The 55,703-nt window shown below is 62.3% G+C and carries 52 protein-coding genes, 1 tRNA gene and 6 pseudogenes (2 of these 59 only partly in view); 32 read left to right on the forward strand and 27 right to left on the reverse strand.

Annotated elements, in window-relative coordinates:
* Positions 1–84, forward strand: the end of a protein-coding gene (gene dksA / locus CO664_RS07335) for an RNA polymerase-binding protein DksA (protein ID WP_012708186.1). 336 nt of this gene lie to the left of the window's left edge; 84 of the gene's 420 nt are visible here — the last part of the coding sequence; its start codon lies off the left edge, out of view; the stop codon is at positions 82–84.
* A 91-nt stretch (positions 85–175) separates the two neighbouring features.
* Here dksA and CO664_RS07340 read toward each other — a convergent pair whose 3' ends face one another.
* Positions 176–1,204, reverse strand: a complete 1,029-nt coding sequence (locus CO664_RS07340) for a flagellar biosynthetic protein FliO (protein ID WP_097538282.1) — start codon at positions 1,202–1,204, stop codon at positions 176–178.
* 362 nt (positions 1,205–1,566) lie between these two features.
* Here CO664_RS07340 and CO664_RS07345 point away from each other — a divergent pair, with 362 nt between their 5' ends.
* A complete protein-coding gene (locus CO664_RS07345; RefSeq protein ID WP_097538283.1) occupies positions 1,567–4,179 on the forward strand; it encodes a PAS domain-containing sensor histidine kinase in 2,613 nt (870 codons plus the stop codon).
* A gap of 47 nt (positions 4,180–4,226) precedes the next feature.
* On the opposite strand, the gene CO664_RS07350 is transcribed toward CO664_RS07345, so the two are convergent.
* Together CO664_RS07350 and CO664_RS07355 are read right to left on the reverse strand one after the other, a co-directional pair.
* The gene (locus CO664_RS07350; RefSeq protein ID WP_097538284.1) at positions 4,227–5,165 is read right to left on the reverse strand and encodes a pseudouridine-5'-phosphate glycosidase; all 939 of its coding nucleotides are present in this window, start codon (positions 5,163–5,165) and stop codon (positions 4,227–4,229) included.
* 86 nt (positions 5,166–5,251) lie between these two features.
* Positions 5,252–6,199 (reverse strand): carbohydrate kinase family protein, encoded by a 948-nt coding sequence (locus tag CO664_RS07355; protein ID WP_097538285.1) that lies wholly within the window; start codon positions 6,197–6,199, stop codon positions 5,252–5,254.
* 231 nt (positions 6,200–6,430) lie between these two features.
* Between CO664_RS07355 and recA the strand changes: the two genes are divergently transcribed.
* The gene (recA, locus tag CO664_RS07360) at positions 6,431–7,516 is read left to right on the forward strand and encodes a recombinase RecA (protein WP_037424417.1); all 1,086 of its coding nucleotides are present in this window, start codon (positions 6,431–6,433) and stop codon (positions 7,514–7,516) included.
* 225 nt (positions 7,517–7,741) lie between these two features.
* Positions 7,742–10,405 carry an alanine--tRNA ligase gene (gene alaS / locus CO664_RS07365; RefSeq protein WP_097538610.1) on the forward strand — a complete coding sequence of 888 codons (2,664 nt, stop codon included), beginning with the start codon at positions 7,742–7,744 and terminating at the stop codon, positions 10,403–10,405.
* Between the two features lie 48 nt (positions 10,406–10,453).
* Here the strand turns inward: alaS and CO664_RS07370 are convergent, their stop codons facing one another.
* Positions 10,454–12,112: a SulP family inorganic anion transporter gene (locus tag CO664_RS07370; RefSeq protein WP_097538286.1), complete on the reverse strand. Its 1,659-nt coding sequence runs from the start codon at positions 12,110–12,112 to the stop codon at positions 10,454–10,456.
* 170 nt (positions 12,113–12,282) lie between these two features.
* On the opposite strand from CO664_RS07370, the pseudogene CO664_RS07375 reads away from it, so the two are divergent.
* Positions 12,283–13,130 (forward strand): annotated as a pseudogene (locus CO664_RS07375) (AraC family transcriptional regulator).
* Positions 13,131–13,214: 84 nt separating this feature from the next.
* Here CO664_RS07375 and CO664_RS07380 read toward each other — a convergent pair.
* A complete protein-coding gene (locus tag CO664_RS07380; protein WP_037424426.1) occupies positions 13,215–14,429 on the reverse strand; it encodes an NADP-dependent isocitrate dehydrogenase in 1,215 nt (404 codons plus the stop codon).
* A 205-nt stretch (positions 14,430–14,634) separates the two neighbouring features.
* Here CO664_RS07380 and CO664_RS07385 point away from each other — a divergent pair, with 205 nt between their 5' ends.
* From CO664_RS07385 to CO664_RS07415, 7 genes are all read left to right on the forward strand, one after another.
* Positions 14,635–15,462: an RNA methyltransferase gene (locus tag CO664_RS07385; RefSeq protein WP_037424428.1), complete on the forward strand. Its 828-nt coding sequence runs from the start codon at positions 14,635–14,637 to the stop codon at positions 15,460–15,462.
* Positions 15,449–16,252, forward strand: a complete 804-nt coding sequence (gene murI, locus CO664_RS07390; RefSeq protein WP_097538287.1) for a glutamate racemase — start codon at positions 15,449–15,451, stop codon at positions 16,250–16,252. The genes CO664_RS07385 and murI overlap by 14 nt, the downstream gene beginning before the upstream one ends.
* A gap of 416 nt (positions 16,253–16,668) precedes the next feature.
* Entirely contained in the window at positions 16,669–18,183 is a 1,515-nt protein-coding gene (locus CO664_RS07395; protein WP_097538288.1) for an ATP-binding protein, read from the forward strand.
* A 255-nt stretch (positions 18,184–18,438) separates the two neighbouring features.
* Entirely contained in the window at positions 18,439–19,056 is a 618-nt protein-coding gene (gene rpsD, locus CO664_RS07400; RefSeq protein ID WP_018239866.1) for a 30S ribosomal protein S4, read from the forward strand.
* 94 nt (positions 19,057–19,150) lie between these two features.
* The gene (locus tag CO664_RS07405) at positions 19,151–20,098 is read left to right on the forward strand and encodes a glutaminase (RefSeq protein WP_097538289.1); all 948 of its coding nucleotides are present in this window, start codon (positions 19,151–19,153) and stop codon (positions 20,096–20,098) included.
* A 245-nt stretch (positions 20,099–20,343) separates the two neighbouring features.
* Positions 20,344–21,204, forward strand: a complete 861-nt coding sequence (gene ttcA, locus CO664_RS07410; protein WP_234820162.1) for a tRNA 2-thiocytidine(32) synthetase TtcA — start codon at positions 20,344–20,346, stop codon at positions 21,202–21,204.
* Complete coding sequence (locus CO664_RS07415) at positions 21,201–22,025, forward strand: inositol monophosphatase (protein WP_097538291.1); 825 nt, start codon at positions 21,201–21,203, stop codon at positions 22,023–22,025. The genes ttcA and CO664_RS07415 overlap by 4 nt, the downstream gene beginning before the upstream one ends.
* A gap of 63 nt (positions 22,026–22,088) precedes the next feature.
* Here the strand turns inward: CO664_RS07415 and CO664_RS07420 are convergent, their stop codons facing one another.
* From CO664_RS07420 to CO664_RS07455, 8 genes are all read right to left on the reverse strand, one after another.
* On the reverse strand, positions 22,089–23,402 hold the full coding sequence (locus CO664_RS07420; RefSeq protein WP_097538292.1) for a multidrug effflux MFS transporter: 1,314 nt from the start codon (positions 23,400–23,402) through the stop codon (positions 22,089–22,091).
* 64 nt (positions 23,403–23,466) lie between these two features.
* Positions 23,467–24,705, reverse strand: a complete 1,239-nt coding sequence (locus CO664_RS07425) for a multidrug effflux MFS transporter (RefSeq protein WP_097538611.1) — start codon at positions 24,703–24,705, stop codon at positions 23,467–23,469.
* Positions 24,706–25,074: 369 nt separating this feature from the next.
* A complete protein-coding gene (grxD, locus tag CO664_RS07430) occupies positions 25,075–25,410 on the reverse strand; it encodes a Grx4 family monothiol glutaredoxin (protein WP_037385944.1) in 336 nt (111 codons plus the stop codon).
* Between the two features lie 133 nt (positions 25,411–25,543).
* Entirely contained in the window at positions 25,544–25,789 is a 246-nt protein-coding gene (locus CO664_RS07435) for a hypothetical protein (RefSeq protein WP_097538293.1), read from the reverse strand.
* Positions 25,790–25,795: 6 nt separating this feature from the next.
* Positions 25,796–26,029, reverse strand: coding sequence for a BolA family transcriptional regulator (locus tag CO664_RS07440; protein WP_014328481.1), 234 nt, complete (start codon positions 26,027–26,029; stop codon positions 25,796–25,798).
* 128 nt (positions 26,030–26,157) lie between these two features.
* Positions 26,158–28,386, reverse strand: coding sequence for a phosphoribosylformylglycinamidine synthase subunit PurL (gene purL / locus CO664_RS07445; protein WP_037424447.1), 2,229 nt, complete (start codon positions 28,384–28,386; stop codon positions 26,158–26,160).
* Positions 28,387–28,577: 191 nt separating this feature from the next.
* A complete protein-coding gene (locus CO664_RS07450) occupies positions 28,578–29,129 on the reverse strand; it encodes an acyloxyacyl hydrolase (RefSeq protein WP_104839278.1) in 552 nt (183 codons plus the stop codon).
* Positions 29,130–29,252: 123 nt separating this feature from the next.
* On the reverse strand, positions 29,253–30,671 hold the full coding sequence (locus CO664_RS07455; protein ID WP_097524848.1) for a PLP-dependent aminotransferase family protein: 1,419 nt from the start codon (positions 30,669–30,671) through the stop codon (positions 29,253–29,255).
* A gap of 82 nt (positions 30,672–30,753) precedes the next feature.
* Here CO664_RS07455 and CO664_RS07460 point away from each other — a divergent pair, with 82 nt between their 5' ends.
* Positions 30,754–30,987, forward strand: coding sequence for a DUF1127 domain-containing protein (locus CO664_RS07460; RefSeq protein ID WP_083854262.1), 234 nt, complete (start codon positions 30,754–30,756; stop codon positions 30,985–30,987).
* Between the two features lie 135 nt (positions 30,988–31,122).
* Here the strand turns inward: CO664_RS07460 and CO664_RS07465 are convergent, their stop codons facing one another.
* The 4 genes from CO664_RS07465 to purC form a co-directional block, all read right to left on the reverse strand.
* A complete protein-coding gene (locus CO664_RS07465; protein WP_037424451.1) occupies positions 31,123–31,530 on the reverse strand; it encodes a hypothetical protein in 408 nt (135 codons plus the stop codon).
* A 51-nt stretch (positions 31,531–31,581) separates the two neighbouring features.
* Positions 31,582–32,253, reverse strand: coding sequence for a phosphoribosylformylglycinamidine synthase subunit PurQ (gene purQ / locus CO664_RS07470; RefSeq protein WP_037424453.1), 672 nt, complete (start codon positions 32,251–32,253; stop codon positions 31,582–31,584).
* A 130-nt stretch (positions 32,254–32,383) separates the two neighbouring features.
* On the reverse strand, positions 32,384–32,626 hold the full coding sequence (gene purS, locus CO664_RS07475) for a phosphoribosylformylglycinamidine synthase subunit PurS (RefSeq protein WP_012708154.1): 243 nt from the start codon (positions 32,624–32,626) through the stop codon (positions 32,384–32,386).
* A 34-nt stretch (positions 32,627–32,660) separates the two neighbouring features.
* The gene (purC, locus tag CO664_RS07480; protein WP_018239850.1) at positions 32,661–33,425 is read right to left on the reverse strand and encodes a phosphoribosylaminoimidazolesuccinocarboxamide synthase; all 765 of its coding nucleotides are present in this window, start codon (positions 33,423–33,425) and stop codon (positions 32,661–32,663) included.
* A gap of 224 nt (positions 33,426–33,649) precedes the next feature.
* On the opposite strand from purC, the gene CO664_RS07485 reads away from it, so the two are divergent.
* Complete coding sequence (locus tag CO664_RS07485) at positions 33,650–33,964, forward strand: DUF1476 domain-containing protein (protein ID WP_037424455.1); 315 nt, start codon at positions 33,650–33,652, stop codon at positions 33,962–33,964.
* A gap of 116 nt (positions 33,965–34,080) precedes the next feature.
* Here the strand turns inward: CO664_RS07485 and CO664_RS07490 are convergent.
* A pseudogene (locus CO664_RS07490) lies at positions 34,081–34,749 on the reverse strand (DUF3604 domain-containing protein); the annotation flags it as partial.
* Between CO664_RS07490 and CO664_RS07495 the strand changes: the two are divergent.
* Positions 34,739–34,954 (forward strand): annotated as a pseudogene (locus tag CO664_RS07495) (hypothetical protein); the annotation flags it as partial. The pseudogenes CO664_RS07490 and CO664_RS07495 overlap by 11 nt on opposite strands.
* Positions 34,955–35,135: 181 nt before the next feature.
* On the opposite strand, the gene CO664_RS07500 reads toward CO664_RS07495, so the two are convergent.
* Together CO664_RS07500 and CO664_RS07505 are read right to left on the reverse strand one after the other, a co-directional pair.
* Positions 35,136–35,693, reverse strand: coding sequence for a DUF1003 domain-containing protein (locus CO664_RS07500; protein ID WP_050988348.1), 558 nt, complete (start codon positions 35,691–35,693; stop codon positions 35,136–35,138).
* 164 nt (positions 35,694–35,857) lie between these two features.
* Positions 35,858–35,947: transfer RNA gene (locus CO664_RS07505), tRNA-Ser, on the reverse strand.
* A gap of 299 nt (positions 35,948–36,246) precedes the next feature.
* Here CO664_RS07505 and CO664_RS07510 point away from each other — a divergent pair.
* The 4 genes from CO664_RS07510 (at position 36,247) to CO664_RS07525 (ending at position 40,289) form a co-directional block, all read left to right on the forward strand.
* Entirely contained in the window at positions 36,247–37,281 is a 1,035-nt protein-coding gene (locus CO664_RS07510; RefSeq protein WP_097538294.1) for a septal ring lytic transglycosylase RlpA family protein, read from the forward strand.
* Between the two features lie 67 nt (positions 37,282–37,348).
* Complete coding sequence (locus CO664_RS07515) at positions 37,349–38,503, forward strand: D-alanyl-D-alanine carboxypeptidase family protein (protein ID WP_037424459.1); 1,155 nt, start codon at positions 37,349–37,351, stop codon at positions 38,501–38,503.
* Positions 38,504–38,559: 56 nt separating this feature from the next.
* Positions 38,560–39,261: a dTMP kinase gene (gene tmk, locus CO664_RS07520; protein ID WP_097538612.1), complete on the forward strand. Its 702-nt coding sequence runs from the start codon at positions 38,560–38,562 to the stop codon at positions 39,259–39,261.
* Entirely contained in the window at positions 39,258–40,289 is a 1,032-nt protein-coding gene (locus tag CO664_RS07525; RefSeq protein WP_097538295.1) for a DNA polymerase III subunit delta', read from the forward strand. The genes tmk and CO664_RS07525 overlap by 4 nt, the downstream gene beginning before the upstream one ends.
* A 108-nt stretch (positions 40,290–40,397) precedes the next feature.
* Here the strand turns inward: CO664_RS07525 and CO664_RS07530 are convergent, their stop codons facing one another.
* On the reverse strand, positions 40,398–40,691 hold the full coding sequence (locus tag CO664_RS07530) for a pyrophosphatase (RefSeq protein WP_097538296.1): 294 nt from the start codon (positions 40,689–40,691) through the stop codon (positions 40,398–40,400).
* A gap of 174 nt (positions 40,692–40,865) precedes the next feature.
* Here CO664_RS07530 and metG point away from each other — a divergent pair, with 174 nt between their 5' ends.
* The 4 genes and pseudogenes from metG to CO664_RS07550 form a co-directional block, all read left to right on the forward strand.
* The gene (metG, locus tag CO664_RS07535) at positions 40,866–42,416 is read left to right on the forward strand and encodes a methionine--tRNA ligase (protein ID WP_097538297.1); all 1,551 of its coding nucleotides are present in this window, start codon (positions 40,866–40,868) and stop codon (positions 42,414–42,416) included.
* A gap of 14 nt (positions 42,417–42,430) precedes the next feature.
* Positions 42,431–43,210 (forward strand): TatD family hydrolase, encoded by a 780-nt coding sequence (locus tag CO664_RS07540; RefSeq protein ID WP_037424465.1) that lies wholly within the window; start codon positions 42,431–42,433, stop codon positions 43,208–43,210.
* Positions 43,211–43,212: 2 nt separating this feature from the next.
* A complete protein-coding gene (locus CO664_RS07545; protein WP_097538298.1) occupies positions 43,213–44,049 on the forward strand; it encodes an MBL fold metallo-hydrolase in 837 nt (278 codons plus the stop codon).
* 177 nt (positions 44,050–44,226) lie between these two features.
* Positions 44,227–44,659, forward strand: a pseudogene (locus CO664_RS07550) (helix-turn-helix domain-containing protein); the annotation flags it as partial.
* Positions 44,660–44,742: 83 nt separating this feature from the next.
* Here the strand turns inward: CO664_RS07550 and CO664_RS07555 are convergent.
* Positions 44,743–45,390, reverse strand: a complete 648-nt coding sequence (locus tag CO664_RS07555; RefSeq protein WP_097538299.1) for a TetR/AcrR family transcriptional regulator — start codon at positions 45,388–45,390, stop codon at positions 44,743–44,745.
* A 215-nt stretch (positions 45,391–45,605) separates the two neighbouring features.
* Between CO664_RS07555 and CO664_RS07560 the strand changes: the two genes are divergently transcribed.
* Both CO664_RS07560 and CO664_RS07565 read left to right on the forward strand, forming a co-directional pair.
* Positions 45,606–46,499 (forward strand): NAD(P)/FAD-dependent oxidoreductase, encoded by an 894-nt coding sequence (locus CO664_RS07560; RefSeq protein WP_097538300.1) that lies wholly within the window; start codon positions 45,606–45,608, stop codon positions 46,497–46,499.
* Between the two features lie 21 nt (positions 46,500–46,520).
* Entirely contained in the window at positions 46,521–46,994 is a 474-nt protein-coding gene (locus CO664_RS07565; protein ID WP_037425193.1) for an isoprenylcysteine carboxylmethyltransferase family protein, read from the forward strand.
* Here CO664_RS07565 and CO664_RS31660 read toward each other — a convergent pair.
* The 3 genes and pseudogenes from CO664_RS31660 to CO664_RS07580 form a co-directional block, all read right to left on the reverse strand.
* Positions 46,995–47,342 (reverse strand): annotated as a pseudogene (locus CO664_RS31660) (hypothetical protein); the annotation flags it as partial.
* 291 nt (positions 47,343–47,633) lie between these two features.
* Complete coding sequence (locus CO664_RS07575; RefSeq protein ID WP_037425191.1) at positions 47,634–47,825, reverse strand: DUF6494 family protein; 192 nt, start codon at positions 47,823–47,825, stop codon at positions 47,634–47,636.
* Between the two features lie 81 nt (positions 47,826–47,906).
* Positions 47,907–48,662, reverse strand: coding sequence for an SDR family NAD(P)-dependent oxidoreductase (locus CO664_RS07580; RefSeq protein ID WP_097538301.1), 756 nt, complete (start codon positions 48,660–48,662; stop codon positions 47,907–47,909).
* A gap of 349 nt (positions 48,663–49,011) precedes the next feature.
* On the opposite strand from CO664_RS07580, the gene CO664_RS07585 reads away from it, so the two are divergent.
* The 7 genes and pseudogenes from CO664_RS07585 to CO664_RS07615 all read left to right on the forward strand — a co-directional run bounded on the left by CO664_RS07585 (position 49,012) and on the right by CO664_RS07615 (position 53,636).
* Positions 49,012–49,596, forward strand: a complete 585-nt coding sequence (locus CO664_RS07585) for a L,D-transpeptidase (RefSeq protein ID WP_097524838.1) — start codon at positions 49,012–49,014, stop codon at positions 49,594–49,596.
* A gap of 190 nt (positions 49,597–49,786) precedes the next feature.
* Positions 49,787–49,930, forward strand: a complete 144-nt coding sequence (locus CO664_RS07590) for a hypothetical protein (protein ID WP_037383394.1) — start codon at positions 49,787–49,789, stop codon at positions 49,928–49,930.
* A gap of 155 nt (positions 49,931–50,085) precedes the next feature.
* Positions 50,086–50,673, forward strand: coding sequence for a hypothetical protein (locus CO664_RS07595; RefSeq protein ID WP_097538302.1), 588 nt, complete (start codon positions 50,086–50,088; stop codon positions 50,671–50,673).
* Positions 50,674–50,749: 76 nt separating this feature from the next.
* A complete protein-coding gene (locus CO664_RS07600; RefSeq protein WP_097538303.1) occupies positions 50,750–51,337 on the forward strand; it encodes a protein-S-isoprenylcysteine O-methyltransferase in 588 nt (195 codons plus the stop codon).
* A gap of 10 nt (positions 51,338–51,347) precedes the next feature.
* A complete protein-coding gene (locus tag CO664_RS07605; RefSeq protein WP_037425178.1) occupies positions 51,348–52,130 on the forward strand; it encodes a 2-oxo acid dehydrogenase subunit E2 in 783 nt (260 codons plus the stop codon).
* Positions 52,127–52,972 (forward strand): annotated as a pseudogene (locus tag CO664_RS07610) (SDR family NAD(P)-dependent oxidoreductase); the annotation flags it as partial. The gene CO664_RS07605 and the pseudogene CO664_RS07610, both read left to right, overlap by 4 nt.
* Before the next feature lie 247 nt (positions 52,973–53,219).
* Positions 53,220–53,636: a DUF4864 domain-containing protein gene (locus CO664_RS07615; RefSeq protein WP_176536511.1), complete on the forward strand. Its 417-nt coding sequence runs from the start codon at positions 53,220–53,222 to the stop codon at positions 53,634–53,636.
* A gap of 18 nt (positions 53,637–53,654) precedes the next feature.
* Here CO664_RS07615 and tgt read toward each other — a convergent pair whose 3' ends face one another.
* A complete protein-coding gene (gene tgt / locus CO664_RS07620) occupies positions 53,655–54,785 on the reverse strand; it encodes a tRNA guanosine(34) transglycosylase Tgt (protein ID WP_097538305.1) in 1,131 nt (376 codons plus the stop codon).
* A protein-coding gene (queA, locus tag CO664_RS07625) for a tRNA preQ1(34) S-adenosylmethionine ribosyltransferase-isomerase QueA (protein ID WP_097538306.1) crosses the window boundary here: on the reverse strand, positions 54,782–55,703 show its 3' portion. The gene runs 158 nt beyond the window's last position; the window shows 922 of its 1,080 coding nt (coding positions 159–1,080); the start codon falls outside the window, past its right edge — the gene reads right to left on this strand; its stop codon occupies positions 54,782–54,784. The genes tgt and queA overlap by 4 nt, the downstream gene beginning before the upstream one ends.

Raw genomic sequence — 55,703 nt, forward strand, 5'->3', positions numbered from 1 at the left:
CTGGATGCCAGGCCGATTGCGACGCTTTCGATCGAAGCGCAGGAGCGTCACGAACGTCGCGAGAAGGTCTACCGGGACGAGTAAGCCCGAGCTTGGAGACTTACAAAAAAAACGGCGCGACATGGTCGCGCCGTTTTTTTGTCCGATGGGAAAACAGGTATGTCTGCGCCGCAGTTCAGGGTTTGCGGCCAGCAGAGATATCAGCCAGCATGCGGCTCATCTCCTCCTCGATCGACTCTTCCTTGCGGCCTTCTTCCAGTGGCGGGCCGAGGATCGGTTCCTGGCGGGCGGCGGCCATTGGGCGGGCCTCCGGCTTGGGCGCCACCGTGGATGAGAGCCGCTGGAGATCACCGCTAATCTCCGCGTCGAGGAACCGTTCGAAGTCCGCCGCCTTGTCGACGGCGGCCGGCCTCTCCACCGCCGTCGGACTTTCGACCGCAACGGGTTCGGCCAGCCGGGGAATGGGCGGGATCTGGACGGGCCGCGGAGGCTCCCGCGTCGCCGCTATCGGCTGCGGAAATCGCTCTTCGCGCGAGGGTTGGGCCATAGGAACGATCCGCTCGCGCGCCGCGCTCAGCATGTCTTGGGGCGTTTGCGGGGCGGATACCGGGAGGATGGCAGGGGCGGGCGGCGAGGTCCTGACGACGGGTTCCGGCCGAGGCGGCGGTTCGACTGGCAGGGGACGTTGCTGCACGGTTTCCGAGGGCTTTGGCGCGGGCTCCGGCTCCCGCACGGGCACGGCCCGCGGCGGCTCATCCGACCCCGCCGGCCGCACCGGCTCTTGCTTTGCGGCTTCCGCAGGTGTCGACGCCGAAACGGGTTGAGGGGCTGGCGCCGCCTGCTGGGGCGCGACCGGGGACTTGGGGGCCGGCTGTTCCACCGTCGCCGCGACGGGAGCAGCTGCGGCCGCCCCGTCATCGGCCACGATGCGGCTCTCGATGACGATATCAGTTGGTCCGCCGATCATGATCAGATGCTCGACGTCGTCGCGGCGGACGAGCACGAGCCGGCGGCGCGTGTCGACGGCGGCGGCATCGAGCACGGCGAGCCGCGGCTGGCGGTTCTTGCCGCCCCGCACGAAGGGGGACGAGGGCCTGTTTCGCATGATCCAGAGCACCGCCACGAGGCACAGAAGGCCGACGGCGACGGCTCCGGCGGCGATGACGAATCGGCTACCGTTGTCCCCGACCAATGTTTCCATCATGGGCTGAACTCCTTTTCCGGTCGAATTGCAACATTTGACGGCTTTTTTCAGGCCGGGACAAGGTTGCGCCCGACATTCCCTGTGAATTGACCGCCGCGCTTCCGCCGAGACGCTTTCTGCTGTTATCTCTGATTGTTAAAGATGATTCCAGTTCGACGAAGCGGCTGCGGCACCCGGAGGTCGCGAGGCCTCGGCGAACGCCGGCGACTGCATAGGACCTTAAACCGGGCCGGTTTTGGGGATAAATTATGCGGCAATTCAAAGGATTACGGTAGCCCTTGAGCGTCCGCCGGATGCGCGGCACGTCAAGTCAGCGGGATACCGGTGTAGCGGCGGACGCTCCGCCAGCAGGTGAGGACCCGATGACGAAATTGCGGCAGTCAGGTGATTACCAGATGCCGGTCGTTGACCGGGGCGTCCGGCCGGGTACCGTGTTCAGGATCATCGTGCTGGCGATCGTGCTGACCGCGTCCGCTGCCGCCTTCGTCGTCTTCAAGAACCAGCTCGAGAACGAAATCGTCCTCGGCATACTCGGCGTGCTGGCGATGGTCGGGATATTCTTCCTAGTTTCGTCGGTGATCGGCTTCATCGAGGTCATGCCTCAGTCGCGGCCGGATGAGCTGGCACGCGCCTTTCTCGATGCGCATGAGGACGGCACGGTGGTCACCGACCGCAAGGGACGCATCGTCTACGCGAACGCCGCTTACGGCGCCTTGACCGGTGCCAAAGGTGCTGCCGGCATCCAATCGCTGGAAACCATCCTGTCGCGCAACAGGGAGGCGACGGAGGCGGTCTATCGGCTGACCAACGGCCTGCGCGAAGGCAAGCAGGGGCACGAGGAATTCCGCCTCCTCAAACCTCTGGCGAATGGCGCAATGACCGGCTCAGGAGCGCATTGGTTTCGCCTGAAGGCGCGCGTGCTGCCGTTGGAGGATGCCAACAGCAACCCGCTCTATCTGTGGCAGATAGCCGACATCACGGCCGAGCGCGACGACCAGGAGCGCTTTTTCAAGGAATTGCAGAACGCCATCGACTATCTCGATCACGCTCCGGCCGGCTTTTTCTCGGCCGGGCGAAAGGGCGAAATCTTCTATATCAACGCCACGCTTGCCGATTGGCTCGGGATCGATCTCACCAAGTTCCAGCCGGGGGCGATCAGCATCGCCGATCTTGTCGCGGGCGAGGGACTTACGCTCATCCAGTCGGTACAGGCCGAGCCCGGTCTCAAGAAGACCAAGGTCCTGGATCTCGACCTGCGCAAGGGGAATGGCCAAAGCCTGCCGGTAAGGCTGATCCACCGTGTTTCCTCGACGCGCGACGGTGCGCCAGGCGAGAGCCGGACGATCGTCATGTCCCGCGAGGGCGACGACAGCGATCAATCGGCATCGAACGCGGCGATGCGGTTCACGCGCTTCTTCAACAACACGCCGATGGCTATCGCTTCGGTGGACGGCGCCGGGCGAATCCTCAGAACCAACGCACCGTTCCTGAAGCTCTTCGCCGGCCTTGTCTCGCAGGACGACGTCGAGCGCGGCATAACGATCGACGTCGTCCTGAACGAAACCGAGCGAGGCCAACTCGAAGAAGCGCTCGCCGCGGCAAAGGACCGCCAGGGCGACATCGCGCCGATCGATTCGCTCCATCCGGCTGATGAAGGACGCCACTTCCGCTTCTACGTGAATGCCGTCATCGACCAGAGCGACCAGGCGCCCGAGGAGGCGGCGATCGTCTATGCGCTGGAGATCACCGAACAGAAGGCGCTCGAGAACCAGATGGCACAGACGCAGAAGATGAATGCGGTCGGAACGCTCGCCGGCGGCATCGCGCATGATTTCAACAACGTGCTGACGGCCATATTGCTTTCTGCCGACCACCTGCTGCTCTCGGCGCGGCCGGCCGACGCGACTTTCGCCGACCTGATGGAAATCAAGCGGAACGCCAACCGCGCCGCCGTCCTGGTGCGGCAATTGCTCGCCTTCTCGCGCAAGCAGACGATGCGGCCGACCGTCCTCAACCTCACCGACGTCATCGGCGACCTGCGCATGCTGGTCGACCGCATGACGGGCACGAATGTCAAGGTCGAGGTCGATTATGGCCGCGATCTTTGGCCGGTGAGGACCGATCTCGGCCAGTTCGAGCAGGTGCTGTTGAACCTCGCCGTCAATGCGCGCGACGCCATGCCTGAAGGCGGGACCATCACATTGCGGACTCGAAACCTGCCGGCGAGCGAAGTCGCCGCACTCGGACGCCGCGAACTGCCGGAAGATGATTTCGTCACGGTGGAAGTCTCCGACCAGGGCACCGGGATTCCGGCGGAGATCATGGACAAGATCTTCGAGCCCTTCTTCACGACGAAGGAAGTCGGCAAGGGCACGGGCCTTGGTCTGTCGATGGTCTATGGGATCGTCAAGCAGTCGGGCGGCTACATCTATCCCGAGTCGGAAGTCGGCAAGGGCACGACATTCCGCATCCTGTTGCCGCGCCATGTGGAAATCGCCGAGGCGCGCGAGGAAGCCGCTCCGGGTGAGGCGAGTGCCGCCGGCCCATCGGCAAGGGAGGCAGCCACGGCGCCGGCTGCACAAGCGGAGCCTACCGACCTCACCGGCGATTCTGCCGTCGTGCTCCTCGTCGAGGACGAGGAGGCGGTCCGTCGCGGCGGCAAGCGGATGCTCGAAACCCGCGGCTATACGGTTCATGAGGCGGGATCGGGCGTCGAGGCGCTGGAGATCATGGACGAACTCGACGGCGCCGTCGATATCGTCGTTTCGGATGTGGTAATGCCCGAGATGGACGGCCCGACGCTGTTGCGCGAGTTGCGAAAAAAATACCCGAACCTCAAGTTCATTTTCGTCTCGGGCTATGCGGAAGATGCCTTTGCCCGCAACTTGCCGGCCGATGCCAAGTTCGGCTTCCTGCCGAAGCCGTTCTCGCTGAAGCAACTGGCAGTGGCGGTCCGGGAAATGCTGGATTCCTGAGAGGATGGCCGACGCCTATGGGCGGCGGGCGCAAAGTCCTTCTACTTCTACTTCGCCCCGCCTGCCGCCAACGCGACGGCGATCTCGGCGGCGAGGCGCGCGTTGTTCTCGACGAGCGCAATATTGGTCTCGAGGCTCCGGCCCTCGGTCATATGAAAGAGATTGTCGAGCAGATAGGGTGTCACCGCCTTGCCGGTAATCTCGTCGCTCGCCGCATTGTCCAGAGCACGCGCGATGTAGATTTCCATCTCCTGCCGCGGAATCTGGCTTTCCTCCGGGACAGGATTGGCGACCAGCATGCCGCCATCGACGCCGAGCAGTTCGCGCATCCGCTGGAAATTCGCGATAGCCGCTGGGCTGTTCAGCATCAGCGGGCTCCGGATGCCGGAATCGCGCGACCAGAAGGCGGGGAAGGTTTCGCTGTCATAGGTGACGACCGGGACGCCCCTGGTTTCCAGCACTTCCAGCGTCTTCGGAATGTCGAGGATGGCCTTCGCGCCGGCGCAAACGACGATGACGCCGGTTCGGGCGAGTTCGTCCAGATCGGCGGAAATGTCGAAACTCTGTTCCGCGCCGCGATGGACGCCGCCGATGCCGCCGGTCGCAAAGACGCTGATGCCGGCCCGCGCCGCCGCGATCATCGTTGCGGCGACTGTCGTGGCGCCGGTACGGCGCTCGGCGAGGGCGAAGGCGAGGTCGGCGCGCGACAGCTTCATTGCGCCCTCGGTTTTCGCAAGAGCCTCAAGCTTCGCGTCATCGAGGCCGATATGAAGGACGCCGTGGATCACCGCGATCGTGGCAGGGATGGCTCCTTGGTCGCGGATGATCGCTTCGACGCTGCGCGCCATTTCGAGATTGCCCGGATAGGGCATGCCATGCGTGATGATCGTCGATTCCAGCGCCACGATGGGCGCGCCGCGCGCCTTGGCGGCGGCGACTTCATCGGAATACTCGATGGGCAGGAAAGGCGAGGAGGATTTTGTCATGGTCTTTCGCTTCTGATGAGGGGAGCGTCAGGCGGGCGGGAGTCGTCATGCATTTCCGCCTTCCGCCCGGAATTCGGCTGCGGACTTCATGACAGCATTTGGGGTTCCGGCACAAGGGCCAGCACCCGCGCGAGATTGTCCGCCGACATCTCCTCGGCGGCGGCTAGCGGCGAGTGGAGCGTCAGGACGGCGGCGGCGATGCCGCGCCGGAGGCAGCCGGCGAGATCGAAGCCGGCGAGCCGGGCAGCGAGAAAGCCCGATGCCAGCGCGTCGCCGGCGCCTGTCACGTCTGCAAGTGCGGGCAGGGCAGGCGGGATGGCCAGGCAGGCGCCTTCCCGGTCGAAGGCAACCGCTGCTTTGCCGCCGCGGGTGACGACGCCGCCGGCAAGGCCTGCAGACCGCAGCAGTGACGGCCATTCCTCTACGTCGGCGGCCGCGGCGCCGGTCAGCGCCCGCGCCTCCGCCTCGTTCATGAAGAGGAAGTCCAGGCCGGTCAGGCTTTGGCGGTACCGGACCACCTTGGCCGGGGAAACGGCGATGCCGGCAAGAATGCGGTGCGGTCCCGCCGTCGCATCGACCAGCGCCGTCAGCGTCTCTTGAGGCAGGTTGGCGTCCATGAGCACGAGATCGCTCGACGCGAGGATTTCGCGCGTCGCACGCTGCTGCAGCCGGCGTGGCGAGAACGAGCCGTAGAGATCCATGTCGGCAAGGGCGATCACCAGATTGCCGTCCTTTTCGAGGATTGCCGTATAGCTCGGCGTCTTGCGATCAAGAAAGATGAATGGGCAATCGATGACGCCGGCAGCGGCGGCCGCGGCGGCCACCAGATCACCGGCCGGATCGCCCCCGCGCGGGCTGATCATCCGCACCCGGTGGCCGAGACGCGCGAGATTCCTGGCGGCGTTGAAGCCGCCGCCTCCCGCCTCCTCGAACCAGGTTCCGGGATTACTCGCTCCAGGCACCGTCGTGCCGCTGATACGGCCGCGCCGGTCGACATGGGCGCCGCCCAGAACGGTGATTTCCCGCTTCGTCATTCGAACACCTCTATCGGCGAATCGGCGCTATGGCGAGAAGCCCGTGAGAACTGGCGCGCAGCCTGTGGAAATGCGCTACAATAGCCCGTGAACAGGAATCGAACACTCACAAGATACCTATTTTGATTCAGGGACTTGAAGTGCCATTGCCAAAATAGAACAAAGCATGTACAAAATCTCCTGCGGCGGCTTCATTGCCTCGATAGCTCCAATAACCTAAAGGTGGACCCAATGGCACAAAACTCTTTGCGGCTCGTAGAGGACAAATCGGTGGACAAAAGCAAGGCACTTGAAGCGGCTCTTTCCCAGATCGAACGTTCGTTCGGCAAGGGATCGATCATGAAGCTCGGATCGAAGGACAGCGTCGTCGAGATCGAAACCGTCTCGACCGGGTCGCTCGGCCTCGATATCGCGCTCGGCATCGGCGGCCTGCCGAAAGGCCGCATCATCGAGATTTACGGACCGGAAAGCTCGGGCAAGACGACCTTGGCGCTGCAGACCGTTGCCGAGGCACAGAAGAAGGGCGGCATCTGCGCCTTCGTCGACGCCGAACACGCGCTCGATCCGGTCTATGCGCGCAAGCTCGGCGTCGACCTCGAGAACCTCTTGATCTCGCAGCCCGACACGGGGGAGCAGGCGCTCGAAATCACCGACACGCTGGTTCGCTCCGGCGCGATCGACGTGCTTGTGGTCGACTCGGTGGCCGCGCTTGTGCCGCGTGCCGAAATCGAAGGCGAGATGGGCGACAGTCTGCCGGGCATGCAGGCCCGCCTGATGAGCCAGGCGCTGCGCAAGCTGACCGCGTCGATCTCCAAGTCCAACTGCATGGTGATCTTCATCAACCAGATCCGCATGAAGATCGGCGTGATGTTCGGCTCGCCGGAAACGACGACGGGCGGCAACGCACTGAAGTTCTACGCGTCGGTCCGCCTCGACATCCGCCGCATCGGCTCGGTCAAGGAGCGCGAGGAAGTCGTCGGCAACCAGACCCGCGTCAAGGTCGTCAAGAACAAGATGGCGCCGCCCTTCAAGCAGGTGGAGTTCGACATCATGTATGGCGAAGGCGTTTCCAAGACCGGCGAACTGATCGACCTCGGCGTCAAGGCCGGCATTGTCGAGAAGTCCGGCGCCTGGTTCTCCTACAACAGCCAGCGCCTGGGGCAGGGGCGTGAAAATGCCAAGCTGTTCCTGCGCGACAATCCCGATCTCGCTCGAGAAATCGAGATGGCCTTGCGGCAGAACGCCGGGCTGATTGCCGACCGGTTCCTGGAAAATGGCGGGCCGGAGAGCGAAGGCGACGAAGCGGCCGACATGTAAGAGCCAAACTTCAGTTTGCATGCCATCAACCGGCCGTCGATCAGATCGGCCGGTTTTTGCTGCCGTCTGGACAGCATGATATGCGGAAGATAAAAGCCTGTGGTTCCGGTGACGGCGTCATCGGCGAGGCGGCTATGCGTGGTAGACGCGGGGTTGAAGGAAAACGGCGCAATGCGCGGAAAACGCGCTGGGTTGCAGCCGGCATGTGCACAGATAGGACGCAAGATGAGCGGCGTGAATGAAATCCGGTCGATGTTTCTCGACTATTTCCGCAAGAACGGTCACGAAATCGTGCCGTCGAGCCCTCTGGTGCCGCGCAACGACCCGACCCTGATGTTCACCAATGCCGGCATGGTGCAGTTCAAGAACGTCTTCACCGGTCTCGAGCAGCGGCCCTATTCGACCGCGGCGACGGCGCAGAAATGCGTGCGCGCCGGCGGCAAGCACAACGACCTCGACAATGTCGGCTACACGGCCCGGCACCACACTTTCTTCGAGATGCTCGGCAACTTCTCCTTCGGCGATTATTTCAAGGAACGGGCGATCGAGCTCGCCTGGAGCCTGATCACCAAGGAATACGGGCTCGACGCCAAGCGCCTGCTCGTCACTGTCTACCATACCGACGACGAGGCATTTGACCTCTGGAAGAAGATCGCCGGCCTCAGCGACGAGCGCATCATTCGCATTCCGACCAGCGACAACTTCTGGGCGATGGGCGATACCGGCCCCTGCGGTCCCTGCTCGGAAATCTTCTACGACCACGGCGAGCAGATCTGGGGCGGCCCGCCCGGCTCGGCCGAGGAAGACGGCGACCGCTTCATCGAGATCTGGAACCTCGTCTTCATGCAATACGAGCAGGTCACCAAGGAAGAGCGGGTCAACCTGCCGCGGCCGTCGATCGACACCGGGATGGGTCTCGAGCGCGTCGCCGCCGTGCTGCAGGGCCAGCACGACAATTACGACATCGATCTGTTCCGCGCCCTGATCGCAGCCTCCGAGGAGGCGACCGGCGTCAAGGCGGAGGGCGATCGCCGCGCGAGCCACCGGGTCATCGCCGACCACCTGCGTTCCTCCGCTTTCCTGATCGCCGACGGCGTGCTGCCTTCCAACGAAGGCCGTGGCTATGTGCTACGCCGCATCATGCGCCGCGCCATGCGCCATGCGCAGCTGCTTGGCGCGCAGGAGCCGCTGATGTGGAAGCTGCTGCCGGCGCTTGTCGGCCAGATGGGCCGCGCCTATCCGGAACTGGTCCGGGCCGAGGCGCTGATTTCCGAAACGCTGAAGCTCGAAGAGACGCGCTTCCGCAAGACGCTCGAGCGAGGCCTGAACCTTTTGGCGGATGCTTCGGCGGGCCTTTCGGAAGGCGACCGGTTCGACGGCGAAACGGCCTTCAAGCTCTACGACACCTACGGCTTCCCGCTCGACCTGACCCAGGACGCGCTGCGGGCCAAGGGCATCACCGTCGACACGGATGCGTTTTCCACCGCCATGCAGCGGCAGAAGGCCGAAGCCCGCGCCAACTGGGCCGGTTCCGGCGAAGCGGCCACCGAGACGATCTGGTTCGAGCTCAAGGAAAAGCACGGCGCCACCGACTTCCTCGGCTACGACACGGAATCGGCTGAGGGTGTGATCCAGGCGATCGTCCGCGACGGTGCGGTCGTCGAGTCCGCCACCAAGGGCGAGACCGTCCAGCTGATCCTGAACCAGACGCCCTTCTACGGGGAATCCGGCGGCCAGATGGGTGACACGGGCGTCATTGCCACCGAAACGGGCAAGCTTGCGGTTACCGACACGCAGAAGCGCGGCGAAGGGCTATTCGTCCATTACGGAACCGTCTCGGAAGGCATCATCAAAAGGGGCGAGGCGGCCGCGCTTACCGTCGACCATGCCCGCCGTTCGCGCCTGCGCGCCAACCATTCGGCAACCCACCTGCTGCATGAGGCGCTGCGCGAGGTGCTTGGCACGCACGTGGCGCAAAAGGGCTCGCTCGTCGCCCCCGAGCGGCTGCGCTTCGACGTTTCGCATCCGAAACCGATGTCGGCCGAGGAGCTGAAGGTCGTCGAGGAAATGGCCAACGAGATCATCGTTCAGAACACGCCGGTGACCACGAGGCTAATGAGCGTCGACGATGCCATCGCCGAGGGTGCCATGGCGCTCTTCGGCGAAAAATACGGGGACGAGGTCCGAGTCGTGTCGATGGGCCAGGGCATTCGCGGCTCGAAGGCCGGAAAACCCTATTCGGTCGAGCTCTGCGGCGGCACGCACGTCTCCGCAACCGGCGACATCGGCCTTGTGCGCGTTGTCTCGGAAAGTGCCGTCGGCGCCGGCGTGCGGCGTATCGAGGCGCTGACCGGCGAAGCCGCGCGAGCCTACCTCAACGAACAGGATGAGCGCGTCAAGACGCTGGCATCGGCCCTGAAGGTCCAGCCCGCGGACGTCCTCGGGCGGGTCGAGGCGCTGCTCGACGAGCGGCGCAAGCTTGAACGCGAACTCACCGAGGCGAAGAAGAAGCTCGCCCTCGTCGGTGACGGCCAGAACGGCTCGGGCGACGCGGCCCGCGAGATCGGCGGCGTCCGCTTCCTCGGCAAGGTCATTTCCGGCGTCGAGCCGAAGGATCTGAAAAGCCTTGCCGACGATGGCAAGAAGTCGCTCGGTTCCGGCGTCGTCGCCTTCGTCGGCGTCTCGGGTGACGGCAAGGCGAGTGCGGTCGTGGCCGTCACCGACGACCTGACGTCCAAAGTTAGCGCCATCGATCTGGTGCGCGTCGCCTCGGCTGCGCTCGGCGGCAAGGGTGGCGGTGGGCGGCCGGACATGGCCCAGGCGGGCGGCCCGGACGGCGGACGCGCCGCCGAGGCGATCGAGGCGGTCGCCGTCGCGCTCGCCGGTTGAACGGCGCTGGTGCGGAAAGACGGAGAAAAGGGCGCTGCACGCCCTTTTTCATGCGCTCTTTTCGCCGCGGATGGTCTCGAGCGCCGCCGGGATCGAGCCGCGCATCAAGACACGCGGTGGACGCACGTGGTGTTGATAGAGGACGCGGCGAACCTGCGTATTGGCGCCAACGATGATGAAGCGCACGCCGAGCCTCTCCGCCTTGCGCAACGTCCCTTCGATGATGTTGGCGGCGGTCGAATCCATGAAGGGGACTTCGGAGCAGTCGAGAATGAAGTTTCGGCGCTGATCGGCGATCCGATCGAGCACCGCTGCAACGGTGGCTGCCGAGCCGAAGAAGAAGATGCCTGCAATCCGATAGATCACCGTTTCCGGATCATCGCCAATGACCGGGTGCTCTTCGTCGCGATTTCCCGATTGCAGCAGCTCAAGCGGCTTCATTTCACCGACTGAGATGCCTTTCGCCATTCGATTGATGAACAGGAGGGCGCCGAGCGCCACACCGATCACTATCCCCTCTGTCAGTTCGCGAAAGACAACGATGAAAAAGGTGGCCAGCAGCACGACAGCATCACCGTAGGACGACCGCAAGAGCGCCATGAAGGCCGGCTTTTCGATCATGTTCCAGGCGACGACGGCAAGCACGCCAGCGAGGGAAGCGAGCGGGATATAGCTTGCTAGCGGTGCGGCAAGCAGCATGAAGAGAAGGAGAAAGACTGAATGCAGCATGCCGGAAACGGGGCTAGTGCCTCCGGCGCGAACATTGGTTGCGGTGCGGGCAATGGTGCCGGTGACGCAGATGCCGCCGAAGAGCGCCGAACACAGATTGGCTATCCCCTGGGCAATCAACTCCATGCTGGATCGATGTCTGCGTCCCGTCATGCCATCAGCGACAACGGCCGAAAGCAGTGACTCGATCGCGCCGAGAAGAGCCAACGAGACCGCATCCGGGAACACCGCAACGGCTTTCTCAAGGGAGAAAGGCGGCAAGGTCGGAAGCGGCAGTCCGCGCGGAATACCGCCGAAGCGAGTGCCGATCGTGTCCGTCGGCAGGTGCAGGACGGCGACGAGGACCGATGCGGCGCCGACGGCGATGAGCATTCCGGGCCAATGCGGCCGCAACCGGCGCAGCGCGAGAATGATGCCGACGGTCAGGGTGGCGGTCAGCACCGCGGCCCGATTGACCGTATCGGCGGACCGGCCGAGTGCCGCGATCTTTTCAACAATCGGCCCCGGTTCGCTGCCTGGTAACGTCAGCCCGAAAAGGTCGCGCAACTGGCTGGCAAAGATGATCACAGCAATCCCGGCCGTGAAGCCGACCGTGACGGGGTAGGGGATGAACTTGATGTACTGTCCGAGGCGCAAGTAGCCGGCCGCAACGAGCATGAGGCCGGCCATCGCAGTCGCAAGCAACAGGCCGTCGATACCATGCCGGGCGCCGGTCGCAGCGACGAGAACGATGAAGGCACCGGCCGGACCGCCAATCTGGACCCGGCTGCCGCCGAGGAGCGAAACGAGAAATCCGCCGACGATTGCGGTATAGAGCCCGCGATCGGGTGTTACGCCGGAGGCGATCGCAATGGCCATTGAAAGCGGTAGGGCGACGATGGCGACGGTCAGGCCGGCCAAAGCGTCCGCTTTCAGCCTGGCGCGGCCGTATCCCTCGGCGATCACGCTGACAGTTTTTGGGATAAGAGAATCGGGCATCGGCGAAACTTTCGAGATCCGCCACGTTTGCTGGATGGTACGTGCCGGGCATTCTCAGCCTATCTGAGTCGCCATGCCGCACAAGCTGAGCGGGCAGCATTCAGGTCAGCAGGATTCGTCAATTCGATCTGTGGTTTGAACGTGGTCGAGCGAAGCGCGAAAGGTTCGATATGGCGGGCGGTGCATGGGCGACATATGAGAGGCGGCTTCACCACGTCTCGGCCTATTTCTACGGGCATCTCGATGAAGAGCTGAATCTCGACGGCTGTCGGAGATCGCCTGTCTTTCGCCGCACCATTGGCACCGCATCTACAGGGCGGTGCATGGCGAAACCTTGGCGGCGACCGTCAAGCGATTGCGGCTGCAACGGGCAGCGGCAGAACTTGTCCAGACCGGTCTTTCAGTCGAAGCGATCGCGCGACGCTCTGGCTACCCGAATGTTCAATCCTTCAACCGCACCTTCAGGGCCGTCTATGGTCTTCCGCCGGCGCGCTACAGGAAGGAGGGGAGCCACAAGGCCTTTGAAACCGCTTCCATGGAAGGAAATGCTGTCATGTACGATGTTGACTTGAGGACCATAGAGCCTCTGACCCTGGCGGGTGTTGCCCATTCTGGTTCCCATATGGGCATCGGAGAAGCGTTCGAAACGCTTTACGCCACCCTCTTCGCGCGGAACCTGTTTCGGCCGGACATGGAGATGATCGGAATCTACCTGGATGACCCGGAACTGGTGGAGACGGACAAGCTCCGATCGTTCGCCTGCGTGACGGCCAACGGCGAGCAGGCGGCCGAGGCGCCGCTTACGCTGCAAGGGATTGACGGCGGGCACTATGCCGTGCTGCGGCACAAGGGCCCCTATGCCGACATGCCAAAGGCCTATCAATGGCTCTATGGGACTTGGCTGCCGAATTCCGGCCGCGAGATCCGCGACAGCGTCATGTTCGAGAAGTATCTGAACAACCCGCGCGAAGTGGCCCCGACCGAGCTGCTTACGGAAATCTATCTGCCGCTCAAGTGACTTGGCCCCGTTTCACTTCGACGCTTCAAACAAGAAACCCGGCACAAGGCCGGGTTTCGTAGTTGTGGCTGTCGGGCTGGCCGCCTAGGCGGCCATTGCTTTCTTGAGGTTCTCGTCGATCTTGTCGAGGAAGCCGGTGGTCGAGAGCCACGGCTGGTCGGGACCGATCAGCAGCGCCAGGTCCTTGGTCATGAAGCCGGCCTCGACCGTCTCGACGCAGACGCGCTCCAGCGTCTCGGAGAACTTCGCCAGTTCGGCATTGCCGTCGAGCTTGGCGCGGTGCGCCAGACCGCGGGTCCAGGCGAAGATCGAGGCGATCGAGTTGGTCGAGGTTTCCTCGCCCTTCTGGTGCTGGCGGTAGTGGCGGGTCACCGTGCCGTGCGCGGCTTCCGCTTCGACCGTCTTGCCGTCCGGGGTCATCAGCACCGAGGTCATCAGGCCGAGCGAGCCGAAGCCCTGGGCGACGATGTCCGACTGCACGTCGCCGTCATAGTTCTTGCAGGCCCAGACGTAGCCGCCGGACCACTTGAGCGCCGAGGCGACCATGTCGTCGATCAGGCGGTGTTCGTACCAGAGCTTGGCGGCCTTGAACTCTTCGGCGAATTCCTCGTCGAACACCTTCTGGAAGATGTCCTTGAAGCGGCCGTCATAGGCTTTCAGGATAGTGTTCTTGGTCGAGAGATAGACCGGCACCTTGCGCTGCAGGCCGTAGTTGAACGAGGCGCGGGCGAATTCGGTGATCGATTCGTCGAGGTTGTACATCGCCATCGCAACGCCGGCGCCGGGGGCCTCATAGACGTCGTGTTCGATCGTCTGGCCGTCGTCGCCGACGAACTTGATCGACAGCTTGCCCTTGCCCGGGAACTTGAAGTCGGTGGCGCGATACTGGTCGCCGAAGGCGTGGCGGCCGACGATGATCGGTTTGGTCCAGCCGGGGACGAGGCGCGGGACGTTCTTGCAGATGATCGGTTCGCGGAAGATGACGCCGCCGAGGATATTGCGGATCGTGCCGTTCGGCGACTTCCACATTTTCTTCAGGTTGAATTCCTCGACGCGTGCTTCATCCGGCGTGATCGTTGCGCACTTGACGCCGACGCCGTGCTTCTTGATGGCGTTCGCGGCATCGATCGTCACCTGGTCTTCGGTCGCATCGCGGTTTTCGACGCTGAGGTCGTAATATTCCAGATCGAGGTCGAGATAGGGATGGATCAGCTTGTCCTTGATGAACTGCCAGATGATGCGGGTCATCTCATCGCCGTCGAGCTCGACGACCGGATTGGCGACCTTGATCTTTGCCATGAATATGCCTCGTGCTTTCTGAGACGCCGTGGCCGACGCCCCTCCGGTGGAAAAATCCACAGCCCTATAGCACTGTGGACCGGCAAGGCAAAGCATAGTTGGCCGAAACTTTGGGTCAGCAAAGGCCTCGCCGACTTTGGTGTCCCGGCTTTAATTTCCAAGGTTTTTGTGCGAGGGAAGCGGCGAATAGAGGCAAGGTATCATAATGGCAGGCACGAACAGCGAGCGCGAACTCTTGACGGAGGGGCCGGCGATCATTCTCGCTTACCCTCAGCTGGGCGAGAACATCGGCATGGTTGCTCGCGCCATGGCGAATTTCGGGCTTTCGGAACTGCGTCTCGTCAATCCGCGCGACGGTTGGCCGAGTGAGAAGGCGCGCTCGGCGGCGAGCCGAGCCGATCATGTGATCGACGGGGCCAAACTCTATAACACGCTAGAGGAGGCAATCGCCGACCTCAACTTCGTCTACGCCACCACAGCCCGCGATCGGGATGGCTACAAGCCGGTGCGTTCGCCGATCGTTGCCGCCCGCTCGCTCCGCCAGCGCTTCAAGGTCGGGGAGGCGGTCGGCATCATCTTCGGCCGCGAGCGTACCGGACTGACCAATGAGGAGGTGGCGCTCGCAGACGAGATTGTAACCTTCCCCGTCAATCCCGCCTTCGCCTCGCTCAATCTTGCCCAGGCCGTGCTGCTGATGTCCTATGAGTGGATGAAGACCGGCATGGAGTCCGAGGAGGAGACCTCGTTCCAGGCGATCGAGCAGCGGCCGGCCACGAAGGAACATCTTCAGGGGCTGTTCGAACATCTCGAGGGGGCGCTCGAGGCGCGCAATTACTTTCGCTCCGCCGATAAAAAACCGAAATTGGTGGAAAATCTCCGCGCTGTTCTGACGAGGCCTTCCTTCAGCGAATCCGAAATCCAGGTGCTGCGCGGCGTCATCTCATCGCTCGACCGCTTCACGCGCGAAAACCCGCGCGGCTCGGGCGCACCGGCCGGAGGCAGGAAGGGGCAAGGCGGCGGTGACGACGACTGAGCTCAAACCCATTCTCATCTTCGACAGCGGCATCGGCGGTCTGACGGTGCTGCGCGAGGCGCGCGTGCTGATGCCGGAGCGGCACTTCATCTATGTCGCCGACGATGCCGGCTTTCCCTATGGCGGATGGGAGGAGGGGGCGCTAAAGGTGCGGGTGATCGCGCTCTTTGGCGACTTGCTCAGAGAGCACGATCCGGAAATCTGCGTCATCGCCTGCAATACCGCCTTCACACTGGTCGGAGCGGATTTGCGCGCCGCCTATCCGCAAATGACCTTCGTCGGCACGGTGCCGGCGATCAAGCCGGCGGCCGAGCGGACGCGTTCGGGACTGGTCTCGGTTCTGGCAACGCCCGGAACGGTGAAGCGCGCCTATACGCGCGATCTCATCCAATCCTTCGCCTCGCAGTGCCATGTGCGCTTGGTCGGTTCGGAGAACCTGGCACGCATGTCGGAAGCCTATATCCGCGGCGACAAGCTGGAGGACGAGGCGGTGCTGGCGGAGATCGCCCCCTGCTTTGTCGAAATGGACGATCGGAAGACCGACATCGTCGTGCTCGCCTGCACGCATTATCCGTTCATGGCGAATGTCTTCCGGCGGCTGGCGCCCTGGCCGGTCGACTGGCTGGATCCGGCCGAGGCAATCGCGCGGCGGGCGCGTTCGCTCGTGCCGTTGCCGAACGGTTTCGAACCGTTGAACGGCGAGGATCCGGCGATCTTCACCTCCGGCAGGCCCGATTTCGCCACGCGGCGGCTGATGCAGGGCTTTGGGCTCACCGTGCGTTCCGCATGAGCGTCAGAACGCCGTCGGCAGGATGAAGGCGGCGGCCGCCAGCACGATCGCAATCGCAAGGGCAAGGCTGATTCACGAGCGCCGCGCTTCCGCCGGCGAAATGACGCGATAGGGGGTCTTGCCCGCCTCGCGCAATTGCTTGTCGAACTGAAAGTGGTTCTCGGTGTCGTATTGAGACATCAGCTTCCTTGCATCCTGTCTGGGACTATCATCAGGCGACTCCAGTGAATAGGAGGGGATCTGCCCGCTTTCAACTTTTGCGATCTTTTTCCAGGGAACCAATTTTTGCTGGGTCGCACGCGTATTCCTGTGAGTTGTCTGAATAGCGGCCCTGACCGGAGCCAAAACCGTGCTAGGTGTCGCTGGTTTTGGCGCTCCCGGCGGATCGCGAATCAATTCGTGACGAAGAGGTGGGAATGAAAGTCGGCATCGACATGGGAACGACGTCCGAAGGGACTTCGGCCTCGCTCGATATCGAAGAGCTTCTCGCGACGCGACTCCTGGTGCAGGGCAATTCAGGCTCGGGCAAGTCGCATCTGTTGCGCCGGCTGCTTGAGCAGTCCGCCCCTTGGGTGCAGCAGTGCATCATCGACCCAGAAGGCGATTTCGTGACCCTTGCCGACAAGTTCGGTCATGTGGTGATCGAGGGCGAGCGGACGGATGCGGAATTGATCGGCATCGCCACGCGCATCCGCCAGCACCGCGTCTCGTGCGTCCTTTCGCTCGAGGGACTCGACATTGAGCAGCAGATGCGCAGCGCCGGCGTGTTCCTGAACGCGATGTTCGATGCGGATCGCGACTATTGGTATCCCGTCCTGGTCGTCGTCGACGAGGCGCAGATGTTCGCGCCCTCGGTCGGTGGCGATGTTTCGGAAGAGGCGCGCAAGGTGTCGCTCGGGGCGATGACCAACCTGATGTGCCGCGGCCGTAAGCGCGGACTGGCCGGCGTGATTGCCACCCAGCGCCTGGCGAAGCTTGCCAAAAACGTCGCGGCGGAAGCGTCGAACTTCCTGATGGGGCGCACCTTCCTCGATATCGACATGCAGCGCGCCGCCGACCTGCTCGGCATGGACCGTCGCACGGCCGAAATGTTCCGCGACCTGAAGCGTGGCTCCTTCGTAGCGCTCGGCCCGGCGCTTTCCCGCCGGCCGCTGAAGGTGACGATCGGATCGGTCGAGACGTCGGCGCGCTCGACGAGCCCGAAGCTGATGCCGCTGCCGGAGGCGCCGCAGGATGTCGAGGACCTGATCTTCACGCCCGATCCGGAAGAATGGAGCCGACCCATTGTCCGACGTGCGGCGCCCCAGCCGCGGCCCGCCAGCGATATTCTCGCGGAACTGTCGCGGCCGCGGCCGGAATCTCAGACACCGGTCGAGGCGAAGCCCGCCCAGCCGGAACTCTCCGCCGAGGAGCGGGAGGCGTTGATCGATGGCGTGTTCGCCGAGATTCTTGCAAACCCGGAAGCGGCGTTCCGGCCCGACGCCGAGCTGTACCAGGATTTCCTGGTTCGCTGCCGCATCCGCCGTGTGCCAGGCTCCGCGCCGTCACTCGGTGTTTTTCGGCGCAAGATGGCCGTGGCGCGCTCGGGGGTGGATCCCGAAACGGCTGCGACTGAAGCCTGGGCATCGGCTCTTGGGCTCGCCGATCGGGTGACGGAGGACCTGCAGGGCGTCTTCCTGATGATGGCGCAGGCGGCCGTGCGTGGCGCTCCCTGTCCTTCTGACGCGATGATCGCGCGTGCTTACGGCACGCATTCCGCCCGGCGGGCGCGACGGTTGCTCGGCTATTTCGAAGAGCAGGGGCTGATCGTCGTGCATGCGGATTTCGCTGGCAAACGAATCGTCGCTTTCCCTGACCTCGGCAAAGAGACCCGTCCGGGTGATGCGAATGCGCCGGAAGCCGGCATGTCGGAGCGCGCGGCCGCGGAGTGATTTTTTCGGAACGGGGATTGGCGGAAATCCCTGCGTTTCTTGCGTAAATCTGTTTGACAATTCCCCGCCCAATGCGTAAAGACCCGCCCAACGCCGGGCAGCGATGCCCGGTGTTTCATTTGACATGTCCCGTGGTTTCTCCGGCAGCGTGATCGTGAGAAGCCTGTCAGAACTCCCAAAATGAGTTCAGAGGAGGGCGTGTTTCCTTGATCCGGCTTGGCAACAGACCGGTGTAACCGATTGAAAGGAAATGCGATGAGCAAGCGCGAATCGTCCAAGTATAAAATTGACCGCCGCATGGGCGAGAACATCTGGGGTCGCCCGAAGTCCCCGGTCAACCGCCGCGAATACGGCCCGGGCCAGCACGGTCAGCGCCGCAAGTCGAAGCTTTCCGACTTCGGCGTGCAGCTGCGCGCCAAGCAGAAGCTGAAGGGCTACTACGGCGACATCCGTGAAAAACAGTTCCGTGCGATCTTCGCCGAAGCTTCCCGCCGCAAGGGCGACACCCCGGAAAACCTGATCGGCCTGCTTGAATCGCGCCTCGACGCGATCGTCTACCGCGCCAAGTTCGTTCCGACCGTCTTTGCCGCCCGCCAGTTCGTCAACCATGGCCACGTCAAGGTCAACGGCGTTCGCGTCAACATCGGTTCCTACCGTTGCAAGCCGGGCGACGTCATCGAAGTCAAGGACAAGTCCAAGCAGCTCGTTACGGTTCTCGAATCCGTTCAGCTCGCTGAGCGCGACGTTCCGGATTATATCGAAGCCGATCACAACAAGATGGTCGCGACCTTCGTCCGCGTTCCGGCTCTGACCGACGTTCCCTATCCGGTCGTCATGGAGCCGCACCTGGTCGTCGAATTCTATTCGCGTTAATCCGGGCTCGGCCTCGTGAATTCGAAAACCGCCCGGAGACGGGCGGTTTTTTTGTAGAAAACTGCCGGAGCGACCCAAGATCGAGGAGTGCCGCATGCCGGAGCAGAAAGCGCCTCAGGATCTGCAACAGATCCTCGACGACATCTATCGCGAGCTGACGCCGCGGCTGGGCGAGGGCAAGGTTGCCGACTATATTCCCCAGCTTGCCCGCATAAATCCCCAGCATTTCGGCATGGCGATCGTCACGACGGGCGGTGATGTGCATCGGGTCGGCGATGCGGAAGTGCCGTTCTCGATCCAGAGCATTTCGAAGGTCTTCACGCTGACGCTGGCGCTCGGCAAGCATGGCGAGAATATCTGGCATCGGGTCGGCCGCGAACCCTCCGGGTCGGCCTTCAATTCGATCGTGCAACTCGAACACGAGGGTGGAAAGCCGCGCAACCCCTTCATCAATGCGGGGGCGATCACGATCAGCGACCTGATCCTCGCCGGCCACACGCCGAGGGAACTGATAGGCGAGATCGTGCGCTTCGTCCGTTACTTGGCCGACGACGAGAACATTGTCATCGACCACGAGGTTGCCCGCTCCGAGACGGCCACCGGCTTCCGCAATTTCGCGCTCGCCAGTTTCATGCGCTCCTTCGGACGGCTCGACCATCCGGTCGAGCATGTGCTCGGCGTCTATTTCCACCACTGTGCGCTCGCCATGACCTGCAGCCAGCTGGCGAAGGCGGGCCTTTTTCTGGCGGCGGGCGGCACCAATTCGTTGACCGGCCATTCCGTCGTATCGCGCCTGCGGGCCCGGCGCATCAATGCGCTGATGCTCACCTGCGGCCACTATGACGGATCCGGTGACTTTGCCTATCGCGTCGGTCTGCCCGGCAAGAGCGGCGTCGGCGGCGGCATCATGGCGGTCGCGCCCGGCAAAGCCTCGATTGCCGTGTGGTCGCCGGGCCTCAACGAGAACGGCAATTCGCTCCTGGGCTCGCTGGCGCTCGAGATGCTCGCGGCGCGTACCGGCTGGTCGGTATTTGGGCCGTGAGCGTCTGAGGGTGCCCCTCATGCCGCTGCCGTGACCTCCGCCCCGCGTGCGGGGAGAGGGCTACGGTGAGGGGCAATTTCGCTGAGGTTGAGGGCTCGATTCCTGCAATTCATTGCGCCGCCGCCCCTTTTCCCTTGATCTTCGGTACCAGACCGGGCAAGTGGTTCGGGCCTTTGGGCGGACCTATTTCGCCCTCAGAATCCGAGACTACCGCCATGGAACTCTCACTATCGCCTGAGCGCGAGATGATGGACGCTGCTCCCAATGCGGAAGACGCCGTTCTCGACACCGGTGCTCATCCGCTGTTCGCGCGGATGCCGACCTCCGTCTCCTTCAACAAGCTGAGAAAGCGCCTGCTGCGCCAAGTGCGTCAGGCTTTCGACGACTTCGGCATGCTGAAAGGGTCGAAGCGCTGGCTCGTCGGCGTTTCCGGAGGCAAGGACAGCTACAGCCTCTTGGCGCTGCTGATGGATCTGCAGTGGCGCGGGCTTCTGCCGGTCGAGCTCATTGCCTGCAATCTCGACCAGGGCCAGCCGAACTTTCCGAAACACATCCTGCCGGACTATCTCGCCTCGATCGGCGTCAGGCACCGGATCGAATATCGCGATACCTATTCGGTCGTGAAGGAGAAGGTGCCGACGGGCGCCACCTATTGCTCGCTCTGTTCCAGGCTGAGGCGCGGCAACCTCTACCGTGTCGCGCGGGAGGAGGGCTGCGATGCCCTGGTGCTCGGGCACCATCGCGAGGACATTCTCGAAACCTTCTTCATGAACCTCTTACATGGCGGCCGCCTGGCGTCGATGCCGGCGAAGCTTCTCAATGACGAGGGCGACCTGACGGTCCTGCGGCCGCTTGCCTATGCGGCCGAGGACGATCTCGCGAAATTCGCCGCAGCGATGGAGTTCCCGATCATCCCGTGCGATCTCTGCGGCTCGCAGGACGGTCTCGAGCGCAATGCCATGAAGGGGATGCTTGCCGACATCGAGCGGCGCATGCCCGGCCGCAAGGACACGATGCTGCGCGCGCTCGGCCATGTGAACCCGTCGCACCTGCTGGATCCAAAACTGTTCGATTTCCAGTCCCTTTCTTCGGAGCCCACAGAATGAGCCAGTCCGTCGATATCGCCGCCCTTGCCAACCTTTTGCAGGAGGCGGCGGTGAAGGAAATCCTGCCTCGCTTCCGGAATCTGGAATCGGGCGATGTGCGGACGAAGTCCGAGGCGATCGATCTTGTGACGGAAGGCGACGAGGCTGCCGAGAGGCTGATCAAGGCGAAGATCGACGCGATCGCGCCTGGCGCAGTCTTCATCGGGGAAGAGTCGGTCGCGGCCGATCCCGCTCTCCTCGACAAGCTGGCGGATGCCGAGCTTGCCATTGTCGTCGATCCGATCGACGGGACCTTCAACTTTGCCGCCGGCCTGCCGCTCTTCGGGGTGATGGCGAGCGTCGTCGCCAAAGGCGAGACCGTTGCGGGCATCATCTACGATCCGCTCGGCAATGATTGGGTAATTGCCGAGAAAGGTTCCGGCGCTTGGATGTGCCGGCCGAACGGGTCGCAGGAGAGGCTGTCGGTCACGGCCGGCGTGCCGCTTGGCAGCATGGTCGGCGGCGCCTCGACGGCATTCTACCAGGAAGACGACCGCCGGATCGTCATGGGCAATTTGGCCAAGGTGAGGATCGCCACAAGCTACCGCTGCGCCGCGCATGAATACCGCATCTTCGCAGCCGGCCATCTGCACTTCCTGATGTACCAGAAGCTCATGCCGTGGGATCACCTTGCCGGCACGCTGATCGCCGAAGAGGCCGGCGCCTATGCGGCCCGCTTCGACGGATCGCGCTATCTGCCGGCCCACACCAATGGCGGGCTGCTTCTCGCCACCGACAAGGAAAGCTGGGAGGCGCTGCGGCGCGAGGTTTTCACCGTCTGATCAAGGACGTTACAGGCGTCACAATAGAGAAAGCCCGCCCGGATCGCCGAGCGGGCTTTGTTGTTACATATGTCCGCCACCGTGATCGGGACCGGCGATCTGGTCGCCGGGATGGGTGAAGAGCTTTCCCTTTTCCGCCCAGAGCGTAGCGGCAATGGTCAGAAGTCCGAAGAGCGCGAATCCGCCGAGCAAGGGCTGCAGCGTTCCGTTGAAAAGCTGGCCGACGGCGCTGCCGATGAGGGCGCCGGCCGTCGTCGAGATGAAGCCGGTAATCGCGGTGGCCGTGCCGGCGAGATGGCCCATCGGCTCGAGGCTGATCGCCGTGAAATTGGTGGCGATCACGGCAAAGAACATCAGCAGCACCGAGAACATCACGTAGCTGACGACGAAGGCCGGCGTGCCGGCCAGCGACAGCGCGTAACCCGCGGCCGCAAGCAGCGTGAACAGGATCAGTGCGGCATGCGAGATGCGACGCATGCCGAAGCTGCGGACAAAAAAACCGTTGGCAAAGTTTGCCACAGCGATGCCGCCGGCCGTTCCGGCAAAGGCGATCGGCAGCCAGTCGGCGAGACCGTAAATTTCGCCGAAGACCTGCTGCACGCTGACGATGTAGGCGCAGATGACCGCCGTGAACAGCGTCAGGCCGATCATGTAACCGCAGGTGATGCGGTTCGTCAGGACCGTACGGAAGCCTGAAAGAATAGCGCCGAACGAGAGCGGCAGGCGCTCCTTGGCAGGGAGCGACTCCGACATGCGAGTCAGCGCCAAAAAGAAAAGAACGAGGCCGATCACGCCGATCAGAATGAAGATCCAGTGCCAATCGGCATAGACGATGACAACCTGTCCAAGCGAGGGAGCGACGATCGGCACGATCATGAAGACGATCATCACATAGGACATGACGCGTGCCATCTCGCGGCCGCCGAAACAGTCGCGGACAATCGCCATGGTGGTGATGCGCACCGCCGCGGCACCGATGCCCTGGATGAAGCGCAGCACCAGCAGCGCCTCGAAGCTCGTCGCCTGCGAGGCGGCGAAGCTCGAGATGGTGAAGAAGGCCAAGCCGCCGAGCAGCACCACGCGGCGGCCGAAGGCATCGGAAAGGCTGCCGAAGAAAATCTGCGAAAAGCCGAAACCGAGGAAGAATATGCCGATGACGAGCTGCGCGTCGTTGGCATTGGTAACGTCGAACGACTGGCCGATGCTCGAAAGCGCCGGCAGCATGCTGTCGATCGCGAGCGCCACGCTTGCCGTCATCACGGCAATCGTCACGATGAATTCGACGAGGCCCATTCCGATATGAGCCGCACCCGAAACCGAGTTGGTATCATCCGGTTGTTGTCGGGCGTTGAGGGTGTCTTCTGAGATGGAAGTCATTGAAATATCCACAATAGCAGATTTGGGAGGAACAATCCGGCCGTCGCGCCACACCGGCATCCGGCTAGCCGGCAGGATTGTGCGGTTTGAAAAGCCGGCCGCCTTCTGCAAACAGCACAAAGACGAGGGCAAGGACGCCGACGGCAAAGAAGCCGACGGCGAGCGGTGTCACAGTGCCGTCGAAGGCCTGGCCGATGACGGCGCCGATGACCCCGCCGGTGATCGTCTGGACGAAGCCGAGAACCGACGAGGCGGTACCGGCCACATGCCCGAGTGGCTCCATGGCCATGGCGTTGAAGTTGGCAAAGATCACCCCGAACTGGAACATTGCCGCGGCGTAGAGGACCACGAAAATCGGTAGCGGCAGCGGTCCCGCGAGCGATGCACACATCCAGACGAAGCTCGCCAGGGTGAAGCCGAGAAGGGCGGCATGCGAGAGTGCCCGCATGCCGAACCGCCGCACGAGACGCGAATTGGTGAAGGAGGCGACCGCCATGAGTCCGGCAAAGCCCGCGAAGACGACCGGGAACCACACGCCGAGACCATAGATGCCGACGAGGACCTGCTGTGCCGAATTGATGAAGCCGAAGAGCGCGCCGAAGATCACGGACGTCGCCAGCGTATAGAACAGCGCCATCCGGTTCGTCACGACGATACGAAAGCCCTCCAGAATCGCAGACGCTGTGAACGGGCGTCGGTTTTCAGGAGCCAAGGTCTCCCGCAGGCGAACTGCGACGGGCGCCGCGACGGCAAGCGCGTAGAACGCGATCACGACGAAGATCATGTGCCATTCCGCAAAGATCATGATCAATTGGCCGATGCTCGGGGCGATCACCGGGACGATCATGAACACCATCATGACCAGCGACATGATCTCCGCCATTTGACGGCCGCCATAGATGTCACGCACGACGGATACGGTCACGACGCGAATGGCGGCCGCGCCGACGCCCTGCACGAAGCGGAAGAACAGCAGCGCGGCGAATGTCGGCACGAAGACGATCGCGATCGCGCTCAGGGCATAGAGCGCCAGCCCGCCGAGGAGCGGCGCCTTCCGCCCGAAGCGATCGGAAAGCGGTCCGAAGAAAAGCTGTGCGAAACCCATGCCGAACAGATAGGCGGACAGGATATATTGGCGGTCGTTTTCGTCGCTGACGCCGAGGCTTGCACCAATTTCCTGCAGCCCCGGCAGCATGATGTCGATCGAAATCGCATTGATGGACATCAGCATCGCCATCAGGGCGATGAACTGGGTCTTGGTGAGGCCGGAAAGCGTCGCCGCTTGATCTATCGGTTTTGTCATTTCGGGAATCCCGCTGACCGTCCGCTCGGCGTCCGGCACAGAATGCGCCGCTGATATCGAGGGCGCAGAGTTCATCAATACTTTGATCGGTCTGTGAAATTTCAGGTCGAAGTCGAGCCTGCGCCGACGTCGATGCTATGAGTATACGGGTGCGAGAGAGTGCGCGCCCCAAGGCAATGTCTGCGTCGATCGCCCCCGTGGGGCAGTCGAAAATCTGCCGATGCGCGGTCGTGGAAGACCCCTCCGGAGCCGGTGAATTTCGTCGCCTGCTCAAGGAGTGCACCGAAATTTAGCCGAACGGCATATAGTTCCGGAATCAAAAAAGGCGGTCAGGCCGCCTTCTCCGTGCGCTGTTCCCTATTGCGGATGCTACGCAGCGCCCTTTACGGAAATGCCCTGTCCCTGAAGATGCTCCTGCAACTCGCCTGCCTGGAACATCTCGCGCACGATGTCGCAACCGCCGACGAATTCGCCCTTCACATAGAGCTGCGGAATGGTCGGCCAGTTGGAGTAATCCTTGATGCCTTGGCGCAGATCCGCATCGGCGAGCACGTTGATGCCCTTGTAGTCGACGCCGATGTAATCGAGGATTTGCACCACCTGTCCGGAGAAACCACACTGCGGAAACTGCGGCGTGCCCTTCATGAAGAGAACGACGTCGTTGGTCTTGATCTCGTTGTCGATGAAATCGTGAATTCCGCTCATGTTGTCTTCCTTCCTGGCCGGCTTCAAGGACCGGATGTCGCTTTGCTGCTTAAATAGCATGCATGGGCGCGGTTTTCACCCACCCAATTCGCAAAAATGTTGATGGTCCTCAAAATGTGGCTTTCAAACCACCTCAGGCGGAGCGGCGGCGCAGCTTGCTGCGGGATGCAGCGGTGCGGCGACGGCTCACCTGCTTCTTTGCCGGCTTGCGGATCGCGGCCTGGATGATCTCGGCAAGGATGCCGCCGGCGCCTGAGGCTTGCCTGGTACGGCGCTTCGTCCGCCGCGTCGCGGTTTTCCTGGCGCCGGTCTTCTTTAGGATCTCCTTCAGCGCACTGTCGACGACACCGCTGACGAGTTCCTTGATCAAGTCCGCCATAGGGACTCACTCCGGCGCGCTGGTCTGCAGGGCGAGCGCATGAAGTATGCCGCCCATATTTCCCTTCAAGGCGTTGTAGACCATCTGGTGCTGCTGCACGCGGGTCTTGCCGCGAAACGCTTCGGCCACGACTTCGGCGGCATAGTGGTCGCCGTCACCGGCCAAATCGCGGATCGTGACCTTGGCGCCCGGGATTCCGGCCTTGATCATGTCTTCGATATCGCCTGGTGTCATGGGCATGATATGCCAACTCCTTTGTTATTTTTCTGCGGGCGCAGGGGACGCACCCCCACTCGTAGCCTCAAGGGAACCACGATTCAGGGGCGGAAAGCAAATGATGATTTGACGGTTTTCCGCCCCGTCTGCCGTCAATTGTCCGGAGCCAGATCGCTGCCCATGTAGGTGGGGAACCAGGCTTCGTGGGCGGAACGCAATTCGTCTACCGAGACCGCCTTTGCATCGCCGAGTTTAACGGCTTCGCCTTCGGTCTTGCCGATAACCGGCAGGTCAATGCCAGCGACTGCCGCCCGAGCGGCGACCGCATCGAGCTTGTCGGCAGTGACCGTCACGACATAGCGACCCTGATCCTCACCGTAGAAGGCCGCAATCGGATCGTTCTCCGGAGCAGCAATCGTCGCGCCGATGCCCGAGGCGATCGCCATTTCCGCAACGGCAAGCGCAAGGCCGCCCGAAGAGCAGTCGTGCACGGCGGTAACCAGTCCGTCCGCGATCAGGCCGCGAACGAAGTCGCCGACCTTGCGTTCATGCGCCAGATCCACGTGCGGTGCCGGACCGTCGGTGCGGCCGTGAATGTCGCGCATATAGATTGACTGAGCGATGTGGCTGCCCAAGTGTTCCGGCGCGCCGGCGAGCAGGATGGTCTCATCCGCCGCGGCAAAGCGGATGCGCGCCATCTTCGACCAGTCCTTGACCAGCCCTACACCGCCAATGGTCGGGGTGGGCAGGATCGCCTGGCCGTTCGTCTCGTTGTAGAGCGATACGTTGCCCGAAACGATCGGGAAATCGAGAGCGCGGCAGGCTTCGCCGATGCCTTTGATGGCGTGTACGAACTGGCTCATGATTTCGGGGCGTTCGGGGTTGCCGAAGTTCAGATTGTCGGTGGCAGCGAGCGGCAGCGCCCCGGTTGCCGTCAGGTTGCGCCAGCATTCGGCGACAGCCTGCTTGCCGCCCTCGAACGGATCTGCCTCGACATAACGGGGCGTCACATCCGAAGAGAAGGCGAGCGCCTTCGTCTCATGGCCTTCGACGCGCACCACGCCGGCGTCGCCGCCCGGCAGCTGCAGCGAATTGCCCTGGATCAGCGTGTCGTATTGCTCGTAAACCCAGCGGCGCGAGGAATTGTTGGCGGAGCCGACCAGCTTCAGAAGCGCCTCGGCGACATCGGCCTGGGGAATGTCGTTGGTCGCGAGCGGCGAGGGGGTCTTGGCCGGTGTCCAGGGGCGGTCATATTCCGGTGCCTCGTCGCCGAGTTCCTTGATCGGCAGGTTCGCCACTTCCTCGCCCTGGTGCAGGATGCGGAAGCGCAGGTCGTCGGTCGTCTTGCCGACGATTGCGAAGTCGAGGCCCCACTTGACGAAGATCGCCTTGGCTTCCTCCTCCTTTTCCGGGCGCAGCACCATCAGCATGCGCTCCTGGCTTTCGGAAAGCATCATCTCGTAGGCAGTCATGCGCTCCTCGCGCACCGGCACCTTGTCGAGATTGAGCTCGATGCCCAGATCGCCCTTGGCGCCCATCTCGACGGCGGAACAAGTGAGGCCGGCGGCGCCCATGTCCTGGATGGCGATCACGGCGCCCGTCTGCATCAGTTCGAGGCAGGCTTCAAGCAGGCATTTTTCCGTGAAGGGATCGCCGACCTGGACGGTCGGGCGCTTCTCCTCGATCGACTCGTCGAACTCGGCCGAAGCCATGGTGGCGCCGCCGACGCCATCGCGGCCGGTCTTGGCGCCGAGATAGACGACCGGGAGCCCGACGCCCTCCGCCTTCGAATAGAAGATCGCATCGCTCTTCGCGAGGCCTGCCGCGAAGGCGTTGACGAGGATGTTGCCGTTATAGCGCGAGTCGAACTCGACCTCGCCGCCGACCGTGGGCACGCCGAAGGAGTTGCCGTAGCCACCGACGCCGGCAACGACGCCGGACACGAGGTGGCGGGTCTTCGGATGATCGGGCGAGCCGAAGCGGAGCGCGTTCATCGCGGCGATCGGGCGCGCACCCATGGTGAAGACGTCACGCAGGATGCCGCCGACGCCGGTGGCCGCGCCTTGATAGGGCTCGATATAGGAAGGATGGTTGTGGCTCTCCATCTTGAAGACGACGCAATCGCCGTCATCGATGTCGACGACGCCGGCATTCTCGCCCGGCCCCTGGATGACGCGCGGTCCCTTGGTCGGGAGCGTGCGAAGCCATTTCTTTGAGGATTTGTAGGAGCAGTGCTCGTTCCACATAGCCGAGAAGATACCGAGTTCGGTGAAGGTCGGCTCGCGCCCGATCAAGTTCAGGATGCGCTCATATTCGTCGGGCTTCAGCCCGTGCGAGGCGATGAGGTCCGGGGTGATGGGGCGGGTGTTGGAAATCGTCATCGTCGACCGTCAATCCTTCGGGCGGCGCGCACCCCTTCCGACAGGGACACGGCGCGTGCGAACCGCAACACAAACAGGGGGCGCTTTGCGGCTTCTTTAGCCTATGACGCGCCGCGGCGCGACAGAAAAATACCGCAGATCAACAGGAGCCAGCCGACGTGCTCCCGACCGGAAATTCCGTTTTTCAGCCGCTAGAATTTGTAGCCGAGCATCAGTCCCGCACGCGTCAAACCGTCGTTGGGTCCATTGCAAAGATTGGCATTGGAGGAGTGTTCCACCGTTGCCGACAGGTTCCAGTGATCGTCGAAGCGAAACCCGGCGGCGGCATATTCGCGGAACATCAGCCGACAGCCAAGCTTCGGCCCGCTCGTTCCGTCATCGTTCAGGTCGCCGTCGTGAACCGTGCCGCCGGCACCGAGCTCGACAAAGAAACGCTCGGTGATGTCGACGTCCCAACTGAACCCGCCATACACCTGATTGACGCCGTTCGACGCGGTTGCGATCGAGGCTCCGGCATGCACCCGTGGCCGCAGGACCTTTTCAATAAAGCCGGTAGCACTGTCTGCACCGAACGGGTCGAAAAAGACGGTCACGGATGGGAAGACGCCGTCCTCCTGATTGTCGCCGTCGCCGATGGAGGTCGTCGCACCGAAACGGAGTTCGTCGAAGATCGGCTCTGCCGCGTGAACGGGTGTGGCCCCAAGAGATGCCAGGAACGCGAAGGCTCCGACGGAACCGAGCATCAGGCTCCGGGCACCGAGCCAAGTTGAAGAAAGCATGCCAGATCCTTTGGAAAGGCGAATCGACTCAGGCGTTACGCGAACTATAAATCGTCGTCGCTTGTGCGAAAGTCGTCTGGCAGGGAATTAGTCGAAGCTGTCGTAGCCGGTACGGCCGCTATCGAGCAGGCGTCGCAAGATCTGGAACCCGGCCTCCACGTCGCTCCGCTTGGCCGGCGAGGAGAATCCGACGCGGATGCGGTGGAAGACGCGGTCGGACCGGGCCGCCTTGAATTCGTCCTCGTCGTCGATCAGCACGCCTTCCTGGAGGGCTGCCTGCTTGAAGGTTCCCGACAGCCAGGGCTCCGGGAGCTTCAGCCAGAGGAAGGGTACCTTCGGGTGGTCGTTGAACTCGAAGCCGGAGAAGATTTCGCGCGCCATGGCGACGCGCTTGCCGATTTCCTCGACGCCGCGGCCGCGCAGGGAGGAGGCGGCCCCTGAAAGAACAAGGCGGGCGCAAAGTTCGGCAAGGAGGAACGGAAGGCCGCCGCTGATCATCTTGTGAGCGATGCGGATGCGCTGGCTGAAATGTGGCGGGCAGGCGACCCAGCCGCCGCGCACGCCGGCGGCAACGGACTTCGACAGGCCGCCGACGAGGAAAGTCCGCTCCGGCGCTAGTTCGGCGAGAAGCGGAATGGGATCACCGGTCATCGAGCCATAGAGATTGTCCTCGACCAGCCATACACCGTATTTGCGGGCGATTTCGGCGACCGCCTGGCGCCGCTCGAGCGGCATGATCGCCACCGTAGGGTTCTGCGCGCTTGGCATCAGGAAGGCGAGCTTCGGATGCTGCTGGGCGCAAACGCGCTCGAAATCCTCCGGGATCAGGCCGAACTCATCGCTTGCGAGCAGCGCGATCCGCCGCCCGATCAGCCCGGCGCTGCGGCTTACCTGCGAATAGGTCAGGGTTTCGAAGGCGATCCGGTCGCCCGGCGAGGTGACCGCCGAAATCACGGCAATGACGGCGGCGTGCGCACCGAGCGTCGGCACGATGCATTCCGGTGTCGGTCGAAAGCTGCCGCTCGCCAGCCACTGCGCACCCGCTTCGAACCAATGATCAGGAAAATTGCGGGCATAGCTCGCAATGTCCGCATGATGCTCCCGGCTGATGTCACCGAGCAATCTTGCCAGAATGTCGCCCTGGCCGATGTCCGGCGCCGCCGTGCTGTCGAAGCGCAGCTTGCCGGGCGGCGCGACGATCGGACGGGTACCGGCTAGCGACGTGGTGAGTGGATCGGCCTGTTCGGGCGGTCTGCTCTCCGGATGGTCCAGCACATAGGTGCCGCGGCCGACCTCGCCGCTCACAAGTCCGCGCTCCCGCACGATGTTGTAGGCCCGGCCGATCGTTCCGATCGTCACCCCGATGTCGAAGGCCAGATTGCGTTGCGGCGGCAGCTTGGTGCCGACGGGCAGGGCGCCGCTGCCGATCGCCTGTTCAATCTGGTCGGCGATCCGCGCGTAAAGCGGCCCGTGCCCCTGCTGTATATCCGGTAGCCAAGTTGTCATAGTGACAATTGTCTATATTGCCTCAATTGCAGAGTCAATTATCACAGGATGGTGCGACAGTACGGCGTTGAGGTTCGGAGCAATGAATACAATTAATACAATTCAGTTGTCGCCGCGGCACACCGAGAGGCCCAGCCATCGCGGGCAAAGCGCCAACTTGAGTATTCCAGCTAGGCTGTGGCGCTTCTACTGTGCATTGGCCGCGAAGAGGCGCAGCCGTCTGGTGCTGGGCGACTTGAGCGACCACCAGTTGAAGGACATCGGCGTCAGCGAGGCTGAAGCACGGCGAGAGGCTGCCGTTCCGTTCTGGCGTTAGAGCGGGATGCGTTCAAAGATGTGGCGCCGCCGCCCGTCTGTTTGCTTGCCGCCACGACGCAGAGGCTAGGCGCGGACGATTTATCCGCGGCGCGCGAGACCGCCGAGCTCGGATCGGGAACTCGGTTGTTTGAGCTCAACTGCAGCCCTGGCCGCCGGCGGCCCAGCGCCGCACGTCCGACGCGATCCGCGTGCCCACCGGCTCGCTGAGAAGCGGACCGAAGGCCTGCAGCCGGGCAGGGTGCCCTTCGGCTTGGATGACCGCGAGGGGGCGTGACTCGGGCGATTTGCGCGGCACGAGCAAAATGCGCGGGCGCCCGGAGAAGGAATTGAGTTCCGGTGCGAGCCGATAGGCCTTGAAGGCCGGGTCGCCCGACTTGAACCAGCAGCCATTGGCGCCAAGCGCAACGCGCTCCATCGTCGGGAGCGCGGCGGAGCTCGCAGGCGCGGAGGTTGGGCGGTTGGATTGGCACCCGCCAACGAGCACAAGGCTTGCGGCGACGCAGCCGAGCGCTGCGAATTGTCTGCATTTCATGGATGGCATAGGCGGCCTCGCGCGCGTGACGATGGATACCGCCTTCTAGCAGCGATACGGTTAAGCGGCGATTACGTCGAGCGCCGAGGCGAAGATGCCGCGGCCATCCGAGCCGCCATGGGCCGCTTCGATCAGGTTTTCCGGGTGCGGCATCATGCCAAGAACATTGCCGCGGTCATTCACCACGCCGGCAATATCGTTGAGAGAGCCGTTCGGGTTGGTGCCTTCGGCATAGCGGAAGACGACCTGACCATTGCTTTCCACCGCCTTCAAGGTTTCGGCGTCGGCGAAATAGTTTCCGTCATGGTGGGCGACGGGGCTGCGGATCACCTGGCCCTTGGCGTAGGCACGGGTGAAGTCCGTCTCCGCATTGACGACTTCGAGCTTCACTTCGCGGCAGACGAATTTCAGCGAGGCATTGCGCATCAGCGCGCCCGGCAGCAGGCCCGCTTCGACGAGGATCTGGAAGCCGTTGCACACGCCAAGGACGCGCACGCCTTGCTCGGCCTTGGCCTTGATCGCCTGCATCACCGGCATGCGCGCGGCGATCGCGCCGCAGCGCAGGTAGTCGCCATAGGAAAAGCCGCCGGGAATGACAATCAGGTCGACATCCGGGATCTCCGTCTCGGTCTGCCAGACGGTCACCGGCGTCTTGCCGGAGATCTTCGTAAGTGCCGCGATCATGTCGCGATCGCGGTTAAGGCCTGGAAGCTGAACGACGGCTGACTTCATGGGCGTAGATACCTTGCCTTGGCCCCGCGGCCCTGAAGCGCGCGAGGTGAACATCAATGCTGGAAACGCCGGTGAACCGATCCGAGGGTCGCGTCCGATCGTGACGGCCGGCGCAGAAATTCCCCCGCCGTCAGGCGAGGGAAATACTGTAATTTTCGATCACCGTGTTGGCGAGCAGCTTCTCGCACATAGCCTTGAGCTCGGCTTCGGCCTTGGCCTTGTCTGCGGTCTCGAGCTGCAGGTCGAAGACCTTGCCCTGGCGGACCTGGCCGATGCCGTCGAAGCCAAGCGCCCCGAGCGCGCCTTCGATTGCCTTGCCTTGAGGGTCCAGAACGCCATTCTTCAACGTCACGGTTACGCGTGCCTTGATCACTTGCTTATCCCCGAAATTCACTTGGCCAGCATCGTTACTTGACGAGCACGGGTCCGGAACCGCGCGGCGGCTCGTTCTCGTTGATGATGCCGAGACGGCGGGCCACTTCCTGATAGGCCTCGACCAGGCCGCCCATGTCGCGGCGGAACCGATCCTTGTCCATCTTTTCCTTGGTCTCGACGTCCCACAGCCGGCAGCTGTCCGGCGAAATCTCGTCGGCCAGAACGATGCGCATCATGTCGCCTTCGTAGAGGCGGCCGCATTCGATCTTGAAGTCGACGAGTTGGATGCCGACGCCAAGGAAGAGGCCCGACAGGAAGTCGTTGATGCGGATGGCAAGCGCCATGATATCGTCGAGTTCCTGCGGGCTCGCCCAGCCGAACGCGGTGATGTGCTCTTCCGAGACCATCGGGTCGTCGAGCGCATCGGCCTTGTAGTAGAACTCGATGATCGAGCGCGGCAGCACGGTGCCTTCCTCGATGCCGAGGCGCTTTGCGAGCGAACCGGCGGCGACATTGCGCACGACGATCTCGAGCGGAATGATCTCCACTTCCTTGATCAGTTGCTCGCGCATGTTGAGGCGGCGAATGAAGTGCGTCGGAATGCCGATCTTGTTGAGATGAGTGAAGATGTACTCGGAAATGCGGTTGTTGAGTACGCCCTTGCCGTCGATGACGTCATGCTTCTTCTTGTTGAACGCGGTCGCATCATCCTTGAAGAACTGGATGAGCGTGCCCGGTTCCGGACCCTCGTAAAGGATCTTTGCCTTGCCCTCGTAGATACGGCGGCGACGATTCATGGACTTGTCTCTGTGGTTGTTGGCGCTCTTGGGTCGCGCATTTGGAATTTTCTCAGCGGGTCCATATCTGAAAAGAACGCATTTCACAATCGGCGTATCTTTCCTTCCCCCGATTTAGATCAGGGTATCATGAAAGGCGCCAAAGACGAAAACGCAGGTTGCTCTTCCGCCGGCACACTGCATTATGCGAGAATGCTGGCCGGCAACTTGAGGGAGGTCGATTGATGACGACGATGCAGGATCGCGAGAAGGCTTTCGAGGCAAAGTTCGCGATGGACGAAGAGTTGAGGTTCAAGGCCTTGGCGCGGCGCAACAGGATGCTCGGCCTCTGGGCCGCCGGCCTCCTCAACAAGGCGGACCCCGAAGCCTACGCGCGTGACGTCATCACCGCAGATATCGAGGAAGCCGGCCACGAGGACGTCGTGCGCAAGATCAAGGCCGACTTCGACGCGGCCGGGGTGGCGCAGTCGGAAGCCGACATCCGCGTGCGCATGCTGGAGTTCCTGGCACAAGCGGTCGAGCAGGTCCAGAACAGCTAGTCCCAGGAATTGAATTCGTCGATTTTGCGTGGCGGCTTCGATGCCTGGCCACGCGAAAAGATCTGCGGCACTGCCGAACGTTCTCAAATCTTTCCGACGCGGTCAGCGGCATGCCGTCAGGACTTCGGCGTGTACCAGATCGGCGACGTGTAGGCGCGCTCCGTGATGGTCGTCGCGGTGCCCGGCAAAGGCTTCACGCCAAATCGCTTGCCGTCATAGGCGGTCCAGCGCGGTGTCGGAATTTCGATCACCCGGCCGTAATAGAAGGCGGGCTGGTTGGAGTCGAATTCCGGATCCTTCCACACGGCGATGAGTTCAGGTGCGCCGACCGTGTTGGTCCAGGTGGCGTTCGCCTCGTCTACGGTATTGCCGACCGGTGGAAGCTTGCCGTCGCCCGACCAGGCGACGTCATAGACCTTCTCGTGCGGGTTTCCGTCCTTGTCCAACCAGCCCTTGACGATCTGGTAGCGGTCGAGATTGGCGCCGATCGGGTCCTTCAACGCCGCGACAAGGAAGGTCGGCGCTTTGCCGCCGGGTGCCGCGCTGAGGTCGCCACCCATCGGCACGCCCTTGCTGTAGCCGATCCGCGCCGGCAGGCGATCCTCGGCATCACGGGCCTCGAAGTCCCATCCGCCGAAGAAGCGCACGATCATGCGCGGCCCGGTCGTGGCATAGGTTTCCTTGCGTTCCATCGCGTCCCACAGGGATTCGCGCCTGTTTTCCCTGGCCCAGACCGCCGCATAGCCGGAGGCCGAGACCTCCCTGTCCATGATCTTCACGCCGGAGATCTTTCTGACCGGATGGGGCCTCGTGGGCGCCGGCCAGGCCGACCTCGACTGGGACGTCGCCGCCGCCATCGGCTATCGCTTCAGCGACACGGTGTCGGCTGTCGCCGGCTACCGCGCCCTGGGCGTCGACTACAGCAACGACGGTTTTCTGTTCGACGTCGTGCAGCAGGGTCCGATTCTCGGGCTCGTGGTGAAGTTCTAGCCTGGTGGCCGAAAGATCAAGGCTGATCCCTGGAGCAAGCGACTGATCCCGTCGCAAACCCAACGAAATGCAAAGAATGCATCTAACGAGAAAGCGGCTTCGGAGCGGAGCAATGCCGACCGCGGTTTCGAGCTCCGGAAGGTAGGAGGTTTTGCCTCGAGTAGATTCGCAAGAGCGGTATCTAATCGTCGCTGCCGGCTTGCCGTTTTTCCAGTCGGTCGAGCACGTCTTCGGGGGTCACTTCGGTCGCGAGTTCGCCGACCTCGGCGTCTACCGCTGTCCTCACGTCAAGCCGAGCGGCAATTGCCGAGACCAAGGTCAGCAGTTGGGTCGCCTCCTGTTCGGCCAGCAGTGATATTTGCAGGTTGAGATCTGCCCGCTTGTCGTCGTCCGCCGCCATTCGGTTCTGACTGATGAGAACGAAAGTGGAGATGAAGATCGCCTCCACGGAGGCGACCATGGCGAGGATTACAAAGCTCGGGTCGAAGACGGGCACACCAGGCAACCATCTCATGTTCGCCGCGATCCAGAAGACGCATGCCGCGAGATGAAGATAGATGAAGGTCATCGAGCCGGCAAAGCGCGTAATTGTATCTGCAATCTTGTCTTGAAGCGTCTTTCCAAGTTCCGCCTCCCGGCGCCGTTTCAGAATCGCATTGATGTTACGATCCAGCCTGCGCGAGCCTGCAAGCGGCCGATCCGTCGCTTCTTCATCGGGTGGCTTTCTCGAAATGGGCATGCGCTCGGCAACGTCACTGATTGATCTTGCTCGCACATCGCCTGCAACCCCGCTGCAGATACAAAGTTCCGGTCAGGAGATAATGATATGCGGCCAAGCGGGCGCGGACCCTGGACGGTCCCGGTTGTCAACTCGGTGCTGATAGGAAGATTTGGGAAGCTCAGTGGCGGAGGAGGTGGGATTCGAACCCACGGTACGCTTTCACGCACGCCGGTTTTCAAGACCGGTGCCTTAAACCGCTCGGCCACTCCTCCGGGCAGCCGCGTTATTGCCCGAAGCAAACGGGCTTTGCAAGATTTGCTGTGCTCAGCACCATGATTTTGTTGCTCCGCGTAGGGACTGGCACTGTCCATCTGGCGGCTTTCGGCCCTTCGATCTTTACGTTCTGTAAACCATAAGACGAGATTTCAATGGCGCTTTCGCCATCCAGTTCGCAATTCCGCCTTGTTGTTGTCATGATTACTTTGATTGTTCCGTTTCGGAACGCCGAATTCTGCGCGGGGGCTAGTGCGGATCATTTCGGTGCGGCATTGCGAATGATCTTGTGGGACAGATGACATCCGATAGAAAAGCGGCATACCTTGTGAGGGGAATTCGGCTCGCTGCAGTTCCGTTGCTGTGCGCAATGCTTACCGCCTGCGGATCGACGACATCCAGTGTCAAGAAGAGCAAGTCGCGAAGCAAGGAATACTTCGCCGAATCCGTCTATGGCGTCAAAGCCAGCCCGCGGGTCGCCACCGGACGCAATATTCCGAAGGGCGGCGGCCGCTATCAGGTGGGCAAGGCCTATCAGGTCAAGGGCAGGTGGTATCAGCCGAAAGAGGATTTCGGCTACAACAAGACCGGCATGGCCTCGTGGTACGGATCGGCCTTTCACGGTCGCCTGACGGCAAACGGCGAAGTCTACGACAAGTATCACCTGTCGGCGGCGCACCCGACCTTTCCTCTGCCGAGCTATGCCCGGGTCACGAACCTCGAGAACGGCACGTCGGTGATCGTCCGCGTCAACGACCGCGGTCCTTATGAATACGGCCGGCTCATCGACGTCTCCTCAAAGACGGCTGACATGCTGGACATCAAGCGCAAGGGGAGCGCCAAGGTTCGCGTTCAATATGTCGGCCGGGCTCCGCTCGAGGGCAACGACATGCCCTATCTCATGGCGTCCTACGTCAGGAAAGGCGATCGTTCTCCGGGTGTGATGCCCGAACGCCAGATCGCGACGGGGGTCATGGTCGCCTCGAACGAACCGCTGCGCAACCAGGTGCAGGATCTCGGCACCGTCACGGTCCCGGCCAAGTCGATGCTCGGCTCAGGCGCCCCGGTGAACGCACTCGCCGCGCCCGCGCAAGCCTTCCCGACGCCGCCGGCTATGACCGAATTCGTGCTGCTGCCGGACATCGGCCCGATCCCGACCGAGCGGCCCGAATTGATCCCGCTGCCGGACGGCACCATGGCCTATGCGGCTGCCTATGTGGAAGTGCGCGTCAGCGACAAGGCCTCTCCCTTCGAAGCGATCATGGTCGATTCCAATCCGCTCACTCCCGAGTCGATCCTTGCCTATGCGAAGCGGCATCAAGGCGCCATCTGATCCGATCGATGCCGATTGAACGGGGGGCTCTGCACTGCTATGCCCGCATGAGAAACCGGAGTTTCTCATGCGCATGAAGTGGTTCGCGATCGTGGGCATCCTGGCGGCGATCGCTCAGGGGGAGGCGACAGCGCAAACGCCGGCCTTCGATACGAAGGCGAAGCAAATCTACCTCGTCGATGCGGAAACAGGCACCGTGCTCTTCGCGCGCGGCGAAGACGATCCTGTACCGCCCGCCTCGCTTGCCAAGCTGATGGCAATGGACGTGGTCTTCGAGGCGCTGGAGAAGGGCGAACTGACGCCGGAGACGACCTTTCCGGTTTCCGAACATGCTTGGCGAACAGGCGGTGCACCGTCCGGCACGGCCACGATGTTCGCCGCGATCAAATCCCAGATCCGCGTTGCAGACCTCATTCAAGGCGCGACTGTGCAACTGGCGAATGACGCCTGCATCATCCTGGCCGAGGGCATGGCCGGCAGTGAGGCGGCCTTCGCCGAACGGATGAACAAACGCGCCCGCGCGCTTGGCATGCCGGTTGCGACCTTCAAGAATGCGACGGGCCTGCCGGATCCGGGAAACAGGATCACGATGCGTGAACTCGTCACCCTGTCACGCCATCTGCGCGACGCGCATCCGGAATTCTACCGCCTCTATGCTCAGCCTGAATTCGAGTGGAACAAGATCCTTCAGCGCAACAAGAACCCGCTGATTGCCGCCAATGTCGGAGTCGACGGGCTGGCGACCGGTTTTGCGGAAGGGTCCGGCTTCTCGCTTGCCGCCTCCATGCAGCGCGGCGACCGCCGGGTCTATCTGGCGATGGCCGGCCTTGAAACCGACAAGGAGAGGATCGAGGAAAGCCGCCGCGTGCTCGACTGGGCAATGACGAATTTCGAGAAGCGGCGCATCTTCGCTGAAGGCGAGACGATCGGCGAGGCGAGCGTTTACGGCGGGGCGGCGTCTCGCGTCTCGCTGGTCGCGGGTGACCCGGTCGACCTGCTGCTTCCGGTCAACAATCCGGAACGGTTGACGGCGAGGATCGTCTACAAATGGCCGCTGACGGCGCCGGTGGCAGCCGGCCAGCAGGTAGGCGTCGTCAAGCTCTGGAACGGCGAGAAGCTGCTGAGGGAAGTGCCGGTCAGAACGGCCGAGGCGGTTGGGCCCGGCACGCTCAGCAGCCGGGCGCTCGACGCCCTGCAGGAACTTCTGTTCTTCTGGCTGTGACAAATGCGGTGCTTGACGGTTCCTTCCGCCAGATCAATCGGCTAAACAGAACCGGTATGCACGCCGATCTGGAAGAACTTGTGTCGCTGACAAAGGGATTGTTCGTAACATTCGAGGGTGGAGAAGGGGCGGGAAAATCGACCCAGATGCGCCTTCTCGCCGATTCGCTCAGCGCCCGAGGCTTTGACGTGCTGACCACCCGTGAGCCCGGCGGCTCCATAGGGGCGGAGGCGGTCCGCCACGTCTTACTGTCGGGTGCAGCGGAACCCTTCGGTGTCCGCATGGAGGCGATTCTGTTCGCGGCGGCGCGCAGCGACCATGTCGAGGAAGTCATCCGCCCCGCCTTGCAGCACGGGAGGATCGTGCTCTGTGACCGCTTCATGGATTCCTCCCGCGTCTATCAGGGCGTCACCGGCAATCTCGAGCCCGGCTTCATCGAAACGCTCGAGCGCGTCGCCGTGAACGGCGTCATTCCCGATCGGACGATCATCTTCGATCTGCCTGCTGAGGTCGGGTTGGAACGCGCCCGGCGCCGTTCCAGCGAGGACCCGGACCGCTTCGAAAAGGAGCAGCTCGAGACGCACGAGAAGCGCCGCGAGGCTTTCCTCGACATTGCCGAGGCCGATCCCCAGCGGTGCCGGGTCGTCGATGCCACCCGTCCTACGGAGGCGATCGCAGCGGAAGTGCTTAGGCTGGTGGAGGCGCTGCTGCCGGGCAATGGCGAACCGCAGTCGTCCGCGGTCGAAGCGGCATCATGACCATGGAACGTCCCGGCGTGCTCGAGGGGGCAGTCGCTCCCGTGGAAAACAACAAGCTCTTCGGCCATCGTGAAGCCGAAGCCTTTCTTGCCCAGAGCTACAGGTCCGGCAAGGGCCACCATGCAATCCTCATCGAAGGCCCCGAGGGGATCGGCAAGGCGACGCTCGCGTTCCGGTTCGCCAATCATGTGCTCAGCCATCCCGAGCCCGCGGAGGCGCCCGAACTCCTCGACGATCCCTATCCGGCGTCGCTCGTCACGCGGCAGCTTGCCTCCGGCGCGTCGCACAATCTGTTGCATCTCACGCGCCCCGTCGACGAGAAGACGGGCAGGGCTAAGGGAGCGATCACCGTGGACGAGGTCCGCCGCGCCGGAAAATTCTTCGGGCAGACATCGGGCACGGGGAACTGGCGCATCGTCATCGTCGATCCCGCCGACGATCTCAACCGCAATGCCGCCAACGCGATTCTGAAGATCCTCGAGGAGCCGCCGCGCCGCTCACTGTTTCTCGTGCTGACGCACGCGCCCGGAAAGCTGTTGCCGACGATCCGTTCGCGCTGCCTGCCGCTGCGGCTGAAGCCGCTCGAAGCGGAGCCAATGCGCCTGGCGCTCGCCCATCTGGGCTTCGATCTGGCCGTTTCGAGCGCCGATGGAATCATTGCCGCGGCGAGCGGCAGCGTTTCCGAGGCGCTGAAGCTGATCAATTATGGCGGGCTCGACATCGCAGCCGCCTTCGAGGACGTTCTCGCAGGGAAGGGCCCGGCCGTCCGCAAGCAGATGCACAAGCTCGCCGACATTCTCTCGGCGAGGGACAACGAAACGATTTACGACTTCTTCTCGTCGCTCGTCACGGGGAGGGTGATGCGGCTGGCGCGCGAGGCGGCCATTGCCGGCGACATTCACCGAGCCGAGCGCTTCGCCAGGCTCTCCGGCAGCTTCGGCGAGCGGCTGACCGTAAGCGACGCCTATAATCTCGATCGCAAGCAGACGATCCTGTCCCTGCTCGACGATTTGAAGGACGCCCTATAGGTCCGGCCTGAATTTCCACTTCCGCTCGATCGCCGCGGCAAAGGTTGATATCGTTACTGCATGATTCCTTAAATCGGAATCGATTTGAGGAAAAAATCATTCAGCAATTCAAAGTGCTACAGCGGCCTTTGCTCGTCTATAGACGCGCGGCGCTGTAGTGTAGGCGAAGAGCAGGACATGGCCGAGAAGATCGGCCGTCTCGTCTGCAAGCGACCGTCGCAATACGTCGATCGGCGTGCCAGCCGTTCGCCCGCGACCGCTCGCCTTGTTCCATGCCTGTTTCAGTTCGCCGAGCTCCTCCTGCAGCCTCAGAATGTACCAGTCCGGATCTCGGACGATGGCGTGTTGGTTGGCATAGGCAGCCGAAGCTTTTTCGAACTTTTCCTTGAGATCACGCAGCATCGCTTTCCCCTTTCCGTGTTTATGGTTTGTTCCCACCGGCCGCAGATGTCAACGGCCAAGCTGCCTGAAGACGCTACTGTCCCTCAGGGTTTTTCTGGGCATAGCGGTTCCCTACCTAAAGGCGATGCGCTAATAGCAGCCATAGTTTCCGATCCGAGATAAATCGAAGCCGCCATGAGAGATACGTCCCCGTTCTACATCACCACCGCGATTTCTTACCCGAACGGCAAGCCGCATATCGGCCACGCCTATGAGCTGATCGCGACGGACGCCATGGCGCGCTATCAGAGGCTGGACGGGCGCGAGGTCTTCTTCCTGACGGGGACCGACGAACACGGCCAGAAGATGCAGCAGACGGCACGCAAAGAGGGGATCTCGCCGCAGGAGCTTGCCGACCGCAACTCGGCGGAGTTCGAAAAGATGGCCGAACTGCTCAACGCATCGAACGACGATTTCATCCGCACCACGGAGGAGCGTCATCACGAGGCGTCGCAGGCAATCTGGATCCGCATGGGCGAGGCGGGTGATCTTTACAAGGATTCCTATGCCGGCTGGTACTCTGTTCGCGACGAGGCCTATTACCAGGAAAACGAGACGGAACTGCGCGACGACGGTGTGCGCTACGGGCCGCAGGGAACGCCGGTCGAGTGGGTGGAAGAGGAGAGCTACTTCTTCCGTCTGTCGGCCTATCAGGACAAGCTCCTGAAACTTTACGAGGACAACCCCGATTTCATCGGCCCCGCAGAGCGGCGCAACGAGGTGATCTCCTTCGTCAAGTCGGGCCTGAAGGATCTGTCGGTCTCGCGCACGACCTTCGACTGGGGCATCCGGGTGCCGAACGATCCTGCCCATGTCATGTATGTCTGGGTGGACGCCTTGACGAACTATCTCACCGCGACGGGCTATTTGGCCGATCCGTCGGGACCGCGGGCAAAGTTCTGGCCGGCGAATATCCACGTCATCGGCAAAGACATCATCCGCTTCCATGCCGTCTACTGGCCGGCTTTCCTGATGTCGGCGGGCCTGCCGCTGCCGAAACGCGTCTTCGCGCATGGTTTCCTGCTCAACAAGGGCGAGAAGATGTCGAAGTCGCTCGGCAACGTGGTCGACCCGTTCAACCTCGTCGAACATTTCGGCTTGGACCAGATCCGCTATTTCTTCCTGCGGGAAGTCTCCTTCGGCCAGGACGGCAGCTACAGCGAGGAGGGAATCGCGACCCGCATCAATTCAGACCTAGCCAACGGTATCGGCAATCTTGCCAGCCGCTCTCTGTCTATGATCGTCAAGAACTGCGACGCCCAGATTCCGGTCTGCGGTCCGCTGACGGGCGAGGATAAGGCGATGCTCGTTGCCGCCGATTCGCTCCTCGATACGACGCGTGAGGAAATGGGCAAGCAGCTCATCCACCGCGCGCTCGCCGCGATCATTGCCGTGGTTTCCGAGACGGACCGCTATTTCGCCGGGCAGGAACCCTGGGCGCTCAAGAAGACTGATCCGGAGCGCATGGGGACCGTGCTCTACGTGACGGCGGAGGTGGTGCGCCAGATCGCGATCCTGCTGCAGCCCTTCATGCCCGAATCGGCGGGCAAGCTCTTGGATCTGGTGGCGGTCCCCGAAGAAAGGCGCAGTTTCGCCGACCTTGGCGAGCCGGGCCGCCTGGTTCCCGGCACGCCGCTCGAGGCGCCGAAGCCGGTCTTTCCGCGCTACGTTGCACCGGAAGCGTAAGCGAGAGCGAACGGATGCTGATCGACACGCACTGCCATCTGGATTTTTCGGATTTCGACGCCGAGCGCGACGAGATCATCCAACGCGCCCGGCAGGCAGGCGTGACCCAGATGGTGACAATCTCGACCCGCGTGAAGCGCTTCGAGTCGATATTGGTGATCGCCGAGAAATACGAGAACGTCTTCTGCTCGGTCGGTACCCATCCGCACAACGCCGACGAAGAGCTGGACATCACGGCGAAGGACCTCGTGCGCCTGTCGGCCCATCCGAAGGTGGTGGCGATCGGCGAGGCGGGTCTTGACTATTTCTACGACAATGCACCGCGAGATGCGCAGGCGGAGGGTCTGCGTCGCCATATAGCGGCGGCGCGCGAAACCGGGCTGCCGCTCGTCATTCACAGCCGGTCGGCGGACGAGGATATGGCTGCGATCCTGACGGAGGAAGCGGGGAAGGGTGCCTTCCCCTTCCTTCTCCACTGCTTCTCTTCCGGAGCCGACCTGGCGCGCACCGGCGTCGATCTCGGCGGCTATGTCTCCTTTTCGGGAATCCTGACCTTCCCGAAGTCTCAGGAACTGAGGGATATAGCCAAGACGATCCCGCGCGATCGCCTGATCGTCGAAACGGATGCGCCCTATCTGGCGCCGAAGCCTTTCCGCGGCAAGCGCAACGAGCCGGCCTATGTTGCGCACACGGCCGACGTCCTCGCCGAAACAATCGGCGTCACGAAAGAGGAAATTGCGGAGATCACGACGGAAAACGCCTTGCGAATCTTTTCCAAGATGCCGAGGCTCTAGACGTGGCGTTTCGGCGGGTCTTCACCATCCTGGGCTGCGGCTCGTCGCCCGGGGTGCCGCGCATCACCGGCGACTGGGGTGCCTGCGATCCGTCAAATCCACGCAATCGCCGCTTGCGCGCCGCGCTGCTCGTGGAGCAGTTCGCACCGGACGGCGGCAAGACGACCGTCGTCATCGACACAGGCCCCGATTTCCGCACCCAGATGGTGGCGGCCGATGTGTGCCACATCGACGCCGTGCTTTACACGCATGCGCATGCGGATCATCTGCACGGCATCGACGATCTGCGCGGCTTCGTCATCGAAAACCGCAGGCGTGTGCCGATCTGGGCGGACGCCTATACCATGGCTCGGATTCGCGACGGATTCCGCTACTGCCTGGAAGCGCCGCCCGGCAGCGGATATCCGCCGATCGTCGAACCGCATGTCATCCCAGAGGATCTTCCGCCGGTTATCGTCCACGGCGCCGGCGGATCGATAGCCTTCCAGCCTCTGATGCAGTTTCATGGAAACATCCATTCGCTCGGCTTCCGCATCGGCAATTTTGCCTACTGCAGCGACGTCAGCGACTTTCCGGCCGAGACGATCGGCAAGCTGAGCGAACTCGATCTGCTGGTCATCGACACCTTGCAATACAAGTTTCATCCAAGCCATCTGTCGCTGGTGCAGTCGCTCGGCTGGATCGAGCGACTGCAGCCGAAGCGCGCCGTACTGACGCACATGCATGTGCCGCTCGACTATGAAGTCGTGCGCGACGAGACGCCGGACCATGTCGAGCCGGCCTATGACATGATGCGGCTGGAGCTCGAAGTCGACGTGCCGACCGCCGAAGAGGCGTAAAGGCTGCCTGACAAGATTTGCCTGCAAGCTTTTGATTCGGATTGAAATAGTGGAATTATCTCCGATGGGTTAGTTCCATAATCTATCTTATGCGATTTTTCTATTGGCCGGGGTACATTCTATTTCCAAGTGCGACATGGCAATAAAGACAATGAGTTGGCCCTTGGAATTTTTTGCATGTCGCTTTGCTATTCGCAGCTCACCCTTCCCGATCGTCGTCGTTTGCATCAGCTGATGGAACGCAAGGTTTCGGTTGCCGAGATTGCTCGGCAGCTCGGCCGTCATCGCTCGACGATCTACCGCGAGCTGAAGCGCAACACCTTTCACGATGCCGAGTCTCCGGAATACAGCGGCTACTACAGCGGCATTGCCAACGACATCTCCAAGGAGCGTCGCGACGGCTTCGCAAGCTCAGGCGTCACCCGCAATTACGTGGATCGAGCAGCGGAAGGCGCTTTGGTCGCCGGAGCAGATCGCCGGTCGCCTGCTTGCCGATGGCGTGAGCGCAGTCCGCGTCTGCAGCGAGACGATCTATCGCTTTATCTACGGCAAGGAAGACTATGCGCTGGAGCTCTATCGGCATATGCTGCAAGGCCGCCGCAAGCGCCGCCGCGCCGCTCCCGCGAGCCGGCGATGGCTTAATCCCGTTTGATTGCAGGATCGACCAACATCCTGATTTTGATCCTAACTAGGCTATCCGCCTGCGTGGTCGTTGCCACCGTGCGCGGCGATGAACATGGCAACGGCCGACCGGCAATAGGATTCGATTTCGTTGTCGTCCTCTGCTCTCGCCTGATCGAAGCGTGCGATAATCAGGAGATCGCATCCTTTGAAAAGCGCAGCAAACAAGCGGGCGGACCGGAGGGGATCTGGCACGTTCAGAACCGCCTTCGCGTGCAACTGACGCAACAGGGCCTCGATTTGGGCGATGATATGGGCGGGGCCGGCTTCGTAATGAAGCTTGCTTAATGAGCTTTGATTGGTCTTGTCGGCCATGACCATGGCTTCGACACCGCTGACGTCCGGGCGCAACAGCGTGCGAAGCAGGGATGATCCCACCGCCATGAGCTGATCTTCGACCGAACCGTCGACGCCTTCAAAAAGGGCCTGTGGTAAAAACTGATGGCAGCGAGCCGTAAAGGCCGCCCCGAACAGCGCCTCCTTGTTCTCGAAGTGCTTGTAGATGCTGAGCTTGGATATTTTCGCTCGCTGGGCGATCTTGTCCAATGTCGTCGCGTGAAAACCCAATTCCGCAAAGAGTTCGCTCGCTGCGTCGACTATCGTTTGGCCAAGCGCCTCGTTGACGGGCCGGCCGCGCCGGCTCTGACTATTTTCGCTCACAACAATTCCAGTCCTTGACAGTATCGTTATTCTTGAATTAGGATACCATGCAGTTTCAGAAATATGCAAGCCAAAGAATGAATCGAAAAACGAGGGTGCCATGCAACGACGAACACTGCTGAAGCTGACCGCGCTTTACACCATTGGCGTCCCCCGTGCCCAGGCCACCGCACAGCCCAAACCAACCCTCTATCCGCAAAACGGAGCCCCTCACCATGGATGACGTCATCATCATCGGCGGCAGCTTTGCCGGCCTCGCCGGCGCCCTGCAGCTCGGCCGTGCCCGCCGCAAGGTCACCGTTCTCGATACCGGCCTGCCGCGCAATCGCTTCGCTGGCCACTCGCATGGCTTGCTCGGTCACGATCACAAGCCTCCGCTGGACATCCTGGCCGAGGCGCGGCAGCAGCTGGCGCGTTATCCCACGATCAGGCTGGTCAATGCCCGGGCCGACAGCGTCTCCGGCGCCATCGATGATTTCTCCGTCCTTACTGGCGATGGCGAAAGCCTTGGGGCGCGGCGCCTGATCCTGAGCTATGGCGTCGCCGACCAGATGCCTGATGTTCCTGGCTTTGCCGAAGGCTGGGGCACGTCCATCGTGCCCTGCCCCTATTGCGACGGCTTTGAAGTCGCCGGCCAGCATTGGGGCCTCGTCTGGTCCGGCCCGCAGTCGCACAATCAGGTCAGGCTGTTCCACGATTGGACCCACAGATTGACGCTCTTCGCCGATGGTCACGACATTCCGCCGGATATCCGGGCCGATCTGGCGCGTCGCAACATACCTGTCGTCGAGGGCCGGATTACCGAGATCGCCCGTCACGGGGGCCATAGCGCCACCGTCAAGCTCGATACCGGCCCCGATGTCGCGGTCGACATCCTGTTCGCGCATCCGCGCAACAAGCCGTCCGCAAACCTGCATGAATCACTGGGCCTCGCCACGCTCGATACGCCCCTCGGCATCGCCCTCAAGGTCGACGAGCGCCGCGAAACCAGCATGCCCGGCATCTACGCCGCCGGCGACCTCGCCAACCCCCTCATGCCCTCGGTCACCACGGCATCATGGCAAGGCGCGATGGCAGGTATCTTCGCCCAGCAGTCGATGCTGGTTTGAGAGCACGGATTGGAGATGAGCATGGCCGTCGAACCGGACAGCGCGGGTGTGCGCTTCCCTCCGCCCTTGGTCTATCTTGCAGCGCTGCTGTTGGGGCTGGCGGCGGAGCGGTTCGTCTCCCTACGCTCTTTCGGCATCGACTGGCGGTTGCTGGTCGCGACGGGCGCGCTGCTATTCGTTGCCGGCGCGGCGATGATGCTTGCGGCGGCGGGGCTGCTCCGGCGGCTGGGCACCAACGTTCCGCCGTCGCAGCCAACGACCCTCATCGCAACGACCGGTCCTTATCGATGGACCCGCAATCCCATATATCTCGGCATGGCGCTTATCTATGCCGGCCTTGCGATCGGCTTCGACGGGCCGATCGCCTTTGCCTTGCTCCCGTTGGTGCTGATCGCGATCCAGACGCAGGTGATCGCCCGCGAGGAACGCTATCTCGAAGCGAAGTTCGGCGACGACTACCGCCGCTACAAGGCCGAGGTTCGCCGCTGGCTCTGACTATTCCGCCGCTGCCGCCTGCGGGGCCCTCTGCCGCGAGCTATCATATCCTGAAGGTTGCGGGCCGGTGTCACGGAAAACCGACTGGCCGGCTGACCCCGCAGTACACCCGGCGCCTGAGGAGACGCACATGTCTAAACCAGAGACACCGAAGCCAGCATCAGCATCTCTCGTCCGACTGCCCACGGAGAAGCCTGACACCACATGGTGTTCGAACACGTCACCTTCGACCTGCCATCGCGAGAACTCGCTAGTCAGATGCCCGCCGCACGATCTTTGCGACGAAGTCCGATTGCCGCCGGTGTAGAATTTCCAGTCGCCGTTTGTCTCCGCTGCCAGCTTGCGCTTGAGAGCCGCGTATTCGGCAGCGTCGTCCGGATGCGTGCGGAGCCAATCTCAAAGCATGCGCTTGACATGCGTGGCGTTCTCCGGGCCGCAGAGGTACAGCCGCGTTCCATGGGAGCCGCGTCCTGAGGTGAAGGTCCACATGCCATCACTGTAGGGATCGCCATGGAAGATAAATTTTTCCAGCAATCTTTGATTCTCAGTTGAAGAATTTGCCTGTCGGGGAATGGCGGAGCACCTAGCTATTCCGCCGGCGGTGTCTCGATAAGCTCGCCCTCCCTTCAAAGTCACCGGCTATGGAAGTTCGATTTCGCCGTCCACGACGTGGTTGAGACTGGTGCCTTCCGCCGTCAGCGTCATGCGGACCTTCAGCTTCTTGCCGCCGGTCTGCCCGTCACGCACGATCTCCTCGATCTTTCGCTGCGAGGTAATGCCGACCTCTTTCAGGAATTTGCGGATCGACATGTTGAAGGCGTCTTCACTCATCACGGAACTCCTCTGTGTCCAGCTAGGATTGTAAGAGAAGGCGGGCGGTCAAGGAAGCCGGGCGGTGCCTGGCGAGGCCCCTCAGTGAGCGGTGTAGGCGCCGTCCACGAGATGGTAGCTGCCGGTGATGAAACTTGCCTGGTCGGACAGGAGAAAGCAGACAAGAGCTGCCACCTCTTCGGGCGTGCCGCGCCGGCCCATCGGCTGCAGCGCTTCCAGCCTCCGGGTCTTCGCGAGCTCCGCATATTCCGACAGTAGCGGCGTTTCGATCCAGCCGGGACCGACCGCGTTGATGCGGATCCCCATGCGCGCATACTCGATCGCTGCCGTCTTTGTCAGCCCGACGACCCCATGCTTGGCCGCGGTATAGGCCGCTGCGGTGGGCAAGGCGACGGAAGCGAGAATCGACGTCACATTGACGATTGCGCCGCCTCCCCGTCCCAGCATGGCCGCGATCTCGTATTTCATGCAATGGAAGGTGCCGTTCAGATTGACGTCGATGACGCGCTGCCAGTTGTCGAGCGGGTAATCCCCCGTCGGTTTTCGGACTCCTTCAACGCCGGCATTGTTGACGGCGAGGTTCAGGCCTCCGCATTCCCTGACAGTGAAGTCCACCAGTTGCTCGACGGCGCCGGCGTCGGCGACATCGACTGTGAAAGGGCGGGCTCGACCCCCGTTCGCACGGATCCCGTCGACAATCTGCTGGGCAGCCTCAGGATTGAGATCGGCAACGACGACTTCTGCCCCATCGCCGCATAATTGCCGCGAGATGGCCGCGCCGATTCCCGAACCGCCGCCGGTTACGATGGCAATCTTGCCCTCGAAGCCCAGTTTCATGCTCTTAATCCTTCTTACCTCTTCCCACTCGCAGTCGAGCAGACACGGCTGGTTGCCGCAAGGGTTTAATCTATCCGCCAAGCTGGCCGCCCGATCGCTCGAACACGTCAGCCGGTCGTCGTTCGCGAGTCGGATCTGCGGCCGCAGGATTGGCGCAATCGAGAGGGGATAACGACAGCGAATCGGGCCGTCTGCCCCTTCGTACTGTCCCAAATCGAACATGCAATCCCCTGATTTAAAAGGCTTAATTCACCTCCTTGTGCCCGCCTGAGATGCGAGGCTTGGCCAGCACGCGCAGCAGTGTTAAACACGCAGTCTGGGGACTCACGTATTTTCTTAGCAGGTGAAGATGGACAAGAACCATGTTACGCGTCGCATGCTCGTATTGGGTAGTCTGGCTTTGCTGGCCACGGGATGCAGTTCGATCGTCCGACCAATCGAGAGCCCAATCGCTTCCAGGACGCGTATCGAGCCGCGCTACCGCAGGCAGGAAGTAGCCTATGACGGAGGCGAGGCACCGGGAACGATCGTCGTCAACACCGAGGAACGTTATCTCTACTACGTCGTGGGCGGCGGCACGGCGATTCGCTACGGCATCGGCGTCGGAGAGGAAGGCCGCACCCTCAAGGGCAGGGCCAGAATCGGCCGAAAGGCGGAGTGGCCCTCCTGGACCCCCACCGAAAACATGATGCGCCGAAAACCCCACCTGCGTCAGTATGCGGGGGGCGTCTCCGGCGGCTTACACAATCCGCTCGGCGCATCCGCCCTCTACCTCTATCGTGGCGGGCAGGACACGATGTTCCGCTTGCACGGCACGAACGAACCGTGGACGATCGGACAGGCAGTGTCGAGCGGTTGCATCCGCTTGACGAACGAAGACATCGTCGATCTTTACAGCCGGACCCCCGTCGGGACCACCGTATTGATCATCTGATGGTGTTTGCGCGCGTATTTGGTATAAATAATTAAGCCAGGTGTTTTGAAGTGACCGTTAAACAGTTCCGCACCGACAAAGCTGATGCCAACTGTGTCCTTCTTGCACTAGGCCTAGGCGCCGATCGCCACTATTACTTGGAGTGTTGCCTTCGATAAACCATTCCGACTATTGAGGAAAGGACTACTTGATGAGCAGAATTCTAATCGTGATGATTGCGTTGCTTTCTGTCGCCGGCCTGACCGCTTGCGACACGATCGGCAAGGGCAAAGGGAAGGCTCCGCCGCCTGTGGCAGCAGAGCCGGCAGTAGAGCCTGCTCCCGTTTACAAGTAACGCCTGAATTTGCTCCGTGGGAGACTCCAAGAGCCTCCCACGGAGCGCCTTTAGACCGAATCAGCCCAAGGCAGACGGTCGAAAACGCCACTGGTTGATACAAGCCGGCCCAAATTTTGCTAAAATAAAGTTCGGCGACAGAGCGAAGTGACGTGATGACATTTGCATCAAGCCGTTTTCTCCCTGTGATTCTGGTCGCATTCGCTGCAACGGCGTGCCAGACACAAGACAAGAAGCCACAACCCGCTTACGTGTCGAGCAGCCAGGCCGGCGGGTCAGCCAAGCTCCTCTCTCAAACCCGAGAACAAGGGTATTTCATCGAATTCCGCTCACGCTATGCGCTGAGCTACGGCCATACCTACGCGGTCTTCGGCCGAACGAATGCCTCGGGAGCAATGATCAACCCCGAGGTGGCAGGTCTTGCTCCGGCGACGAACGACGCGGCGCCCTATGTTCTGGGACATTTTTTCCCCGTGCCGGCGGAGACCGGAGCGAGCGACGGCGACCTCGAAGAGGAATACAGGTCGGCAAGCTGGCGTATCATGCTGAGCGAGGCGGAATACAACAAGGTGGTCGCCTTCATACGAAAGCTGAAGGAAAAGTCGCGTGTCTGGCACGCGTCGGTTTATAACTGCAATGCCTTCGTGGCCGAGATTGCGCGGTCCATGGGGTATCAGACCCCGGGCATCTGGCTAAGGCCGCAAGAATTCATTACAAGGCTCCGTGAAATGAATGGCGGCTGACGCGGTCGGCTTGAGCCCTCCCCGCTCGCCATTGGCACAATTGAAAATCGCAAGAGCCTTGTAAGCTAGGGTGAGCATGTCGATCGCTATCATCGGCCAGACTATTTGGGTGCTTGGCATTGTCGCTTGGTACTTTATTCGCCGTCCCTACGAGCGCCGCGCGAAGCGCGTGGAGGTCGTCAGCAATCGTCGCTCCGGCTCAGAGACGATCGGGCTGTCTGCGGCGCTGCTCGGCCTCGGAATCCTTCCAGGGATCTATGTGGTGACGGGCATCCCCGAGGCGGCCGACTATCCGGCGAGCGCTTGGGCCGTGGCCGTTGGGACCATCGTCTTCGCCCTCGCCATGTGGGTATTTCGCAGGACGCACAAGGAACTCGGCCGCAACTGGTCCATCACACTGGAGATTCGCGACCGGCATGAGCTGATCAGCGGGGGGCCCTACGCGCTCGTGCGCCATCCGATGTACACTTCCTTCATGCTCATGGGCGTTGGACAGGCCTTTCTGCTGGCGAACTGGGTCATGGGCGTTGCCGGGTTAGTCGGCTTCGCGATCCTATTTATTCTGAGGGTGGACGAGGAGGAGCGCATGATGCTGGAGACATTCGGCCCGCAATACCGCGCCTATATGGAAAAGACCAAGCGAATCATCCCCTATCTCTACTAGAGGTGCCCTGATGCGAGGCCGAGCTCTCAAGCTTTCGGCGCCGCGGCGCCTCGTCGGCGATTTGATGCGCTTTTCGATTCGTGTGCCGAGGGTCACCGTGCAGCGGCAGATGAATCTCGGTCCGCTGTTGAAAGCCCGGACGGCACAGCAAAGCAGGCCTTCCTGGACGGTGCTGTTCCTAAAAGGATACGCGCTTCTCTCGCTTGAAACCCCCGAGCTGCGACGGGCTTATGTTAAGCTGCCGAGACCACAGCTCTACGAATATCCTGGTAGCATCGCGTCGGTCGCCCATGAGCGCGAGCTCGATGGCGAGCGGGCCGTGCTTCTCAGCCTGATCAAGAACCCGGAGCGTCGGCCGATCAGCGAAATCGCCGCCCTGATCGAGGCGGCACGGACACGTCCGGTCAGGGACGTCAAGGAGTTCCGGCGAGCCCTGAAGATCGCCAAGCTGCCGGCGCCGATTCGCTGGCTTCTCATGTGGTTGGGGCTCAATCTCGGCCGCCCCCGAGGCCGTCATTTCGGAACCTTCCAGTTGTCCGTCTATTCGGGGCTCGGGGCCGAGTCGCTCAATCCGCTGACGCCGCTCACGACGATCTTCAACTACGGCCAGATCGACGATCAGGGCATGGTGACCGTCCGCATCCACTACGATCACCGAGTCATGGATGGCGCCAATGTGGCGCGGGCGTTGGAGCGATTCGAAAAAATCCTGAATGGCGAAATCGCCGCCGAGCTGTCCGGTCAATCGGAATCCGCCGCAGTCGCGCGCGCTGCCGCCTCGGGTGCGGCATGACAGAGCAGATGGAGCTGCGACCGGCCGTCGTCGTGGTGGGCGGCTCGCGCGGAATTGGCAAGGCAATGGCAGGCGCTGCCGCGAGCGACGGCGCAACCGTCGTGCTGGTGGCGCGGTCGCCGGACGATCTCACGGCGGCGGCTGCCGACATCAAGAGCGGCGGCGAGGTGTTCACCGTCTCGTTGGATCTTTCGGGAAAGGACGCGGCGCACGAGCTTGAATCATTTCTCTCGGCCAATGGCCTCTACTGCGACGTCCTGGTCAACAGCGCCGGCTATGGCCTCCGCGGCAGCGCGACGGTGTTGCCCGCCGGTGATCAGCTCGGCATCGTCGATCTCAACATACGCGCGCTGACCGATCTTACCCTTCGCTTCCTGCCTGGCATGATGTCGCGCGGCCGCGGCGGCGTCATCAATCTCGGCTCGGTCGCGAGCTTCACGCCTGGCCCCTACATGGCTCTTTACTATGCCAGCAAGGGCTTCGTGCGGTCGTTCTCGGAGGCTCTTCACCAGGAACTGCGTCGCACAGGGGTCACAGTAACCTGCGTCGCGCCCGGACCGGTGTCGACCGAGTTCCTCGAGCGATCGGGCGCCAACCGTGCGGCACTATTCAAGGTCTTGCCCAAGGTCGATTCGCAATATGTCGCCGCCTGCGCCTGGCGCGGCTTCAGGTCCGGCCGTCGCCTCGTGATACCGGGTATCTCGGCGAAGCTCGCCATTCTGACCGCCGCGCTTCTTCCCTCCGGGCTATTGCTGCCCCTGATCAGCCGCCTGCAGCGCCGGAGCAATGATCCCTGCCCTTGCGGGTCCGGCAAGAAATACATCGCATGTCACGGCGCCCGTCACCGCAGCGCAGACCGGATAGCCGTCAAGCGGGATAAGGCGAGCGCGTCGCGCGCCGAGGCAGTACCCGGATCACGAAATAGTGACTTTCTCCCAAGCGAGTCGAAGTCTTCTAAATAACTGTTTGTAGAATCAGTATTTTCTGCCGATCTCTACTGGCCGAAACCACGCCCTCCGCCGAAGATGGTTGCTTACAACAGAACCGCCGAGCATATGCTGTCAATGACGAAAGCCTAATGGAGGCTCCATGATGCGAGCAATCTCCGTCGCTCTCTGTCTGGTGCTCGCGCTCGGTGTGGGACGCACGTTGGCAGACCCTGTAGATAGAGCAAAATCGGTCATCCGCGCGCAGATCCAAGCTTTCATCGAGGACGACGCGGAAGCTGCCTATTCCTTTGCTTCCCCCGGAATCCGCGCGAAATTTCCGGATCAGGCGGTCTTTTTCGAGATGGTCAAGAAAAGCTATCAGCACCTCTATCGCCCGGGCAATTTCGCCTTCGGACGGTCGAAGCGTGTCGGCGACGAAGTGATCCAGGAAGTGCTTATCTCCGGAGCCGACGGCAAGGACTGGACGGCAATTTACGAGCTCGTGCCGCAACCGGACGGTAGTTACAGGATCAACGGTGTGATGATGGTGCAGACAGCGCCGGGTCCTGCGCTCTGAGCCTTCGGCGTCCCGAGGTCATACCGGCGGAAGGTCGCCGCGCTGCCAGCCTTCCTGGGTCTCTGCCATGAAATCAGCGTAACGCCCCTCCTCGATCGCCTTGCGGATCCCGGCCATCAGCTCCTGGTAATAGGCGAGATTGTTCCAGCTCAGAAGCATGCCGCCGAGCGATTCGTTCGAACGGATCAGATGGTGCAGGTAGGCGCGCGAATAGTCCCGCGTCGCCGGGCACGAGGATTGTTCATCGAGCGGCCGCAGGTCTTCGGCATGGCGCGCATTTCGCAGATTGATACGGCCGTAGCGCGTGAAGGCCAGTCCATGGCGTCCGGAGCGCGTCGGCATGACGCAGTCGAACATGTCGATCCCGTGCGCCACCGACTTCAGAATATCGTCCGGCGTTCCGACGCCCATCAGGTAGCGCGGTTTCTCCGCCGGCAGGATGGGACAAGTGACATCGAGCATCTCGAGCATCACCTCCTGCGGCTCGCCGACGGCAAGACCGCCGACCGCATAGCCCTTGAGATCAAGTCCCTTGAGCGCAAGGGCGGAACGTTCACGCAGTTTCGGAATGTCGCCGCCCTGCACGATTGCGAACATCGCCTTGCCCGGCTGGTCGCCAAAGGCGACCTTGCAGCGCTCCGCCCAGCGAATCGACATTTCCATGGCGCGCTCGATTTCGTCGGGCTCGGCCGGCAGCGCTACGCATTCGTCGAGCTGCATCTGTATGTCGCTGTCGAGCAGGCCCTGGATCTCGATCGAGCGTTCCGGCGACATGTGGTAAAGCGCGCCGTCGACATGGCTCTTGAAGGTGACGCCCTGCTCGTTAAGCTTGCGCAGGCTCGAGAGTGACATGACCTGGAATCCGCCGCTATCCGTCAGGATCGGCCGTTCCCAGCGGATGAAATTGTGCAGGCCGCCGAGCCGCGCGACGCGTTCGGCGCCAGGACGCAGCATCAGATGATAGGTGTTGCCGAGGATGATGTCGGCGCCAAGTTCGCGCACCTGATCGAGATACATGGCCTTGACCGTGCCGACGGTTCCGACCGGCATGAAGGCCGGCGTGCGGATCGTGCCGCGCGGCATCGAAACCTCGCCTCGGCGCGCCTTGCCGTCAGTCGCAAGCAGTTTGAATTGAAACGTCTCGGTCATTGATCTTTCCGGAAGAGCAGGCTGGCATCGCCGTAGGAGTAGAAGCGGTAGCCGGCTGCGATCGCATGGACATAGGCGGCCCGCATCGTGTCCAAGCCGGCAAAGGCGGACACGAGCATGAACAAGGTCGATTTCGGCAGGTGGAAATTGGTCATCAGCATGTCGGCGGCGCGGAAGCGATAGCCCGGGGTGATGAAGATGCCCGTCGGCCCCGACCAGGGACGGATCTGTCCTTCCTCCGTGGCGGCGCTTTCGATCAGCCTGAGCGACGTCGTTCCGACGCAGACGATGCGTCCGCCGCGGGCCCGAACCGCATTAAGCCTTTCTGCGGTCGCAGCGTCCATATGGCCGATCTCCTCGTGCATCACATGATCGTCGGTGTCGTCGGCCTTGACCGGAAGGAAGGTTCCCGCCCCCACATGAAGGGTGACGAAGTGGCGCTCGATTCCTGCCTCGTCGAGCCTGGCAAACAGCCGATCGGTGAAGTGCAGGCCCGCCGTCGGCGCCGCGACGGCTCCTTCCTCACGGGCATAGACCGTCTGATAATCGGCACGGTCGCGTGCATCCTCGGGCCGCTTGGAAGCGATATAGGGCGGCAGCGGAATGTGCCCTACCGACATGATCGCCTCATCGAGCACCGGTCCGGAAAGGTCGAAACGAAGCGTGACCTCGCCCGCCTCGCCCTTTTCTTCAACCGTTGCATCGAGCGAGCCGAGCAGGCAGGCAGTGCCGCCGTGGCCGAAACCGATCCGGTCACCCGGCTTCAGCCGTCGCGCCGGCCGGGCAAAGGCCTTCCAGCGGTCGGGCCCGACGCGCATGTGCAACGTCAACGAGACCTGCGTGGCGACGTCCTCGCCGCGTTGGCGAATGCCCTCGAGCTGTGCCGGGATAACCTTCGTATCGTTGAAGACGAGCGCA

Source organism: Sinorhizobium sp. NG07B (assembly GCF_002532005.1).
Lineage (GTDB): Bacteria > Pseudomonadota > Alphaproteobacteria > Rhizobiales > Rhizobiaceae > Sinorhizobium > Sinorhizobium fredii_C.

Coding starts and splice junctions, on each gene's coding strand:
- CO664_RS07340 (WP_097538282.1), bottom strand. CDS start 1,204: ATGATGGAAACATTGGTCGGGGACAACGGTAGCCGATTCGTCATCGCC.
- CO664_RS07345 (WP_097538283.1), top strand. CDS start 1,567: ATGACGAAATTGCGGCAGTCAGGTGATTACCAGATGCCGGTCGTTGAC.
- CO664_RS07350 (WP_097538284.1), bottom strand. CDS start 5,165: ATGACAAAATCCTCCTCGCCTTTCCTGCCCATCGAGTATTCCGATGAA.
- CO664_RS07355 (WP_097538285.1), bottom strand. CDS start 6,199: ATGACGAAGCGGGAAATCACCGTTCTGGGCGGCGCCCATGTCGACCGG.
- recA (WP_037424417.1), top strand. CDS start 6,431: ATGGCACAAAACTCTTTGCGGCTCGTAGAGGACAAATCGGTGGACAAA.
- alaS (WP_097538610.1), top strand. CDS start 7,742: ATGAGCGGCGTGAATGAAATCCGGTCGATGTTTCTCGACTATTTCCGC.
- CO664_RS07370 (WP_097538286.1), bottom strand. CDS start 12,112: ATGCCCGATTCTCTTATCCCAAAAACTGTCAGCGTGATCGCCGAGGGA.
- CO664_RS07380 (WP_037424426.1), bottom strand. CDS start 14,429: ATGGCAAAGATCAAGGTCGCCAATCCGGTCGTCGAGCTCGACGGCGAT.
- CO664_RS07385 (WP_037424428.1), top strand. CDS start 14,635: ATGGCAGGCACGAACAGCGAGCGCGAACTCTTGACGGAGGGGCCGGCG.
- CO664_RS07395 (WP_097538288.1), top strand. CDS start 16,669: ATGAAAGTCGGCATCGACATGGGAACGACGTCCGAAGGGACTTCGGCC.
- rpsD (WP_018239866.1), top strand. CDS start 18,439: ATGAGCAAGCGCGAATCGTCCAAGTATAAAATTGACCGCCGCATGGGC.
- CO664_RS07405 (WP_097538289.1), top strand. CDS start 19,151: ATGCCGGAGCAGAAAGCGCCTCAGGATCTGCAACAGATCCTCGACGAC.
- ttcA (WP_234820162.1), top strand. CDS start 20,344: ATGATGGACGCTGCTCCCAATGCGGAAGACGCCGTTCTCGACACCGGT.
- CO664_RS07415 (WP_097538291.1), top strand. CDS start 21,201: ATGAGCCAGTCCGTCGATATCGCCGCCCTTGCCAACCTTTTGCAGGAG.
- CO664_RS07420 (WP_097538292.1), bottom strand. CDS start 23,402: ATGACTTCCATCTCAGAAGACACCCTCAACGCCCGACAACAACCGGAT.
- CO664_RS07425 (WP_097538611.1), bottom strand. CDS start 24,705: ATGACAAAACCGATAGATCAAGCGGCGACGCTTTCCGGCCTCACCAAG.
- grxD (WP_037385944.1), bottom strand. CDS start 25,410: ATGAGCGGAATTCACGATTTCATCGACAACGAGATCAAGACCAACGAC.
- CO664_RS07435 (WP_097538293.1), bottom strand. CDS start 25,789: ATGGCGGACTTGATCAAGGAACTCGTCAGCGGTGTCGTCGACAGTGCG.
- CO664_RS07440 (WP_014328481.1), bottom strand. CDS start 26,029: ATGCCCATGACACCAGGCGATATCGAAGACATGATCAAGGCCGGAATC.
- purL (WP_037424447.1), bottom strand. CDS start 28,386: ATGACGATTTCCAACACCCGCCCCATCACCCCGGACCTCATCGCCTCG.
- CO664_RS07450 (WP_104839278.1), bottom strand. CDS start 29,129: ATGCTCGGTTCCGTCGGAGCCTTCGCGTTCCTGGCATCTCTTGGGGCC.
- CO664_RS07455 (WP_097524848.1), bottom strand. CDS start 30,671: ATGACAACTTGGCTACCGGATATACAGCAGGGGCACGGGCCGCTTTAC.
- CO664_RS07460 (WP_083854262.1), top strand. CDS start 30,754: ATGAATACAATTAATACAATTCAGTTGTCGCCGCGGCACACCGAGAGG.
- CO664_RS07465 (WP_037424451.1), bottom strand. CDS start 31,530: ATGCCATCCATGAAATGCAGACAATTCGCAGCGCTCGGCTGCGTCGCC.
- purQ (WP_037424453.1), bottom strand. CDS start 32,253: ATGAAGTCAGCCGTCGTTCAGCTTCCAGGCCTTAACCGCGATCGCGAC.
- purC (WP_018239850.1), bottom strand. CDS start 33,425: ATGAATCGTCGCCGCCGTATCTACGAGGGCAAGGCAAAGATCCTTTAC.
- CO664_RS07485 (WP_037424455.1), top strand. CDS start 33,650: ATGACGACGATGCAGGATCGCGAGAAGGCTTTCGAGGCAAAGTTCGCG.
- CO664_RS07500 (WP_050988348.1), bottom strand. CDS start 35,693: ATGCCCATTTCGAGAAAGCCACCCGATGAAGAAGCGACGGATCGGCCG.
- CO664_RS07510 (WP_097538294.1), top strand. CDS start 36,247: ATGACATCCGATAGAAAAGCGGCATACCTTGTGAGGGGAATTCGGCTC.
- CO664_RS07515 (WP_037424459.1), top strand. CDS start 37,349: ATGCGCATGAAGTGGTTCGCGATCGTGGGCATCCTGGCGGCGATCGCT.
- tmk (WP_097538612.1), top strand. CDS start 38,560: ATGCACGCCGATCTGGAAGAACTTGTGTCGCTGACAAAGGGATTGTTC.
- CO664_RS07525 (WP_097538295.1), top strand. CDS start 39,258: ATGACCATGGAACGTCCCGGCGTGCTCGAGGGGGCAGTCGCTCCCGTG.
- CO664_RS07530 (WP_097538296.1), bottom strand. CDS start 40,691: ATGCTGCGTGATCTCAAGGAAAAGTTCGAAAAAGCTTCGGCTGCCTAT.
- metG (WP_097538297.1), top strand. CDS start 40,866: ATGAGAGATACGTCCCCGTTCTACATCACCACCGCGATTTCTTACCCG.
- CO664_RS07540 (WP_037424465.1), top strand. CDS start 42,431: ATGCTGATCGACACGCACTGCCATCTGGATTTTTCGGATTTCGACGCC.
- CO664_RS07560 (WP_097538300.1), top strand. CDS start 45,606: ATGGATGACGTCATCATCATCGGCGGCAGCTTTGCCGGCCTCGCCGGC.
- CO664_RS07565 (WP_037425193.1), top strand. CDS start 46,521: ATGGCCGTCGAACCGGACAGCGCGGGTGTGCGCTTCCCTCCGCCCTTG.
- CO664_RS07575 (WP_037425191.1), bottom strand. CDS start 47,825: ATGAGTGAAGACGCCTTCAACATGTCGATCCGCAAATTCCTGAAAGAG.
- CO664_RS07580 (WP_097538301.1), bottom strand. CDS start 48,662: ATGAAACTGGGCTTCGAGGGCAAGATTGCCATCGTAACCGGCGGCGGT.
- CO664_RS07585 (WP_097524838.1), top strand. CDS start 49,012: ATGGACAAGAACCATGTTACGCGTCGCATGCTCGTATTGGGTAGTCTG.
- CO664_RS07590 (WP_037383394.1), top strand. CDS start 49,787: ATGAGCAGAATTCTAATCGTGATGATTGCGTTGCTTTCTGTCGCCGGC.
- CO664_RS07595 (WP_097538302.1), top strand. CDS start 50,086: ATGACATTTGCATCAAGCCGTTTTCTCCCTGTGATTCTGGTCGCATTC.
- CO664_RS07600 (WP_097538303.1), top strand. CDS start 50,750: ATGTCGATCGCTATCATCGGCCAGACTATTTGGGTGCTTGGCATTGTC.
- CO664_RS07605 (WP_037425178.1), top strand. CDS start 51,348: ATGCGAGGCCGAGCTCTCAAGCTTTCGGCGCCGCGGCGCCTCGTCGGC.
- CO664_RS07615 (WP_176536511.1), top strand. CDS start 53,220: ATGATGCGAGCAATCTCCGTCGCTCTCTGTCTGGTGCTCGCGCTCGGT.
- tgt (WP_097538305.1), bottom strand. CDS start 54,785: ATGACCGAGACGTTTCAATTCAAACTGCTTGCGACTGACGGCAAGGCG.